Genomic DNA, 50,042 nt, shown 5'->3' on the forward strand with positions numbered 1-50,042 from the left:
TTGAGTGTGCTCAACGCGGCGATGTACACCTCTTCCCGATGATCTTGCTCGTAGCGCCATGTTGGGCGCCCAACATGGCGCTACGAGCAAGATCATCATGGTGGAGAGACAGCACGGGGTTGATGGTGTCGGTGGGCCGGTACCCGGGGCGGGAGCCGGTACCGGGGGTGGAAGTGGTGCCGACACCCCCGATGGGAGCCACTCCGGCCCCGGAATGTGGCTCCGGGTGGGGGTCGCGGTGTTTCTGTCCTTGGGCATGGGGATATCCCCACAGGACACAGGGCCCTTGGGGTCTGACACCCAACCGGGGGTGTTCTCGTCGGGGTGGGGTTCCACCTGGCGGAAACGGGCGGTGGAAGCGGATGGTGGTGGTTAGGGGCGGTGGCTGGGGCTGGCTCCCCCTCACCATCCCCGGACCCGGCTTCTTTTCCCGCTTCTTGGTGGTTCTGGGCGTGGTGGTGTTCCCAGATCTGCCGGTTCACCTTGGCCTGTAGCCGGTGCTTGAGCCGATTGTGGGTCGAGCACAGGATCTGCATGTTGTCCGCGCTCGTGGCCCCGCCGTGGGAGAACGGGACGATGTGGTCGTACTGCGACCAGCTACGCGGCATGTCGCAGCCCTGGTGCCACTCGCAGTAGGGCTTCTTGAACCCGGCCGCTTGACGGACCGGATCGGGGGCGCACCGCTGCTTGCGCCCCACATCCAACAGAGTCCGACCCTGGGACCGGCGCAGCCAACTGTGGGGGGTCAGGTGGGCCACCATCTGATCGGGCAACACCACACCATCCTCGGTGGTGGCCGGTTCAGTGGTGCCGTCTCCCAGGAAGGGCTTGAGGGGGACGGTGATGTTCAACGTGGCCAACGGTTGGCGGCTCAGGCTGGAGCAACCCCGGTGAGTCAGAGCGGTCTCGAAGATCCGCATCATCGCGTCATAAGCGCGCTGATGCTTCGGCATCGCCGCGTTCTCCGGCCCATACGGCTCGGTATAAGCCTGCAGAGCGGCCTGGATCAGCTCGTTGTCGGCCCCCGCCCCTACCCCCACCCCATCCGCCTCCATCCCCGAACATGACGATGCCCTGGCAGGGAACCCCGCCAGGGCATCGCTCCTTCGTGCGTTCTTTCCTACGTCTGTAGGCGCATCACTACAACTTCGAGGCGGACGCCTCATCCAACCAGAACACCGTCTTCTCGCTGCCCTTCACGCCCGCGACAGGTGCCTCGTCCACGCTCGCACCCGACAGCCCCAGGCGCACCGCTTCGGACTTGGACTCACCCGAGGCCAGTACCCACACCTGGCGCGCCGAGTTGATCGACGACAGGGTCAGGCTCACCCGGGTCGGCGGGGGCTTGGGGGAGTCGTGGACCGCCACGGCGGCGGCCCCGTCCTCGCGCACGCCCGGCAGGCCCGGGAACAGCGAGGCGACATGCGCGTCCGGCCCGAGGCCCAACAGGCACACGTCGAAGGCGGGCACAGGCCCCTCGCCTCGCGCGGCCACCGACAGCGCGGCCGAGTAGTTGGTCGCCGCGCGCTCGACCTCGGCGAGGTCGGTCCCGTCGGAGGCCGGCATCGGGTGCACGTTGTCGGCCGGGATGTCGATGTCGTCGATCAGCGCCTCACGGGCCTGGGTCTCGTTGCGCTCGGCGTCGCCCTCGGGAAGGAAACGCTCGTCGCCCCACCACAGGTGCACGTGGGACCACTTCATAGCGCTGGCCTTGGCCTCGTCGCGAAGAGCCGCGAGGGTCTGGATGCCGACCCCACCGCCGGTCAACACGAGGTGGAAGTCGCGCTCCTCCGTCTCGGCGCTCACGATCAGCTTCGCCAACCGTGACGCCGCGCTCTGCGCCAACTGTGCGGCGTCGTTGGTGCGGACGATCTCCGGTTCGCTCATCTCAAGCTCCGCTTCCAGCGAGCATCGGCCCGAGATGGCGGGCCGCGTTCGCGTACGTTTCGTCAGGGTCCAGGCGGCGCAGTTCCTCGGCCAGCGCCGTGGCGGCACCGCGTCGGGCCAGGGCCACCCTCTGGTCGGGCTGGGAGAACCTGCTCAGGGTGGCCACACGGCCATCACGTCGGGAGATCACGATGTCCCCCTGGTCGGTGGTCAGACTCACCTCGGTCAGCCCAGGGCCGTCCGAGGCGTGGCGCTCCACCGAGATCTCCAGGCGTTCGGACAGCCAAGCCGCGAGCAAATCGGCGCTCGGATAGTCGGGTTCGGCCGTCACCTTGGCCCCGGTCACCCACCCGCAGGGCTGGTCCATGACGCTGGCCAGCAGTGAGCGCCATGGGGTGAGCCGGGTCCAGGTCAGGTCGGTGTCACCGGGACGATAGTGGGCGACCCGGTCCATCAGGTCGCGCAGCGGGTCCGGGGCGCGCAGGGCGTCGGTGATCCGACGTTGGGCGAGTCGGCCCACCGGGTCCGAGGCGGGGTCGACCGGCCCCTGTCCCGGCCACCACACCACCACGGGCGCGTCCGGTACCAAGAGCGGCGTGAGCACCGAGTCCGGGTGTTCGCCCAAGGGCCCGTACAGGCGCAACAGCACCGCCTCGCCGGGTCCCGAGGTGCCCGGTCGACGGATCTCGGCGTCGATGGTGGGTTCGGCCTTGGGGTCACGACGAACGAGCGCCACCACCCGCGAGGGGTGTTCGCGCCCGGCCTCGGTGGCGGCCCGTACGGCGTCGTAGTGGTCGGCCTCGTCGGTGACGATGACCAGGGTGAGCACCATGTTCATGGCACCGCCACCGACGCTGAGCCGTTCGGCCATGAGCGCCTCGGTGATCTCCGAGGTGGTGGTGCGCGGCAGGTAGAGCGTCATCTATTCCTCCCGACGGTCACGGACGTCGCCACTGGCGGCCGTCCCTGGCGAGCAGTTCGTGGGCGGACTCCGGACCCCAGGTGCCCGAGCCGTACTGTTCGGGCTTGCCGTTCACGGCCCAGTACTCCTCGACCGGGTCCAGGATCCGCCAGGACAGCTCCACTTCCTCTTGTCGCGGGAACAGCGGCGGGTCGCCGATGAGCACGTCCAGGATGAGTCGTTCGTAGGCTTCGGGGCTGGCCTCGGTGAAGGACTGCCCGTAGGTGAAGTCCATGCTCACGTCGCGCACCTCCATGGAGGTGCCCGGCACCTTGGAACCGAACCGCAGGGTCACGCCCTCGTCCGGTTGGATACGCAGTACCAGGGCGTTCTGTCCCAGTTCGCTGACGTCGGTGCGGGAGAACATCTGCTGCGGCGCGGCCTGGAACACCAGCGCCACCTCGGTGACACGGCGGCCCAGACGCTTGCCGGTGCGCATGTAGAACGGAACGCCCGCCCAACGGCGGGTGCCCACGTTCACCTTCAGCGCCGCGTAGGTCTCGGTCACCGAGTCGGAGGGGATGCCCTCCTCTTCGAGGTAGCCGCGCACCGCCGCGCCGCCCTGCCACCCGGCGGCGTACTGGCCCCGGGCGGTACCGGTGGCCAGGTCCTCGGGCAGGGTGACGGCGGAGAGCACCTTCTCCTTCTCCGTGCGGATCGCGTCGGCGTTGTAGGAGACCGGCTCCTCCATGGCCACGAGCGCCAGCAGTTGCAGCAGATGGTTCTGCATGACGTCGCGAGCCGCGCCGATACCGTCGTAGTAGCCGGCGCGACCGCCCACACCGATGTCCTCGGCCATCGTGATCTGCACGTGGTCGACGTAGCTGCGGTTCCACAGCGGCTCGAACAGGGTGTTGGCGAAGCGCAGCGCCAGGATGTTCTGGACCGTCTCCTTGCCCAGGTAGTGGTCGATGCGGAACACCGCCGAGGGCGGGAAGACCTCGTCCACGACCTGGTTGAGCTCTTGGGCGCTCTCCAGGTCGTGCCCGAAGGGTTTCTCGATCACCACCCGGCGCCACGGGGTGATCCCGCCCGGCCCCGAACCCTCCTCGGCCTGGGCCAGACCGGACCGCTTGAGCTGGGTGACCACGGTCGGGAACAGCTTGGGCGGCAGCGACAGGTAGAACGCGTAGTTGCCGCCGGTACCGCGCTCGTGGTCCAGTTCCGTCACGGTCCGGGCCAGCTCGTCGAAGGCCTCGTCGTCGTCCAGGTCGCCCTGCACGAATCGCACGCCCTCGCTGAGCTGGCGCCACACGTCCTCACGGAACGGCGTGCGCGCGTGTTTGCGCACGGCCTCCTGCGCCACCTGGGCGAAGTCCTGGTCCTCCCAGTCCCGGCGGGCGAAACCCACCAGACCGAAGCCCGGCGGCAACAATCCCCTGTTGGCCAGGTCGTAGATGCCCGGCAGCAGCTTCTTGCGCGCCAGGTCACCCGTGACCCCGAACAGGACCAGGACACTGGGCCCGGCGATCCGGGGAAGTCGTCGGTCCAGGGCGTTGCGGAGCGGGTTGGGTACCGCCCCCGGCATCACCGGTTCTTTCACGGTCTCTTCTCTTTCCGATGGAGAGTGGCCGGTGCTTCGGTGGTGTGCTCGCGGGCCGTTCCGGGGCCGTGCGCCGGAACGGCCCGCGGTGTCAGCCGAGCTTGTCGAGCTTGGCCGACAGCGCCTCCAGGAGGCTCTTCCAGGAATCGACGAACTTCTCGACCCCTTCCCGCTCCAGGACGGTGAACACGTCGGTCAGGCTCACTCCGGCGTCCGCGAGGGCGGCGAAGTCGTCCTGGGCCTGCTCGTAGGTGCCCAGAACGGTATTGCCGGTGATCCGACCGTGGTCGGCGGTCGCGTCCAGGGTGGCCTGCGGCATGGTGTTCACGGTGTCGCGGGCCACCAGGCCGGTGACGTAGAGGGTGTCCTCCAGCGCCGGGTCCTTGACGCCGGTGGACGCCCACAGCGGACGCTGTGGCTTGGCGCCCTGCTCGGCGAGGGCCCGCCACTCAAGCGAGGAGAACACCTCGACGTGGGCCTTGTAGGCCAGGCGGGCGTTGGCGAGCGCGGCCCTGCCGGTCAGGGCGAGCGCCTCGTCGGTGCCGATCGCCTTCAGACGCTTGTCGACCTCGCTGTCCACGCGGCTGACGAAGAAGGACGCCACCGAGTGGATCTTGGACAGGTCGTGGCCGTTGACCCGCGCCAGCTCCATGCCCTCCAGGAACGCGTCCATCACCTGCCGGTAGCGCTCAAGGGAGAAGATCAGCGTGACGTTGACGCTGATGCCCTCGCCCAGGGTCCGGGTGATGGCGGGCAGACCCGCGGCCGTGGCGGGGATCTTGACCATCAGGTTGGGCCGGTCCACCAGCCACCACAGGGCCTTGGCCTCGGCGGCGGTGCGCTCGGTGTCGTCGGCCAGACGCGGGTCCACCTCAAGGGACACACGGCCGTCCACGCCCTCGGTGGCGTCGTAGACCGGACGCAGGACGTCGGCGGCCCACCGGATGTCGTAGGCGGTGATGGAACGTACCGCCTCCTCCACCGAGACGCCCCGCAGGGCCAGCTCGTGGACCTGCTCGTCGTAGGCGTCACCCTCGGCGAGGGCCTTGTCGAAGATGGTGGGGTTGGAGGTGACGCCGACCACGTGCTTGGTCGACATCAGCTCGGTCAGATCGCCGGTCCGGAGACGTTCGCGGCTGATGTCGTCCAGCCAGACCGAAACGCCCTCCTCGGACAGGTCCCGGAGTGCGTTGCTCATGGTGTTCCTTCTTCCACTGGAACGAGGTCCGCCGCGGGGCTCGACCGCGGCGGACCCCTTGATCACTTGCCGGACTTGGCGAGGCTCTTACGAGCCGCTTCGACGACCGCCTCGGGCGTGAAGCCGAACTTCTCGTACAGGACCTCGTAGGGAGCGGAGGCACCGAAGTGCTCCAGGCTCACCGATTCGCCGGTGTCACCGACGTAGGCGCGCCAACCCATGGCGATGCCGGCCTCGATGGACACGCGGGCGCGCACCGAGGAGGGGAGCACCTGCTCGCGGTACTCCTCGTCCTGACGGTCGAACCACTCCACGCACGGCATCGAGACCACACGGGTGGGCGTGCCCGCTTCCTGGAGGGACTTGCGCGCGTCAAGCGCGATGGGCACCTCACTGCCGGTCGCGATGATGATGACCTCGGGGGTCTCGCCGTCGGCCTCGGCCAGCACGTAGCCGCCCTTGACCGCGCCCTCGGCCGACGCGTACTCCTGTCGGTCCAGGACGGGCAGGTTCTGGCGGGTCAGCGCCAGCGCGGACGGACGGTCGGCGTTCTCCATGATGGAACGCCACACGACGGCGGTCTCGTTGGCGTCGCCCGGGCGGATGACGTCCAGCCCCGGGATGGCGCGCAGCGACCACAGGTGTTCGACCGGCTGGTGGGTGGGGCCGTCCTCACCCAGTCCGATGGAGTCGTGCGTCCACACGTAGGTGATGCCCAGCTTCATCAGCGCGGCCAGGCGGACCGCCGGACGCATGTAGTCGCTGAAGACCAGGAACGTACCGCCGTAGGGGCGGGTCGGGCCGTGCAGGGCGATGCCGTTGAGGATCGAACCCATGCCGTGCTCTCGCACACCGAAGTGCAGGACGCGCCCGTACGGGTTGCCCGGGAACATCTCGCTGGCGCGCTCGAAGGGCAGGAAGGACGGCTCGCCCTTGGGCGTGGTGTTGTTGGACCCGGCCAGGTCGGCGGAGCCGCCCCACAGCTCGGGCAGCACCGGGGCCAGGGCGGAGAGCACCTCACCGCCGGCCTTGCGGGTGGCCATGCCCTTCTCGCTCGCCTCGAAGGTGGGGATGGACTTCTCCCAGCCCTCGGGAAGACGCTGGGAGACCAGGCGGTCGAACAGCTCCGCGCGCTCGCCGGCGCTCTTGTGCCAGGCCTCGAACCCGACCTTCCAGGCGTCGTGCGCCGCACGGCCGCGGTCCACGGCCTCGCGGGTGTGCTCGATGACGGAGTCCTCGACACCGAACGGCTCGTCGGGCAGGCCCAGGATCTGCTTGGTGGCGGAGATCTCGTCGGCGCCGATCGCGGCACCGTGGATGGCGCCGGTGTTCTGCTTGTTGGGCGCCGGCCACCCGATGACGGTGCGCAGGCGGATGAAGGTGGGACGCTCGGTCTCGGCCTTTCCGCGCAGGATCGCCTGGTGGAGGGCCTCGATGTCCTCGACGTATTCGCCGGTGGCGGTCCAGTCGACGTCCTCGACGTGCCAGCCGTAGGCGGCGTAGCGGGCGGCCACGTCCTCGCTGTGCGCGATGCGGGTGTCGTCCTCGATCGAGATCTTGTTGTCGTCCCAGATCATGATGAGGTTGCCCAGCTGCTGGGTCCCCGCCAGGGCGCTGGCCTCGTGGCTCACGCCTTCCTGGACGTCACCGTCGGAGCAGAACGCGTAGATGTGGTGGTCGAAGGGGCTCGCGCCCGGTCCGGCCTCGGGGCTGAACAGGCCGCGCTCGCGGCGGGCGGCCATGGCCATGCCCACGGCGTTGCCCACGCCCTGGCCCAGCGGGCCGGTGGTGGTCTCCACACCGGGGGTGTGGCTGAACTCGGGGTGGCCCGGGGTGCGGCTGCCCCACTGGCGCAGGGACTTCAGGTCCTCCAGCTCCAGGCCGTATCCGGCGAGGTAGAGCTGGATGTACAGGGTGAGGCTGGAGTGACCGATCGACAGGACGAAGCGGTCGCGGCCGGCCCACTCGGGGTCCGAGGGGTCGTGCCGCATGATCTTCTGGAACAGCAGGTAGGCGGCGGGAGCCAGGCTCATCGCGGTACCGGGGTGACCGTTACCCGACTTCTCAACCGAGTCCATGGCCAGTGCCCGGACCGTGTTCACGGCGCGGAGGTCGAGGTCCGACCACTCCAGAGTCTGCGGGGTGTGGGCGTTCACGGACTGACGTCCTCCTTCTCGGGCACCCGAACCATCCGGCGTTCGGGGCGGTGTGGGGTCGTGTGTACTTGTCGGTCGCCGGGCACCCCGGTGACGGCCCACCGGTGGGGGTGGGCCGAAGGGGTGTGGAGGGTGAGAACGGCGCTGTTTGCGAGCCTATCGTCCGTGTCGAGACGTGTCGTTGGGCGACACCTCCTCTTACCCATGGGTAACGGAAGCGTGGCACGTTGGTGGCATGGTGAGGCGTGTGCGAACCTTCCTTACACTCGCCTTACCCCCGCGGCCGCTCGTCATGGGGCGAAGGTCACCTGACGGGTGGGGCCTCGTTCCCAGGGGGTTGGTCATCGGCCCGTTCAAGGAAGTACTACAGTATGTCGTTGACGGGGTTTTCGCTGATCCTGACGGTTTGTCGGTCCGCTCGACCCCGCGTGGCGAGCAGTGTTGAAATTCCCGAAGAGTTGTCGAGGTATCCGCGTGTCTGAAACCGAGCCGGCCCCGTGGGGGACAGGAGTGCTTTCGGCCGTGGGGACGCGGTACTGATGGCGCTTACCAACCGTTCCCCTCAGGTCGGATCGTCCACCCCGGAGGTCCCCCGCAAGGCCTCCCTGGGCGAGTACGTCCGCGCCTATGTCGCGCTTTCCAAACCCCGCGTCATCGAGCTGCTGCTCATCACCACCATCCCGGTGATGTTCGTGGCCGCCGGTGGTGTGCCGCCGTTGTGGATCGCGGTGGCCACCCTGCTGTTCGGCACCATGTCGGCGGCCAGCGCCAACGCGATGAACTGCTACATCGACCGCGACATCGATCGTGAGATGCGTCGCACCCGCCAGCGTCCGGCCGCGATGGACCTGGTCACCCCCAAGGGGGCCCTGGTCTACGGGCTGATCCTGGCGGTCGGCTCCACGGTCGGGTTCCTGGCGTTCGTCAACGTGCTGTCCGCCGTGCTGTCGCTGTTCGCGATCGGGTTCTACATCTTCGTGTACTCGATGCTGCTCAAGCGGCGCACCGCGCAGAACGTGGTGTGGGGCGGCATCGCCGGCTGCATGCCCGTTCTCATCGGTTGGGCCGCGGTCACCAACAGCCTCGACTGGGCGCCGTTCGTGCTGTTCCTGGTGGTGTTCTTCTGGACACCCCCGCACACCTGGACCCTGGCCATGCGCTACCGCGAGGACTACGCGGCCGCCAAGGTACCGATGCTGCCCGTGGTCGCCAGTGACCGCCGGGTGCTGCTGGAGTCGGTGCTCTACAGCTGGGCGACCGTCATCGTCTCCCTCGCCTTCTGGCCGGTGGCCGGCACCACCTGGTTCTATGGCGCGGTCGCGCTGATCCTGGGCGCCCTGCTGGTGTTCCAGGCCCACCGACTGCTGAGCCGCTCCAAGGCGGGTGTGACCGGTGCCAAGCTCAAGACCATGGGCTTCTTCCACCTGTCCAACGCCTACCTGGCGCTGCTGTTCTCGGCCGTGACCATCGACCCGCTCCTGGCGGGCGTGCTCGGCTGAAAGCCGACCTGATAGACGACGACGGCGCCCGTTCCCAACGAGGAACGGGCGCCGTTTCCGTCGCGCGGGTCGATGGCGCGGGGCGGCTCAGGCGGATCGACGGCGCAAGATCAGCACCGCCGACCACACCACCAGGGTCACCAGCAGCAACGCCAGGGGGACGTGCGCTTGAAGGGGGCCGTAGGTGCCCAGTGCCGCCTGCGGGAAGCCCACCACGAACGCCCCCAGACTGAGCAGGAGGACCGTGCGGTCGGTCCCGGGGCCCCGGCCTCGGGAGGACCACAGCGCGCCCGCGGCGAGCAGTTGCGCGCCGGTGGTCACGTGCACCGCGAGCGCCCCGGCGTAGTGGAACGGCAGGGCGTCCAGGTTGTAGGTGATCAGTTGGCCGGCGGTGACGAACTCCCACAGGAGCACGGCCAGCGAGGACAGGACCGCCACGCGCAGCACCCACTCCCAGGCGCTGACGGGCCGGGTCCGGGCGGTGTCGTTCGGGGCCATGGTGGGACCTTTCCGGGTGGGTCGGGTGGGACTGCCATCCTGTCGTACACGGACGGCCCCTCCGAGGTGATCTCCGCAGGGTGGAGGGGGAGTCGGCGTCGCCGGTGGCAAGCGCTACGATCTGTGCTCATGCCCCGACTCGACAGCAAGGCCATTCTCCAGGGCCGCAGATCCCGTTACTCGATGACGCTCATCCTGGGCATCACCATCAGCGTGGTGTGCATGATCGGCATGCTCGGTTACCTGTGGCTCCTGGCCATGGCGGGGGGTGCGGCCGTGGGGATCGACGGGGCGGTCGGCTTCACGGTGAGCCTGGTCGCGGCCATCGTCCCGGTCACCATCCTCATCCCGCTCATCCTCCTGCTGGACCGCATCGAACCCGAACCCGGGTGGGTGCTGTTCTTCGCCTTCGTGTGGGGGGCCGGAGTGGCGGTCGTGGCGTCCTTCCTCCTCAACACCTGGGGCATCGCCTACCTCATGGTGCCGTTCTTCGGACCGGACCTGGGCGACTTCCTCGGCACCTCGCTGGTGGCCCCGGTGGTGGAGGAGAGCGCCAAGGGTCTGGTGCTGCTCATCCTGCTGTGGCGACGCCGCCACGAGATCGACGCCTTCACCGACGGCGTGGTCTACGCGGGCATGGTGGCCACCGGCTTCGCGTTCACCGAGAACATCCTGTACTTCCTCAGCGCCTTCTTCGACGGCACGCTGGTCGCCACCTTCGCCATCCGCGGGATCATCGCGCCCTTCGGCCACCCGCTCTACACCGCGATGATCGGTATCGGTGTCGCCTACGCGGCCATGCGAAGCGGGGGACCGCGCTTCCTCGCCCCCATCGCCGGCTGGGTCCTGGCGGTGCTGCTGCACGGCATGTGGAACGGCGCGACCCTCTTCGGGTGGGGCGGTCTGGGCGTGGCCTACCTGGTGCTGTTCGTGGTGCTCTTGGGCATCTTGGGCATCGCCCGCCAGGACCGGCGCGACCAGATCACCGCGATCGCCCGTTACCTGCCGCCCTACATCTCCACCGGCCTGGTGACCCCCGCCGACATCACCATGCTCGGTTCCATGCAGGGCCGACGCCAGGCCAGGGATTGGGCGGCGCGCAACGCCGGCGCCCGCGGGCGCACGGCGATGAAGGACTACCAGTTGGCCGCCACGGAGCTCGCGTTGCTGCACCAGAAGCTGGACGCGGGGGTGGCCCGCAAGGACTGGAAGGTCAACCGCGACGCGTTCCTGGCCCTGATGCACGTGGCCCGGGACACCTTCCTGGGGCGGCTACCCCAGCCGGTCACCCCGGGCTGGGCGGAGCGCCCCACGGACTCGGGTTTCATGCGACGCGCGGACTTCGCGCACGTCATCGCCCAGGCGCGGGCTCAGCAGGACTACGTTCCCCGTCATGGCCAGCCTCAGGGCCGGCCTCCGTACCCGCCTCGGTACTGATCCGCTCCTCCGCCGGGGTCAGCCGGGTGGTGGCGAAGTACAGTCGTGCGATCGCCACCCAGGTCAGCGCCGAACCGAGCACGTGCAGCACCACGAGGGTCTCGGGCAGTTCCAGGGCGTACTGGGTGTAGCCCAGGGCACCCTGGAGCAGCACGATCACCAGCAGCGCCACGCTGCTCAGACGGGCGGGCCGACCGGCGCCGCCCCGGTAGGCGAGCAGGACGGCGGCGGCGCTGCCCATCAGGGCCAGCCAGCCCAGGACCGAGTGCACGCGGGTGACCGCGGGCAGGTCCATCTCCCAACGTGGGGCGGCCGCGTCGCCGCCGTGCGGGCCGGTGCCGGTGACGACGGTTCCGGCGATGAGCAGCAGGAAGCCGACCACGACCAGGGCGATGGCCACCGTGTGCAGCATCGGGCCCACGACGACCTTGGGCGTTCCCTCGGACTCCTGGCAGCGCACGTACAACGCGACGGTGATGAAGACCATCACCATGGACAGCAGGAAGTGGGCGGCGACCGAGGCCGGGTGCAGGTCGGTCCAGACGGTGATCCCGCCGACCACGGCCTGACCCAGGACACCGATCGGGATGATGGTCGCCAGCCGGACCAGGTCACGGCGGCGCGGGGTCGACCGCAGCACGGCGATCAGGGTGATGACGCCGACAGCCAGTACCAGGAAGGTCAGGGTGCGGTTCCCGAACTCGATGGCGGCGTTGAAGGCCGCGTGCCCGGTGTCGATCGGCACGAAGCTGTCGGGGGTGCATCGGGGCCACTCCGAGCAGCCCAGCCCAGAGGAGGTCACCCGGACGGTGGCGCCGGTGACGGCGATCCCGGCGTTGACGACGATGTTCCCCAGCGCCCAAGCGCGCAGCGACCTCTGCGTGGGGGCCCAGATGCTCCTGGCGAGGAAGACGAGCGCGAGTACGCCCAAGACGGCCAGGGCGACCTGCCAGCCCCAGAGGGGGACTCCCAGCAGGACGATGTCCTCCAGCTCGTCCGCCGCGAGCGAGGTCATGGTGGGGAGGGTCGTCGTCGCGGCGACCGGGGAATCAGACATACGACAGACTGTAGTACATCGTCGTGGCAGCGCTTACACGACCCCGGAGAGCCGTGCCACCTGCATCGATGGGGCGGGATGGCATGGAAAGGGTCCCGGGGCGAGCCCCGGGACCCTGGGTCATCCGACCCGGATCAGTCGTTGTAGTTGGCGATGCACTGGTTCAGCAGGTCGAGGTTCAGGTTGATCAGGCCCAGGGTGCTCTGCTCCTTGATGCACGCCTGGTAGACCTCGGACTCGGAGTGGACGCCGGCGGTCGCGGCTCCGGCGCCCGCTCCGAGCAGACCCGCGGTGAACAGAGCGGCGATCGCACACTTGGTCATGGTTCGCATTGCTTGCCTTTCGAACGACTACAACGGCTTGGGCGCGCTGCCCACCAGCCCTGATAGCCCGTAGTGCATGCATGGAAACTCTCTGTGTCTATTTTTTGTGTCGTCTTGCTGTTCCGGAGAGGAAGCAAAGACGCGTCGACGGGGTCAGGAGCTCGAAGGAGAGGAGGTGCGGGTCGAACCGGCGCTGGCCACGATCACACAGACCACCGCCAGCCACTGCCACACGCTCAGCAGTTCACCGAGCAGGACCAACCCCACCAGGGCGGCGGCCGCCGGTTGCAGGCTCATCAGCACCCCGAACACCCGTGGCGGAATCCGACGCAGCGCGTTCAGCTCCAGCGTGTAGGGGACCACGGAGGAGAGCACGCCCACGGCCAGTCCGAACAGCAGCAGCCGCCAGTCGAGTAGCGCGGCGCCGCCCTCGGCGATCCCCGCCGGAGCCAGGACGATGACCCCCACCACACTGCCGATGGCCAGTCCGGAGGCGCCGCTGAACCGCTGACCCGTCGCCGCGCTCAGCAGGATGTAGCCGGCCCAGGCGACCGCGGCCAGTACCGCGAAGAGCACGCCCAGCGGGTCGAGCGATCCGAACTCCACGCCCAGGGCCGCCACGCCGAGCCCGGCCAAGCCGGCCCACAGAAGGTCGACGCGTCGACGTGAGCCCAGGATCGCGATGCTCAGCGGGCCCAGGTATTCGATGGTGACCGCGATGCCCAATGGAATGCGGGCGAAGGCCTGGTAGATGAGGAAGTTCATGCCGGCCAGCGCCACCCCGTAGCCGATCACCACCATCCAGTCGGTGCGGCTCCGGGCCCGCAGCACCGGACGCGCCAGGACCACCAGGACGACCGCGGAGGTGAGCAGACGCAGCCAGACCACCGCGGCGGGCGGCAACGCCTCGAAGAGGTTCTTGGCGAGACCGGCGCCGGTCTGCACGGAGACGATACCGATCAGGATCAACCACACCGGTGGCATCGAGTCGAGTACCGCGCCGGGGGAGAGGCGGGACGTACTGGTGCTCATGATGAATCATCCTACGTTTTGCGGGGTGCGGCCCGCCGCCTCGGCCCCCTCAGCCCCCTCGACCTCGGTCGCGTCCGAGCGTTCGCGCGGACTCCAGACGAAGGCCAGCAACAGCAGCGACCACGCGATGACCACCACCGCGGGTTGCAGGAGCGTCATCACCAGACCGATCACCGTCAGGTCGCCCTCTCCGGTGAGCAACTGCACGCCGATCCACAGGAACGGCAGCGCCGCCGCGAACAGGTTCACGACCAGGGCGGTCCACGCCAACCCGGCCCGGGGCGGACGTCGCCACCACAGGAGGGCACCCCCCACCAGCACGAGGAACAGGGGCGGGCCCAGATAACGGACCACGATGAACCAGGGCACGCCGATGCTCTCCATGTCGGGAACCCTATCGGGGAGGTTCGAGACACGACCGGCATGGTGTGAAATGGTTCGGTCCGTTCCCGGATGACCCCGTCCCCGCTGGAGAGTCCCACGATGTCCCGCTCCCGACGTAGAGCCCGCACCCGCACCGCCCCCGACGGCCTGCCTCGGTGGCCGATGGTGGCCGGGGCGCTGGCCTTGCTGTTGGCGGTGGTGGTGGGTGGCTACACCGGCGGGATGTTCTTCGCCGAGACCACGTCGCAGGTCGAGGAGATGACGGTGACCTCCGGGATCCTCGTCGAACCCTCCGGAGCCCCCGAGCCCGAACCCTCAGAGGACCCCGAGCCGGAGGAGAGGACCCACCCCGCCGGTCTGGACCCGGCGGTCACCTACGCCCTGTTGAACGTGAACGGCGAACGGGCCCTGGACGTCGCGGGCGGCTCCACCGACAACGGGTCCCACGTGCACCTGTGGGACCGCCACGACGAACAGAACCAGCAGTGGAGGTTCGTCCCTGTCGAGGGCGACTTCTACGAGATCGTCGGCGTGGGAAGCGGCAAGCTGTTGGAGTTCCCCGCCGAACCCGACCCCGAGGCAGAGCCCGCGGCCACCCTGCTCACCCGCACCGGTGAGCCCAATCAGCACTGGACCGTGGTCGAGGCCGGTGACGGGGTGGTCCGCCTGGTCAATCGGGCCTCGGGCAAGGCCCTCGAAGGGCAGGGCGGCGCACCGGACAACGGCACCCTCGCCGCCCCGGCAGAGGACGGTGGCCACCCCCACCAACAATGGCGCCTGGCGCCCCTGGGCTGACCCGGACCGGCCCCGATCCCCGGATCAGGACAGCAACAGGGAGCGCACGGTCCGCCAGGTGACCTCGTCGGCGGCGTTCAACAGGCCCAACCGGTCGTCGCCGGGGTGGTAGGGGTCGCCCTCGGGACGGAGGGCGACCCCACCGGCCTCGGTGATCAGCAGGCCACCGGGGGTGTGGTCCCAGGGCAGGGTCCGGTGGTAGAGCACGAAATCCAGCTCGCCCTCGGCCAACCGGGGGTAGTCCACCCCGGCGCAGGAGGCGCCCGGACCCACCTCGGCGAACCGGTCCACGGCGGCCTCGACGCGCTCTCGCGCGCTGGGGGACAGGAACCGGGACTGCACCGCTCCGCGCATTTGCGCCGGATCGGCCGGCGCGGGCTCTCGACGCAGCCGACGCCCGTCACACCAGGCTCCCGATCCGAGTTCGGCCGTGTACACACGGTCCTGGGTCGGGCGCAGGATCCACGAGGCCACGGCCCGGCCCTCGCGGACCAACGCGGCCATCACCGCGAAGTCCTCCGAGCCGCGCACGAAGTTGCGGGTGCCGTCCAACGGGTCGACCAGCCACGCCGCCGGTTCGTCGGTCAGGGCCCGGAGCAGTTTCGGGTCGGTGGAGGCGGCCTCCTCGCCCACGACCGGAACGTCCAGGAGCTCGCGGAGCCTGCGGGTGATGGCGGCCTCGGACTCACGGTCGGCCACGGTGACGATCTCGCCGGGGGCCTTCTCGGTCACCTCGTTCCGGCCCAGGGACCGAAAGCGCGGCAGGATCGACTCCTGCGCGGCCTCGCGGAGGATCTTGGTCACGGCGTCGATGTCGATCGTCATGGCCGACAGCCTACGACCGAGCGACCCCCGCTCCGGGCCCCGGGCCCGGGGTCACTCCCAGCGGAACAGACGCGAGGCCAACAGGCCGCACACCAGGCTCCACGCGACCAGGACCAGGAAGGTGCCCGCGGCCGGCGGCGCACCGTGCGCGAGCGACTCGCGCAACCCCGAGGCGAGCGCGGTGATCGGCAGCACCGAGACCGCCTGCTCCATCGGGGCGGGGAAGTTGCTGGTGGGGAAGAGTACACCGCCCAGACCCAGCAGGAGCACGTACACCAGGTTGGCGCCGGCCAGGGTCGCCTCGGCGCGCAGGGTCCCCGCCATCAGCAACGCCAGTGAGCTGAACGCCGCGGTGGCCGACAGGACCAGGACCAGGGCGGCGAGCACACCGGTCGGGCTCAACGTGGGGTTCCAGCCCAGCAGGACCGCGACCACGCACAGGATGGTGATCTGGATGGTCTGCACGGCCAATACGGCCAGCGTCTTGGCGGCCAGCAGCCCGAACCGGGACAACGGGGTCGCGCCCAGTCGCTTGAGCACGCCGTATCGCCGTTCGAAACCGGTGCCGATGGCCAGCCCGGTGAACGAGGTGGACATGATCGCCAGGGCCAGGATGCCGGGGGTGAGGGCGTCCACCCGGGCGCCTTCGCCCACGTCCAACACGTTGACCAGGCTGAAACCGACCAGCAACAGCACGGGGATCACCATGGTGAGCAGGAACTGCTCGCCATGGCGCAGCATCACGCGCAGTTCCATCCGGGCTTGGGCGGCGACCATGCGCCACATGGGCGCGGCACCCGGCGCCGGAGTGAACAGCCCGGGATCGCCCGAGAGGGTCGGTGTGTCTGAGTCGGCGACGGTCGCGCCAAAGGTGTGCTCGGTCATCATCAGTCGCGCAGTTCCCGGCCGGTGGTTTCGAGGAAGACGTCTTCGAGGGTACGCCGTCGTACGCGCAGGTCCTCGGCGAGGACGCCGGCCGAGGCGCACCAGGCGGTCACCGTGGCGAGGAACTCCGGGCCCAGGTCATCGGGGTCGTCGGCGGTGACGGTGTGTTCGTGTCGGCCGCCCGCGAGCGTGGTGGAAACGGTCCCGCCCTCGGGCAGGGCGGCGCGCAGGGCGTCGACGTCGATGGGGGCCTCGGTGGAGAAACGCACGTCGCGGCGGCGGCCGGTGAGTTCCTCCGGTGTGCCCTCGACGACCACCGCGCCGTGGTCGATGATGACGACGTGGTCGGAGAGGCGCTCGGCCTCCTCCATGTGGTGGGTGGTGAGGATGACCGCGACGCCCGCGGTGCGCAGCGCCGACACCAGGTCCCAGGTGGCCATGCGGGCCTGGGGATCCAACCCGGCGGTGGGCTCGTCGAGGAAGACGATCTCGGGGCGACCCACGACGGCGCAGGCCAGGGACAGGCGTTGCTGCTGTCCGCCGGACAGGCGGCGGAAGGGGGTGCGGCCGGCCGAGGTCAGACCCAACCGTTCCAGGAGCAGCTCGGGATCGATGGGGCTGGCGTGGAAGGAGGCCATGAGGCGTAGCCACTCACCGGCGCGGGCACCGGTGGGCACGCCACCGGACTGGGGCATCACACCGACCCGGGGCTTGAGCTCGGCGGCGTCGCCGATCGGGTCCAGACCCAGTACGCGCACGCTCCCACCGTCCGCGCGGCGAAAACCCTCGCAGATCTCGATGGTGCTGGTCTTGCCCGCTCCGTTGGGGCCGAGCAGGGCGGTCACCGCGCCCGGACGCGCGGTGAACGAGAGGCCCGTGACGGCCTTGGTGGAGCCGTAGTGCTTCACCAGGTCGACGACTTCGAGGGCGGCTGTGTCCATGGGGCCTGAGTTTACGTGCGCTCCGTGATGGGGCCTCACCACCCCGCCCGGAGCCGGAGGGCGGGGGTACACGCGGTGTCGGAAGGGAACGATGGTGCATAATCACTCCGTTGTGCACCAACGGTGCCCGATCCATCCCATGTCGAATGAGAGTGTGACCGTATCGTGGGATCGGCGTCTTGCCATACAAGACGAACGACCGAACTCGACGAACGGGGATATCGGTCACACGGGTCGCGTCGGCGCGAAATCCCAGATTAGGCAAGCCTGACCTTCGTGACGAAGCGCATGGGGGCGGGTTTGCCTAGGTGGACTTATTTACGGCACACTGATGTTGTCTAATGGCAGAGCCGGTTGTGACCGAGGGAGGGGAATCGCGTGTCCGAAGCGTCCAGCGTGCCCCGCCCCCTCAACGGGCCCGATCACGGAACCCGCGCCCGTGTCGCCCGGCTCATCTTGGAGAAGGGGCCGATCACCGCCTCCGACCTGGGAGAACGGCTCGGCTTGACCCCGGCGGCCATTCGCCGTCACCTCGACAACCTCACCAGTGAGGGCATGATCGAAGCCCGCGACGCCAGGCCCACGCCGGGCCGTCGTCGTCGTGGTCGCCCCGCCCGGGTCTTCGTCATCAACGAAGCCGGACGCGACGCCTTCGTTCACGCCTACGACGACCTCGCGTCCAACGCGCTGCGCTTCCTGGCGCAGAGCGCCGGTCCCGAGGCCATCGGGGAGTTCGCCCGCAGCCAGGTCGCCGACCTGGAACGGCGCTACAAGCCCCTGCTGGACGCCGTCCCCGCCGAACAGCGGGTCCGGCTCTTGGCCGAGGCACTCTCCAACGACGGTTACGCCGCCAGCGCGGGCCAGGCGCCCGCACCCGGTGGCGGTGACCAGCTGTGCCAACACCATTGCCCCGTCGCGCACGTGGCCGCCGAGTTCCCGCAACTCTGTGAGGCCGAGATCGAGGCCTTCGCGCGGCTGCTGGGCACACCGGTGCGCAGATTGGCCACCATCGCCCACGGCGACGGTGTGTGCACCACCCACGTCACCCCCCGAGGGGACGTGGCGGGCGGGGAAGAACACGCCCCCGCGACCACCAGCGTCCGCCGTACGGCGGACGGAGGATCGCAACACAAGGACGTCTGAGTCCAGGAGGAGTCCGCGCACATGACTTCTGTCGCGCATCCCGAGCTCGAAGGGCTCGGAACATATGAGTTCGGCTGGTCCGACTCCGACGCGGCCGGTGCCTCGGCCCGTCGTGGCCTGAACGAAGAGGTTGTTCGGGACATCTCGGCGAAGAAGGACGAGCCGGAGTGGATGACCAAGCTCCGCCTCAAGTCGCTCAAGCTCTTTGACAAGAAGCCCATGCCCGACTGGGGCGCGGACCTGTCCAGGATCGACTTCGACAACATCAAGTACTTCGTGCGGTCCACGGAGAAGCAGGCCACCTCCTGGGAGGACCTGCCCGAGGACATCAAGAACACCTACGACAGGCTGGGCATCCCCGAGGCGGAGAAGCAGCGCCTGGTCGCCGGTGTCGCCGCGCAGTACGAGTCCGAGGTCGTCTACCACCAGATCCGTGAGGACCTGGAGGAGCAGGGCGTCCTCTTCCTGGACACCGACACCGCTCTCAAGGAGCACCCGGAGATCTTCGAGGAGTACTTCGGCTCCGTCATCCCGCCCGGCGACAACAAGTTCGCCGCGCTCAACACCTCGGTGTGGAGTGGCGGGTCGTTCGTCTACGTGCCCAAGAACGTGCACGTGGAGATCCCGCTCCAGGCCTACTTCCGGATCAACACCGAGAACATGGGTCAGTTCGAGCGGACGCTGATCATCGTCGACGAGGGCGCCTACGTCCACTACGTCGAGGGTTGCACCGCGCCGATCTACAAGACGGACTCGCTGCACTCCGCGGTCGTCGAGATCATCGTCAAGAAGAACGCCCGCTGCCGTTACACGACCATTCAGAACTGGTCGAACAACGTCTTCAACCTGGTGACCAAGCGCGCCATCGCCGAAGAGGGCGCCACCATGGAGTGGGTCGACGGCAACATCGGCTCCCAGGTCACCATGAAGTACCCCGCCGTGTACCTGATGGGCGAGCACGCCAACGGCGAGACCCTGTCCATCGCCTTCGCCGGCGAGGGCCAGCACCAGGACACCGGCGCCAAGATGGTGCACTGCGCCCCCAACACCACCTCCAAGGTGGTGTCCAAGTCGGTGGCGCGCGGTGGCGGCCGCTCCTCCTACCGCGGCCTGATCCAGGTCCAGGAGGGTGCCCACCTGGCGAAGTCCTCGGTGGAGTGCGACGCGCTGCTGATCGACACGATCAGCCGTTCCGACACCTACCCCTACAACGACCTGCGCGAGGACGACACCGAGCTCGCGCACGAGGCCACCGTCTCCAAGGTCAGCGAGGACCAGCTCTTCTACCTGATGAGTCGGGGGATGGGCGAGGAAGAGGCCATGGCCATGGTCGTTCGAGGTTTCGTGGAGCCCATCGCCAGGGAGCTCCCGATGGAGTACGCGCTGGAGCTGAACCGTCTCATCGAGCTCCAGATGGAAGGATCGGTTGGTTAAGTTGACGACCACGAACACCGAACCCAAGGCGCACAGCCACGGGCTGGGACAGATCCCGGTCTCGAAGCTGGACACGCACGGTTCCCACGACGTGAACGACTTCCCCGTCCCGAACGGACGCGAGGAGGAGTGGCGCTTCACGCCGATGCGTCGTCTCAAGGGTCTGCAGGACTGGAAGGGCGAGGCCGACGGCACCGACGAGACCGTCGTCGACGCGCCCGAGGGCGTCACCGTCGAGCAGGTCGGCCGGGACGATGAGCGTCTGGGCACCGCGGGTCTTCCCGTGGACCGCGTCATCGCGCAGGCCTACAGCGCCTTCGAGCAGGCCACGGTCGTGACTGTGCCGCGCTCGCTGGTGGCCGACAAGGCGATCACGATCGACCGCAAGGGTCTGGGCGGCACCGCCTTCGAGCAGCTCGTCATCGACGTGCAGCCGATGGCCGAGGCCACCGTGATCATCACCAACACCGGTACCGGTGTGCGCGCGGGCAACCTCGACGTGCACGTCGGTGAGGGCGCCAAGCTCAACCTGGTCAGCCTCCAGGACTGGGACGACGACGCGGTCGAGGTCAGCCAGCACAACGCCCGGGTGGCCAAGGACGCGAGCTTCAAGTCGGTCATCGTCACCCTGGGCGGGGACGTGGTCCGCCTGTCGCCGCGCGTGTCCTACACGGGTCGCGGCGGCAACGCCGAGCTCTACGGACTCTACTTCGCCGGTGACAAGCAGCACCACGAGCACCGTTCGCTCATCGACCACAACCTGTCGCACACCCGCTCCCGGGTGGACTACAAGGGCGCGCTCAACGGTTCCGGGGCCCACACCGTCTGGATCGGTGACGTGATCATCGGCGAGGGCACCGAGGGCACCGACTCCTACGAGCACAACCGCAACCTGCAGCTCTCCGACGACACCCGTGTGGACTCCGTTCCGAACCTGGAGATCTTCACCGGTGAGGTCCAGGGCGCGGGCCACGCCAGCGCCAGTGGGCGTCTGGACGACGTGCACCTCTTCTACCTGCGTTCGCGCGGTATCCCGGAGGATGAGGCCCGCCGCCTGATCATCCGCGGCTACTTCCTGGACATCGTCAACCGCATCGACGACGAGGAACTGCGCGAGCGGGTCATGGAGAAGGTCGAGCGAAAGCTTGCCGCACATGAGTGATCAGGGCGGTTGGACCAAGGTCGCCGAACTCGACGAGATCCCCGAGGAGGGGGTCCTGGGGATCGAGACCGACGACGAGACGCCCATCGCGCTGGTGCGCTCCGAGGGTCAGGTCTTCGCGCTGCGAGACGTGTGCTCGCACGCGGAGGTCCGCCTCTCCGAGGGTGAGGTCGAGGACGGCACCATCGAGTGCTGGCTGCACGGTTCGTGCTTCGACCTGCGTTCGGGGGCGCCGATCAACCCGCCCGCGACCCAGCCGGTCCCCACCTATGACGTGAAGATCGACGGCGACGACGTGCTCGTGTCGCTGGCTGAGAAGAATTCCTGAGGCCTGAAATGACGAAGTTCGAAATCCGCGGTCTGCGCGCCGACGTCCTCATCGGTGAGGACGAGCGTCGCGAGATCCTCAAGGGCGTTGACCTGACGATCAACTCCGGTGAGACCCACGCCATCATGGGCCCCAACGGCTCCGGTAAGTCCACCCTCGCCTACGCGATCTCCGGTCACCCGCGCTACGAGATCACCGACGGCGAGGTCCTCCTCGACGGTGAGAACGTCCTCGACATGGAGGTCGACGAGCGGGCCCGCGCCGGCGTGTTCCTGGCCATGCAGTACCCGGTCGAGGTCCCGGGCGTGTCCATGTCCAACTTCCTGCGCAGCTCGGTCACCTCCATGCGCGGCGAGGCTCCCAAGCTCCGTCAGTTCTCCAAGGAACTGCAGGGCGCCATGAAGAACCTGGCCATCGACTCCTCCTTCGCCGCCCGCGGCGTCAACGAGGGCTTCTCCGGTGGTGAGAAGAAGCGGCACGAGATCCTCCAGCTGGAGCTGCTCAAGCCGAAGGTCGCCATCCTGGACGAGACCGACTCCGGCCTGGACGTCGACGCGCTCAAGATCGTCTCCGAGGGCATCAACCGCGCCCAGGGCGAGAACGACCTGGGTGTCATGCTCATCACGCACTACACCCGTATCCTGAACTACGTGAAGCCCGACTTCGTGCACGTCTTCGCCGAGGGGCGCATCGCCGAGTCCGGCGGCCCCGAGCTGGCGCAGGTGCTGGAGTCCGAGGGCTACGAGCGTTTTGTGAAGGCGGGCGCGTAGCACATGAGTGATCGCGAGCTGGGACCGCTCGACGTCGCGGCGATCCGGGAGGACTTCCCGATCCTCTCCCGGACCGTCCGTGACGAGCGCCCGTTGGTGTACCTCGACTCCGGGGCCACCTCGCAAAAACCCCGGCAGGTACTGGACGCCGAGCGTGAGTTCTACGAACGCCACAACGCGGCGGTGCACCGGGGAGCGCACCAGCTCGCGGAGGAGGCCACCGACGCCTACGAGTCGGCCCGAGAGACCATCGCGTCGTTCATCGGAGCCGACTCCGACGAGGTGGTGTTCACCAAGAACGCCACCGAGGCGGTCAACCTCGTCGCGTACGCGATGAGCAACGCCGCCACGGCCGAGGATGACCTCCGAAGGTTCCAGGTGGGTCCGGGCGACGAGATCGTCGTCACCGAGATGGAGCACCACGCCAACCTGGTGCCCTGGCAGCAGCTGTGTCAGCGCACCGGTGCGACGCTGCGCTGGTTCTCGGTGACCGACGAGGGTCGTCTGGACCTGTCGGACCTGAACGAGTTGGTCAACGAGCGCACGAAGCTGGTGGCGTTCGCGCACCAGTCCAACGTGGTGGGCACGGTCAACCCCGTCGCCACCATCACGGCGCGGGCCCGTGAGGTCGGTGCCCTGGTGTTGCTGGACGCGTGCCAGTCGGTGCCGCACATGCCGGTCGACGTCGCGGCGTTGGACGTCGACTTCCTGGCCTTCTCCGGACACAAGATGCTCGGTCCCAACGGGATCGGCGTGCTCTGGGGGCGCCGGGAACTCCTCGCCGCCATGCCACCGTTCATCAGCGGTGGTTCGATGATCGGCGTGGTGCACATGACGCACTCCACCTGGGCCGATCCGCCTCAGCGATTCGAGGCCGGTGTGCCGATGGCCCCGCAGGCCGTCGGTCTGGCCGCGGCCTGTGACTACCTGTCGAAGGTGGGCATGGACCGGGTCGCCGCGCACGAGCACGAACTCACCGAGTACGCGCTCAAGCTGGTCGGCGCGATCGAGGGTGTGCGGATCGTCGGTCCCACGGAAGCCGTGGACCGGGGTGGCGCGGTGTCGTTCGTGGTGGAGGACATCCACCCGCACGACCTGGGCCAGGTCCTGGACGACCGGGGGGTCGAGGTGCGGGTGGGCCACCACTGCGCCTGGCCGCTGCACCGCAAGCTCGGTATCGTCGCGACCACGCGCGCGTCCTTCTACCTCTACAACACGTTGGAGGACGTGGAAGCGCTCGCGGAGGCCATCCGGGCCGCCCAGAGGTTCTTCGGGACCCGGGCCTAGCAACGAGGATTCTGCCTGACCATGCAGCTGGACGCGATGTACCAGGAGATCATCCTGGACCACTACCGGAACCCGCACCACAAGGGGCTGCGGGATCCGCACGACGCCGAGGCGCATCACATCAACCCCACCTGTGGGGACGAGGTGACGCTCCGCGTGGCGTTGACCCCTGCCCCCGACGGCGCGGGACTGGACGAGAAGGCGACCGTCACCGACGTCTCCTATGAGGGCATGGGCTGTTCGATCAGCCAGGCCAGCACCTCGGTGCTGACCGATCTCCTCATCGGGAAGTCGGTGGCCGAGGGGATGCGTACCCTGGACGCCTTCACCGAGTTGATGCAGTCCAAGGGCAAGGGTGAACCCGACGAGGACGTGCTGGAGGACGCTGTGGCGTTCGTCGGCGTGTCCAAGTACCCGGCCCGGATCAAGTGCGCCCTGCTGGGGTGGATGGCCTGGAAGGACGCGGTGTCGCAGTCCTTCGAGAAGGAAGGCGCCTGAATGAGCGAGAACGACAGCACGACGACCGAGACCGCCGAGAAGTCCGAGACGGCTCCGCTCACCCCTGAGCAGGAGGAGCTGTTCGAGGAGATCGGCGAGGCCCTCAAGGACGTGATCGACCCCGAGCTCGGGGTGAACATCGTCGACCTGGGTCTGCTGTACGGGGTGAACGCCGACGACAAGTCGATCACCCTGGACATGACCCTGACCAGCGCTGCCTGCCCGTTGACCGACGTCATCGAGGACCAGACCAACAGCGCCCTGGACGAGTTCGAGCGTGACGTCAAGATCAATTGGGTCTGGATGCCGCCGTGGGGTCCGGACAAGATCACCGACGATGGTCGGGACCAGCTGCGCATGCTGGGATTCAACGTCTGACCTGAGCGGACGTGCGAGCGGGCCGGGACCCTTCGGGGCCCCGGCCCGTCTTCGTGTGCGGGGGGCGGTGCGCTCAGTAGCGGTCGAGGGGAATTCGGGCCAGTTCCTGGACCTGGTGGGCGACCTCGTGTGCGGTGCGCGCCGGGCGACGGAAGGGGATGCGCACGTCGTGGTCGCCCCCGGCGCTCTCCAGACGCAGACGCAGGCCGTAGCGGTCCACGCCCAGGGGACGTGGGCGACCGTCGGGCAGCGGTACTGGGCAGTGCTGGACGACCGCTTCGAGCAGGTCGCCGTGGTCCCGCTCCAGGTGGCGTAGCCATGGGCCCTCCCAACGGTCGAAGGGGGCGGGGCTCAGGGAGGTGAACCGCGCCGGCTCCAGCAGGTGACAGCCGTCGTGGTCGGAGTACACCACCAGGTGGGGTCGCAGGACGATCATGGTGCGTCCGTGGCCCAGGTCGAGGAGACGTTCGTCGGGGTCCCCCTCCAACACGGCCAGGGCGCGGTCGCGCGCCTCCGTGGCGGACGGCAGGCTCAGGTCGCCGTTGATCCACAGCAGGGAACGGGTCCGGTCGCGCAGGTCGACGGGGGCGGTGTCGGTGAACTCGATGGTGGCTTCGAGTCCGTCGGCGTCGATCTCGCCCAATACCCGGTGCTGGTCCGGCACGAGCAGGGTGATCTCCCCATCGGTACCGGTGTGGCAGGCGGGGCCGGTCAGGTGTAGGGAGACGTCGGAGGTCGTGACGGTGGCGGGGTTGGGGCGCGCCAGGACCGAACGGGCGCTTTCGGCGGGGGTGGGCGCCAGGGTGTGCGTGAACAGCAGGATCACCTCAGCTCTCTTAGGTAAGGCTAACCTATATCCTCTCGGGGTGTCCTGTCACGTCGGGGACGTGGTGAAAGAGCCGCGAGGACGCCGGGCACGACGAAGGCCCACGGCCGGAAGGCGTCCGGTCCGTGGGCCTCGTGCGGTCGACGGTGGGTGTCAGTGCGCGGCGAACATGCCCGAACGCAATTCCCCGGCGATGTCCTCGTCCCCGCGTAGGGACAGGACGTCGAGCAGGGCCTGCGGGGCGGCCAGCGACTCGTCGCCGTTGTCGGTGATCCTGCGGGAGAGGATCTTGAGCGCCTCGTCCGTGGCGGCCGGTGCGGTGTAGCCGATCAGGTGCAGGGCCCGAGCGTAGGGGGAGTGACCGCTCAGGTCGCTCACCGGGAGCTTGCGCGCGTCCAACCTGTCGCCGGAGACCGTGATGAAGATGCGGTCGCCGGGCTGCGCGGCCTGCCTGCGGAGCAGCGGGCGCAACGAGTCGAAGGCCGGCTGATCGCGCCAGACCAGCACCAGCAGGTCCGCTCCGGGCGCGGTCAGGCACAGCAGACGTCCGGGTTGCAGTCCCAGGTGTGTGGCGTACCCGGCGGGCACGGCCACCGGGGCGCCGTTGAGATGGTCGGCGGTGATGTCGATGCGGTGCCACCAGCGGCCGTCCGGGGCACGGAAGCAGCGGGCCGACATCGCGGGTTCGCTCGCGCCGTGACGGGTCGGCGCCGGGGGCGCCAGCGGAGGCTGAGGCTGCTGCCCGAGGTGCGGTGTCATCGGCGCGGGCGGTGGTGCCACCTGTGGGAACGCGCCCGAGTCGGGTCTGTATCCGTGGGTCGGGGCGGGGGCCTCCACGGGGGAGTCCGCGGCGGTCTCCGGGCGGCGCCGGATCGGCAGGCCGTTCTCGGTGGTGCCCGAACCCTCGGGGGAGTGACCGCCGGTCGGAGCCTCCATGGGCACGGAGGTGTCCACCAGGACACGGCCCTCGCGCAGGTTCACACCCGGGGTGCTCAGCAGCCAGGCGCGCAGTTCCTGCTGGCGGATACCGATCCGGCCCAGCCGGATGCCGGCCTCGGTCAGGTCGGGTGTGTCACCGAGCATCTCCCGGGTCTGCCAGCGCAGTCGGTTGGGATCGTCGGCGATGAGCCAGCCGTTGTGCATGCGGCGGTCGGTGAACAGGGTGATGATCACCCGCCACAGCGGGGTGTGCAGGGTGGGCACGTCCACCGGGTGGTCCGGGTGCGCGTTGATGAGTCGGTCGATGGTGGTCGCCGAACCCAACTGGTCGGACAGCTCGCGCAGATGCTTGGTGATGGTGGCGCCCTCGGGGGAGGAGAGCCACTGCAACAGTCGCTCCTCCACCTTGCGCTGGGCGCCGCGGATCTCGGTGACGTCCACCGCGATCTGCTCGGAGAGCACCCGGATGCTGATGGGATCGGTGGCGAAGAGCCGTTCGGCCGCCACCGTCCGCTCCAGGTCGGGCCAGGAGCGGAACATCTCCTCGACCGCGTCCACCAAGGGGTGCTGCCCCAGCGCGGGGGCCGGACGTTCCTCGGGCTGTTCGGGGCGCAGCTTGGGACGGCTGAAGCTGGGACGACGCAGGGTACGGCCCGGGCCCAGCAGGGAACTGCGGAACTGCGAACGAAGGTCGCCCACATCGTTCTGCGCCTCGGGGGGCTCGGGGGCGCCCTCGGCGGCGTCACCGGGGATCATCGCGGCCGAACTCACCATGCCGCCCAGCGGGGTCTGCGAAGGCGGCGGAGTGGGGCTGGGGGTGGGCTCCATTCCCGCGGGGACGTGGACGTCGGCGGTGTCCGGCCGGCCCTCCTCGCGCTGGGCGCGTAGGGCCCGCAGGGTGCGGATGGCCCGCGTGGCCGGGGACTGGGGCGGTGTCGAGTCGGAACCGTTCACCGAGGAGCCGGGGGCCTCGTGCGCGCCGGTGGCCGCGTCGAGGTAGTCGAGCGCGTTGCGCACGTGATCGGGCGCGGACTCGGGAAGCCAGTGCGAGATGGTGCGCACGGCCTCCAACATCAGTGCCGGGGAGGGCGTGGGCCCGCCGGGAAGTTCGCAGCACGGTTGCAGGGCACGCCAGGCGACGGTGCTGACGATGTCGAGGACACCGCACTGGGCCGGTCCCCACTCCAGGATCTCGCGGGGGGTGGCCGAGACGAGTTTCTCCCAACTGCCGGCGGTGGTCGTGACCGCTTCGCGTACGGGTTCGGAGAGTTCGGCACAGTCCACCGCTTGGCCGCGCAGACTGGGCAGGAATTCCGTCAGGGGTACGTGGTCCCACTGCTCGACCGCGAGCCGGGCCAGGCCTTGGGCCAGCCAGGGTGGGCCGGCGATGTCCAGAACGCGGGTGATGGGCAGGGAGTGCCACCAACCGTCGATCAGCCGGTCGTGTCTGAGCAGGGATGCCACGTCCGGCGACCTCGACCAGCGCAGGGCAGGTGCGAGGTCGACGAGGCAGATCGGAGAGACGGCGTTCATCCGCTGGGGACCTCGACCTCCTGGTGTCTGCTCGTGAATTGAGGAGGAACCGCACGGGCCTTCGGTTCGATGCACCACAGTACGCGCCTCGGGCCATCAGGGGGACAGGCCCTTAGAGAACGCTCCGGCCCTGCTGTGAGAGGAAACGGGGGACCGAGGGACGGGGGTGCCGTGAGCACTTGACGCGATCGTACGTGGCCAGAGAGCACAAGGGTAGTCCCGATCCGTTTCAGCGGGCTCCGGTGAGGTTTCGCCACGGTGTGTGATCGCTGTGGTACTGGAGTTCCATGACGAAACCGTGAAATGAGATGTGAATTACCTCATATATGGCATGAGGCTCTTCTCTGCCATATCGGACGTTGTTCCCAGAGTCGTGGCCGGCGGGTGGCCGTGAGCGTTCGCACGCGAACGGTGTACCGAGGTGCCCTGGACATGAGGCGTGCCGGTAGGTGTCGGCCGAACCGAATCCGACATGTGAATGTCGGACGCGGGTATGCTGGATGGGCACTGTTCTCGCTCGAAGCGCCCACTTCGGCCGGGTGGCCGCAACCGCCCCCGGGGGCCACGGTGCTCGGACAACACGGGCCGGCGGCACACCGCGCCCCACCAAGACTTCCGTTTCCGCGCACCCCGGTGCTCGGCAGGCGTGGAACGGTCGATCCGGATGATTGGTTGACGTGACAGACCTTGAGATGAATCCCCCTGCCGCCGATGCCACGGACAGACCGGAACTCATCCGGTCCTACGTGGCCATCGGTGACAGCATCACCGAGGGGATGGAAGACGACAGTGGGCCGGGCGGCACCTACCGGGGCTTCGCGGACCGTCTCGCCGAACACCTGGGCACTCTGTCCCCGGACTTCCGATACGCCAATCTCGGTGTTCGTGGTCGACGGATGCAACACATCTTCGGTGAACAACTCGACCGAGCGCTGGAGTGGAAGCCCGACCTGGTCACCGTGCTGGCGGGCGGCAACGACGTGCTGCGGCCCGGCCACGACCCGGACGAACTCGCCGAACATTTCGAGTGGGGGGTGCGTCGGCTGCGCGACGCGGGCATCCGCGTGGTGATCCTGGCCGGCCACGACACCGGGTGGATCCCGGTCCTGCGTCTGTACCGCGGACGCATCGCGGTGTTCAGCATGCACATGCGCGCGGTCGCCGAACGTACCGGCACCGAGATCATCGACCTGTGGGCGCTCAACGCCCTCAACGACTCTCGTGCCTGGAGCGACGACCGGCTGCACCCCAACGGCGCCGGTCACCAGATCGTCGCGGCCCGCGTGGCCGACCTGCTCGGGTTCCCGATGGGCCCGCCCGAATCCTGGACGGACCCGTGGTCCACCCCGCCCCAGCAGCTCCCGCGGATCCTGCGACGCCGGGAGGGTCGTCGCTGGGCGCGTCAGTACCTCGTACCGTGGCTGCGTCGCCGCGCCATGGGCCGCTCCTCCGGGGACGGTCGGATGGCCCGCCGTCCCGAACTGGAATACCTGCACGACGAGGAGACCCGGGAGCGGCTGCGCCGACAGCTGCGCGAGGTCGGCGCCGACACCCACTACAACGGCTACCCGGCCGGTGACTCGATTCCCACCAGCAGCCCGTCGGGGACCAAAGGACCCGAACCCTCCAGGTGAGCGTCCATCACCCCGGCCACCCCGCACACGTTCGGCGGGGTGGCCGTTCCGTTCCCCGGGTCGGGGTTCACCGCCGGGACAGGGACTGGATCAGGTCGCTGACGTGCACCACTCCCAGGCACTGGCCGTAGGGATTGGTCACGATGAGGTCGTCGTAGACCCGTTCGCGGTCCTGACCCGCCACACGCAACGCCGCGATCGCCGACATCCACGCCGGTACCGTCCGCGGTGACTCCGCCAGGCGTAGGGCCGGACGTTTGGCGTGCAGCGCGTGCCCGTAGCGTCCGGTCACCGACAACAGGAATCGGGTCCGGTCGATCACCCCGGTGGGTCGCTCCCGGTGGTCGATCAGGACCACGCTGTTGAGGGCGGCGTCGGCGGTGAACGCCTCCAGCACGTGCTCGCCGGTCGACTCGGAGTCGAAGTCCAGCGGGGGCACCATGAACTCGGTGACCCGGGGCCCGGTGTCGGTGTCGCCCAGGGTGGTGGCCGCGGGTTCGGGTACGGGTGTCACCTTCTCGCCCGGACGCCAACCGGGGTCGGTGAAGAACGTTCCACTGCCCAGACGCACCCCGCACTCGCGCAGCCGCACGATCTCCTCGGCCCGGGTCACCCCCGCGCCGAGGGCGTACACGCCGCTGCTGCGACCGATCCGGGACAGCCCCTCGACGATGCCGCTGTGGCGCTGGTCGGAGTCGATCCCCGCCACCAGCTTCGGGTCCAACCGGATGAGGAAGGGGAGGGCCTCCAACACCATGTCCGGTCGGGCCATCCCGGTACCGAATCCGCACCGGAACCCCACCGAACGCAACCCCGAGACCCCGGCCATCACGATGTCCCTGGGCAGGTCCACCAGGTCGGGGGTGAGCATGAGGGTGACGTCGCGCGGACGTCGACCCGCCCGCCGCAACGCGCTCTCGGCCATCGCGGGAAGGCCTCCACCATCGGCCAACGCCACCGACGGCAGCGGAAGCACCAACGGCAGCAGGCTATCGGCTCCGCCCACCGAGCGAACCAGCGCCGACAGCCACTCGGCGACGAGCGTGGCCTCGCGGCCGGATCCGTCCGGGCGACCCAGACCCTCCGGTACCGGGGCGACGACCTCCACGGCCACCACCGCGCCGGAGTCCAGGTCCACTATGGGGCGAAAAGTCGGTCCCCGGCGCTTCTTCGACCCGTGTGCGGGGGCGCCGGGGGCCGGGAGTGTGTTTTGGGAGTGCAGGGTGGACACACCACCATGGTGGCCCGCGGAGAGGGCCGATCTGAAGCCCTTTACGCGCCTGTTCAGCCGTTCTTGAGCCGGGCGGTGCCGGTTGTTCACAGTGTTCGCGCATACGACTGTGGGCGCCACCGAGAGTGACGCCCACAATATGGATGGAACGGTCGGCCGCCCGCGCGGATCAGGCGCGGCGGAAGGCCACCGCGATGTTGTGCCCGCCGAACCCGAAGGACTCGTTGATGGCGGCCACGTCACCGGTCGGCATGTCCCGCGGCTTGTCGCGGACGATGTCCACGGCCACATCGGGGTCCAGCTCGGTGATGTTGATGGTCGGGGGGATCCGACCCTCGTGCAGCGCCAGGATCGTGGCGATCGACTCCACCGCGCCGGCGCCGCCCAGCAGGTGACCGGTCATGGACTTGGTGGAGGTCACCGCGACCTGGTCGGCGGCGGAGTCGCCCAGGGCCGCGCGGATCGCGCGGGTCTCACCGACATCACCGGCAGGGGTGGACGTGGCGTGCGCGTTGACGTGCACGATGTCGCTCGGCTTCAGGTCGGCGTCGGTCAGCGCCTGGGTGATGGCGCGGGCCTGCCCGGCGCCCTCGGGGTCGGGCATGACGATGTCGTGGGCGTCGTCGGTGTAGCCCACACCGGAGGCGTGCGCGTACACCTTCGCGCCGCGCTTGGCGGCGTGCTCGGCGGACTCCAGCACGAGGATGCCGGCGCCCTCGCCCATGACGAAGCCGTCTCGCTGGGCGTCCCAGGGGCGGGAGGCGCCCTGCGGGTCGTCGTTGCGGGTGGACAATGCGCGCATGGAGGCGAAGGAGGCGATGTTCAGCGGGTGGATGGCCGCCTCGGTCCCGCCCGCGATGACGATGTCGGCCCGCCCGGCACGGATCATGTCGACCGCGTTGGCGATGGCCTCTGCGCTGGAGGCGCAGGCGCTGACCGGGGCGTGGGCGCCGGCGCGCGCGGTGAACTCCAGGGCGACGGCCGCCGCGGGGCTGTTGGGCATGAGCATGGGCACGGTGAACGGGGAGACCCGCTTCCAGCCCTTCTCCCGGAAGGTGTCGTACTGCTCCAGGATGGTGAGGATGCCACCGATCCCGCTGGAGACGACCACACCCAGACGCAGGGGGTCGACCTCGGGCGCGCCGGCGTGGTCCCAGGCCTCCTGGGCGGCGATGAGCGCGAACTGCTGGGTGCGGTCCAGACGCCGCAGCCGGGGCCGCGGCAGCTTCTCGGAGGGCTCCTGCGCGATCTGCCCGGCGAAGTGCACCGGGAGCTTGTCGTGCCACTCCTCCGGCAGAGCGCTGATGCCGGAGCGGCCATCGAGGAGCGCGGACCATGTGGTCGCTACGTCACCCCCCAGGGGGGTGGTGGCGCCGAGGCCGGTGACGACGACATCGGTCTTAGGCATGATCCGATCGCCCTTCTCGTGGGTCGTTCCCGGCCGGGGCCGAGAGGCGTTGCGGATGAGGTCTGGTGTGCCCCCGGGTGAGGGCGGGGCCGCCGGGACGGGGTGTGTTCCGGCGGCCCGATGAGGCTACTTCTGGATGAAGTTCACGACGTCCTGGACCGTCTTGAGGTCCTTGAGCTGGTCGTCGGGGATCTCGACGCCGAACTTGTCCTGGGCGGCGACGGCGATCTCCACCATGGACAGCGAGTCGATGTCCAGGTCGTCCACGAAGTTCTTCTCGGGCGTGACCTCGGAGGGCTCGGTGCCGACGATCTCCTCGATGATCTTGCCGAGGCCGGCCAGGATCTCCTGCTCGCTGAGAGCCATGTCTTGTTTCTCCTTGTTCGACGTTCGATGTCGGGGAACGGCCCCGCGTACGCAAAGGTGGGTCCGTTCCCTCAGGGGATACGGATCACCTGAGCGGCGTAGACCAGACCCGCTCCGAAACCGAGGGTGAGCACGATGCTCCCCGACGGCAGTTCCCCCCTGCCGACCATGCGCGAGAGCGCGAGTGGGATCGACGCGGAGGAGGTGTTGCCGGCGGTGACGATATCGTGTGCCACGCGTGCCTGGGGAGCTCCCAGTTTGCGTGCGATCGACTCGACGATCCGCAGGTTGGCCTGATGGGGGACGAAGGCGGTCAGTTCGGAGGGCTCCACGCCCGCCCGCTCCAACGCCTCCAGGGCGACCTTGTACAACTCGGTGGTGGTCCACCGGAAGACGGCCTGCCCCTCCTGGTAGAGGTACTTGCCCTCACGCAGGAAGATCTTGTCGGCGCGCTCGCCGGAGGAACCCCACACCACGGGGCCGATGCCGTGCTCCTCAGAGGCCGAGACCACCGCCGCACCGGCACCGTCGGCGAAGATCACGCAGGTGGAACGGTCGTCCCAGTCCACCCAGTCGCTGAGCTTCTCCGAACCGATCACCAGCACGTTGCGGGAGCTGCCGGCCCTGACGCTGTCCGAGGCCAACCCGATCGCGTAGCAAAAGCCCGCGCAGGCGGCGTTGACGTCGAACGCGCCCGGGGCCACGACGCCGAGCCGGGCGGCGACGCTCGCCGCGGTGTTGGGGATCTGGTCCTGCACCGTGCAGGTCGCCACGATCACCAGGTCGATGTCCTCGGGGGACAGGCCGCTGGAGGCCAGGGCCTTTCCACCGGCGGCCACGGCCATGCTCAGGACGGTGTCCTCGGGGCCGGCGACCCGTCGCTCCCGGATCCCCACCCGGCTCTGGATCCACTCGTCGCTGGTCTCGACGCGTTCCGCCAGGTCGGCGTTGGTGACCACGTTGGAGGGCTGGAACTCGCCGAAGGAGCGGATCGCGGCGCCACCGGGCGTGCTCGGGACGTTGAACATGATCAGCCTTCCTGCTTGGAGTCCGCGGAAACGCCCGCGTGCTCCTTGATGAGGGTGCCGGCGCGATCGAGGTCGTCGGGGGTCTTCACCGCGAGGAGCTCGATACCGCGCAGGGCACGCTTGGCCAGCCCGGTGAGGGTACCGGCGGGGGTGAGCTCGATGAGGGCGGTCACGCCGAGGTCGGCGAGGGTCTGCGTGCAGGCGTCCCAGCGGACCGGGGAGGAGATCTGCGACACAAGACGGTCCAGGTACTCCGAGCCGCTCTCGACCACGGCGCCGTCGGCGTTGGAGAGCAGACGCACGGTGGGGTCGGACGGACTCGTCCTGGCGGCGGCCTCACGGACCCGCTCCACGGCCGGGGCCATGTGCTCGGTGTGGAAGGCTCCCGCGACCGACAGCGCACGCGTGCGGGCGCGCTGGGGCGGGTTCTCCGCGAAGGCGGCCAACTGCTCGGTGGTGCCCGCGGCCACGATCTGCCCGGAACCGTTGTCGTTGGCGGGGGTCAGCCCCGCGTCCTCGATCGCGGCCAGGACGTCCTCGCGGACACCGCCCAGGACCGCGGTCATACCGGTCTCGGTGCGGGCGGCGGCGTCGGCCATACCGCGACCGCGTGCGGCCACCAGCGTCAGCGCCTCCTTGGGCGAGAGCACGCCGGCGATCGCGGCGGCGGTGAACTCGCCGACACTGTGACCGGCGACGGCGTCCACGTAGGACGGGTCGGCGGGCAGCGGCGCCTCGGGGACCGACAACCGGCCCAGCATGGCGTTGGCGGTGGCCAGCCCCGCGGCGACCAGGAGGGGCTGGGCCACGGCGGTGTCACGGATCTCGTCCGCGTCCGCGGTGGTGCCGTAGCGCACGAGGTCGAGCCCGGCCACCTCCGACCACGAGGCGAACGTCTCGGCCATGCCGGGAAGTTCGAGCCACGGGGAGAGGAAACCGGGGACCTGGGCGCCTTGGCCGGGAGCAACGATTACAAGCACGACATCAACCTTGCCCTGTAGGAGATCGCCAGTTGGATGGGGAGGGACACGAAGTTCGCTCGAACTCGTTTGTAGGGGATCCACAAAACCGGGTCGGGGAGGTTCGCGAGAACCCGGAACCGGTGGAAGAGGTCACTGTTCTCCGACCGTACGCGCACTCTCCGAGTGCCGCACCGGCCGACTCCCGCCGAAGGGGTGACCGCCGACACGGGGGTGAGGCCGCGAACAGGTCGGTGCGGGATGCGAACCTAAGAGTGTGAACACCGAAGTCGGGCAACCCGAGGACCACCCAGAGGACGGCGCGGACACTCCGGCCGTCGTAGAACCGGACGAGATCCGTACGGAGACCGTGCGCCGCCTGGAGCGCTCCATGGGATCCCTGGGCACCGCCGCCGTGGCCCGCATGGAGGAACGGCTCGCCTGGTTCCGAAGGATGTCCGCCCAGGACCGATCCTGGATCGGGCTGGTCGCCCAGTCCGGGGTGGCCGCCTTCGTGGACTGGTTCCGCAACCCGCGACGAGGTCGCCCCGCCATCACCGTGGAGGTCTTCGGCACGGCCCCGCGCGAGCTCACCCGTTCGGTCTCCCTCCAACAGACCGTCGACATGATCCGGGTGGTCATCGAGGTGGTGGAGGGCGAGGTCGACGACCTGGCGGCCCCCGGCGGCGCACAACAACTACGCGAGGCGATCCTGCGTTACACGCGGGAGGTCGCGTTCAGCTCCGCGAAGGTCTACGCCCGAGCGGCCGAGGCCCGAGGTGCCTGGGACGCGCGCCTGGAGGCGCTCATCGTCGATGCCCTGCTGCACGGGGACCGCGAGGACGGACTGCAGACCTGGGGTTCGGCCCTGGGCTGGTCGCACACCCCGGTGATCGCGATCGTCGGCGACCTGGGTGACCGGGACGGTGGCAAGGCCATGGACGACCTGCGGGCCGCCGCTCGACGGCTGGGCCATGACGTGCTCGCCGGGCTGCAGGGGAGCCGCGTGGTCGTCGTCGTGGGCGTGGGCGATCGCTACCCGCCAGAGGACCTGCCCGCCGCGGGCGCCGAACCCCTGGCCGGGCTCTTCGGCCCCGGCCCGGTGGTGGTCGGTCCCGCCGTCCCCGATCTACGCTCGGCCGGAACGTCGGTGCGCGCCGCCGTCCAGGGGCTGCGCGCGGCGGTGGCCTGGCCCGACGCGCCCCGGCCGGTGCTCTCCGACGACCTGCTGCCCGAACGCGCCCTCGAAGGAGACACCGAAGCGCGCCGCCAGTTGGTGGAGGAGGTGTACCTGCCCTTGCAGGGAGCCGGTTCCCCACTGTTGGACACGCTCTCGGTATACCTGGAGCACGCGTCCTCACTGGAGGCCACCGCGCGCATGCTCTTCGTACACCCGAACACGGTGCGCTACCGCCTCAGCCGCATCGCCGAACTCACCGGACACATTCCGTCGGACGGTCGAGGCTCCTTCGTCCTGCGTGTGGCGGTGGCCCTCGGAAGGTTGTCCGAAACCCGACCCTGACGCCTCCTACGACCGGAATCAGCCAAGGCCGAGACAGCGGTGGAGATCCGGCGTAACCTGATCGTTGCCTGGCAAATCGTTCCTCTTATGGAAGTTTCACCAGCGTCGGGTATGTCTGTTACTGACCGTGTGCGCCCGGGGACCACGCGAAAGAGATAGATTTGATACGGGCAGGTTGTGGGTCGAACCGAGAGGCGATGAAAACCCTCGGGCGAGGTTCCCCGCACCGCTCCGTCACGACGTTCTTGGGGGGTCCAACGCAGTGGTCGAGCGACCGAGGAAGAGGTTTCGGGTACTACGCCCGGTGATCGATTTCGTTCTGCAGCCGACACAAGAAGGCGAGCTTCGCAGACGGGTCCTGTTCTGGGTCCCGGCTCCGCTCCCTCTCCTGGGGCTGGTCTACCTCGTGGTGGGAGGTACCTTCTCCGCCGCCGGGTGGACGATCCTCCTGGCCGCGAGCGTGGGCGTGGCCTCGCTGTTGCTGGCCGCCGTCGTGCAGCCCACACCGTTGCCGGAGGGACTGGCTCCGCCGGTCTCGGCGCGGCGGTCCCTGCACCGGTTCCGTCAGTTCACCCAGCTCAGGCTGGCCCTGGCGCTGACCCCGATGGTCATCGGCGCGTGCGCGGCGATCATCGGCGGTGGCATGTACCCGCTGTTCGCCGCGCTGGCCCTGGCCTGGCCGCAGCTATTGCTGGCCATGCCCACCTTCTTCACCATCACGCGGGCGCGTCGTGCCATGGAGGCCTGGGGCACCACCGCCTACCTGTGGCACGCCCTGTCGCGTCCGGCCAAGGTGACCTGGCCCATCGCCACACCCCTGGCCCGTTCCTTCCGCGCCTGGCGCACCGAACGCGCCCGTCGCCTGGCCCAGCAGAAGATCCAGGACCAGGAGCAGGACAAGGCCTGGAAGAACGCCGTGGCGACCGAGCGGGCCAACCCGACCGAGCCGACCACGCCCGTCGTCGAGGACGACAAGGCCAAGCCCGAGGCCGGCACGCTACAGCGCACGCGCAAGCTGCGGGCGCTTCCGGAGGAGGACGCGGACAACGAGCCCACGGCCCTCATCCCGCACCTGGAGCGGGGCCGGGACGAGTCCGCCGAGGACGAGACCGCCGACGAACGGGCGAAGAAGGACGGGGACGACACCCCGGCCGAATCGACCGAGAACGACGTGACGGCGTCCTCCTCGGGCCCGGGTGCCACGGTGGGCCGGGCCGCCCGGCAGATCCTGGACCAGGGCGGTGCCCTCGGCCTGAGCGTACGCAACCGCCGCCGTGGTCACGCCGGCCGCCGCCCGCCCTCGCACAAGCCCTGATGTCGCCTGTGGTGGTGTCCCGGTCCCGGGGCACCACCACACGTGTGTTCGGCCCCGGTCACAACTCCACCGAACGACGGACCTCGGGCAGAGCGGTGTCACCGCCCCGCGGGCAGTCGTACCAACGCGCCCACGCCTCACGGCCGTCGAAGTCCACCTCGCCGATGGTGTTGCCGAAGTAGGGCTTCTCGGCCAACCGCCACCGCAGCGGACCACGCCGGACCCCGGACAGCCCGCTCATGACCACGCCGGCCAGGTGGAAGGGCGCGCTCGCCGACAGGGCGGCCGCCCGGCGGAAGTTGACCGGCAACTGGTTGCACAGGGCGGAGGAGACCAACTGGGTCACCCGGGAGGTCGTCCTCCCCGAACGGGCGTGCGCCCGCGCCAGGTAGGAGAAGTGCACGTCCCCGCTGAGCAGGAGCACCGTGGCCGGGGCCGGGCCGCGCTCCCCGCGGGCCACCTCCAGCACCGCCTCGGCCAACCGGTGGAAGGAGTACTGGAAGGCGCCCCAGTGCTCCAGGTCCAGGGCCTGACGCAGCTTCTCCGCCGGCCCTCGCATGGCCGACCCCCACGCGCCGCCGCACACGGCCTCGTTCCAGGCCTCCAGATGGTGCACGGCGGGTGGTAGGAGCACGGGCACGGTGGAGGCCACCACGACGTGTTCCGGGCCGCCGGTGAGGTTCTCGTCCAACCAGGCGTGGCCCTGCGGGCCGAGGATCGACCGGGAGCCGTCCGAGGGGTCGCCCTCACCCAGCGCGCGGCCACAACGGGTGTCGGTCACCAACACCCGTACGTCGCCGATGTCGTGCCGGTGGCTCCACCGATAGGAGGAGGGTTCGGCGTGCGCGCGCCAGGCGAAGGAGTCGATCGCGTCGGCGGCGTCCTCCTCGCGCTCGGCGTGGTCCCTCAACTCGGCCAACAGGGGGTCCTTGGCCCTGGCCTCCGGGGAGAGATTACCCACGTGCTGATACACCCAGTAGGCGCCCAGCCCGCTCGTCACCCGAGTCCGCCACCACGGTCGCTCGTCCATGGATCGACGCCAGGCCGCGGAGGTGTTCCAGTCGTCGCGGATGTCGTGGTCGTCGAAGACCATCAGGGTGGGCACGGTCGACAACAGCCACCGCACCTGTGGATCCGACCAGGCCAGCCGATACAGCTCGGCGTACTCGTCGTAGCGCACCACCTCGTCGTCGGGGGCGTCGTCGGTGTCGTCTTCGCGCGCCCGTCGCAGGTAGGCGCGCATCGGCTCCTGGAGCTCGTCCGCGTACACCTGGTCCCCGATGAGCAACAGCACCAGGTTGCCCTCCACCGGCTCGGTGGCCAGACGCCGGGCGGTGGCGCGCAACAGGTCCGGGCCGTAGCGCACCAGCCCCTCGGGGGTATCGCCGGTGGGGGTGCGGCACGATCCATAGAGCAACCGGGTCCGCGCCGATCCGTCCAGGGTGCGTACGACGCTGGGCGGCATCGGGCTTTCGGGTTCGGGCCAGACCCGATCCTCATCGAGGAAGACCTCGTAGGACAGGGCGGCGCCCGAGGGCAGACCCTCGATTTCGCACACGGCGTAGTGGTGACCGTGGACCGTGAAGGTCCGTGCGGTGGAGACCAGACCGTTCTCCAACCGGACCCGCACGTCACAGGGGCCGTCGGTCTCCACCCACACCGTCGCCGTGGAGGTTCCCGCGTGCCGCAGCTGCGGTCCCAGACGTAACGAGACAGTCACCCTTGTCCCTTCTTTCGTTCATGTCCGTGCACGTTGACGACGAGTATGGCCCCTACGGGAGGGTCGCGTCATCCACAGGTTCACGGCGGATGGTTGCACCCGAGCCCGGGCTGCGCGAAGGTGGGCGCTATGCGGACACAGATCCTTGAGCTGCACACCGGTGGCTCGGAGAGCATCACCGACATCACAGGGCGGTGTGGAGACTTCGTCGCCGAGACCGGGGGCGACGGATTGCTCAACGTCTTCGTCCCGCACGCGACGGCGGGCGTGGCGATCATCGAACTGGGCGCGGGGTCCGACGACGACCTGCTCGCGTCCTTGGCCGACCTGCTTCCGGCGGACGACCGTTGGCGCCACAAGCACGGCACCGAGGGACACGGGCGATCGCACGTCATGCCTGCTTACGTCGCTCCTCAGACCACCGTCCCGGTGGTCGGGGGCAGACTCGAACTGGGTACTTGGCAGTCCATCGCCGTCGTCGACCTGAACGTGGACAACCCCGACCGCAAGGTCCGGCTGTCCTACCTCAACGCCGATTAGACGGCGCGGAGGGGCCCGAAGTGTGGCGTGATCGCCGGCGCGTTGACGCCAGAAGGCACTACCGTGTGAACTAGACCATCAGCGATGGTTACGGACCCACGCGACGGGCGGCGAAAAGCCCGACATCGTTATGACGACTGCTTCGGCAGGCGAGATTGATAAAAACCATCTGTGGAGGAGAACTTTCGTGAGCGCGACCGCGGGCCAGGCACAGAGCGAACGCGGCTTGGCTGACCGACTCGGATTCAAGCCGGGTCAGGTGGTGCAGGAATTCGGCTTCGACGACGATGTCGACGAGGGACTGCGCGCTTCCATCGCCGAACTCACCGGCGAGGCGCTGGTCGACGAGGACTACGACGGCGATGTCGACGCCGCACTTCTGTGGTGGCGGTCCGACGAGGAAGACGACCTCACCGACGCCCTGATGGACACGGTGACCACCATCGCCGACGGCGGGACCATCCTGGTCCTGACCCCGAAGGCGGGACGTGAACTGCACGTGTCCCCCAACGACGTCGCCGAGGCGGCCAACACCTCGGGGCTGTCCCAGACCAGTGCGGTCAGCATCGGTGAGGAGTGGTCGGGCACCCGCCTGGTCGTCCCCAAGCGGTAACGGGCCAAGACGTGGCAGGGCGCCCGCCGAGTGGCGGGCGCCGGCACCGACCTGCGCGCCGACCCGAACGAATGTGAACATGAGACACATCACCGAGGGCGACACCGCCCCCGCGTTCACCCTTCAAGACCAGTACGGCCAGGACACCACCCTGCCGTGGGGCGGACCCGCGCTGCTGGTCTTCTACCCGTTGGCCTTCTCCGGCGTCTGCTCGGGCGAACTCGCCGACCTGAAGGAGCACCACGCCGAGTTCGAGGAGCTCGGCGTCACCGTGCTGGCGGTCTCGGTGGACTCCACCTTCGCCCTGCGCACCTGGTCGGACCGGGAGGACTTCCCGTTCGCGCTGCTGTCGGACTTTTGGCCGCACGGTGCCACCGCCGAGGCCTACGGGGTGTTCGACCCCGAACGAGGAGTCGCCCGCCGAGGTACCTTCCTCATCGACTCCGAGGGTGCCGTCGTCTGGTCGGTTCTCACCCCGACCTGGCAGGCCAGGGACGTGACCGAGTACCTTGCGCGGGCTCGGTCCCTGAACGGATAAACCGGGCGCATCCGGCTCCGTGAAGCGGTATGATCACTCGCGAAGCAGCGGGCGCGTAGCTCAGTTGGTTAGAGCAATTGCCTTACAAGCAATAGGCCAGGGGTTCGAGTCCCTTCGCGCCCACTCCACTCCGGAACGACCTTGCTCGGCGGCCTTCGGCCGCCTCGCCGGGTCGTTTCGTCATTCCTGCCGGGGGAGATCCCCGAGCCCCCAGGAGACCTCCTCCGTCGCGGCGCGTCGTCGATGAGAGAGCCCAAGCGGTTGCAGGCTTCAGAGTGATCGATTCCGGAATCTGGTCGGATGCCCATGAAGTCGCAGTACACGGGCGTGATGGGAGGCCTGGGGATTCAGACTTCTTACAAACGGTTGCATTAACCCCCCTTGACACGGAAAGCGCTTTCTTTACTCTCGGGTGTAGAGCAGGTCAATGCTCATGCTCTACTACGAAGGGTGAGCAGTGAGACGATCAATCAAGAGTCGACTCGTGACGACGCTGGCCGTCGCGGCCGCCGCGGTCACGGTGGCGGCCGGTCTGGCCCTGCCGATGACCTCGGCGTCGGCACAGGTCGGTGAAGCCACGGGTTACGCGACCCAGAACGGTGGAACCACCGGCGGAGCGGGCGGACAGACGGTACGTGCCACCACGGGAACCCAGATCCACGAGGCCTTGTGCAATCGGTCCGGTACCGACACCCCGATCATCATCGAGGTGGAGGGAACCATCGACCACGGCAACACCTCCAAGGTGTCGGGCGACAGCTGCGACACCGCCGACGACGTGATCGAGCTCAAGAGGATCAGCAACGTCACGATCATCGGTACCGGCGGCGGAGCCGTTTTCGACCAGCTGGGCATCCACATCCGGGAGTCCAGCAACATCATCATCCAGAACGTGACCGTCCGGAACGTCAAGAAGTCCGGTTCTCCCACGTCCAACGGCGGCGACGCCATCGGTATGGAGAGTGGCGTACGCAACGTCTGGGTGGACCACGTCACCCTGGAGGCGTCGGGCGGGGAGTCGGAGGGTTACGACGGCCTCTTCGACCTGAAGAACAACACTCAGTACGTCACCCTCTCCTACAGCATCCTGCGTAATTCCGGCCGTGGCGGATTGGTCGGGTCCAGCGAGAGCGACCGCTCGAACGGCTACGTCACGTACCACCACAACCGGTACGAGAACATCGACTCGCGCGCCCCACTCCTGCGCGGCGGTACGGGGCACATGTACAACAACTACTACGTGGACCTGCACAAGTCCGGCATCAACTCCCGGGCCGGGGCCAGCGCGAAGGTGGAGAACAACCACTTCGAGGACTCCAAGGACGTCCTGGGCACCTTCTACACCGATGAGATGGGCTCCTGGGAGGTCGGCGGCAACATCTTCGACAACGTGACCTGGTCCAGCCAGGGCGACGAGAACCACCCCGCCGGGCCCGACCCGCAGTCCAACACCTCGGTGAGCATCCCCTACCCCTACGAACTCGACGACGCAGCCTGTGTGCTGGACGTGCTGAACCAGACCGCGGGCGCCGGCAAGGGCAACCGGACCTCGGACGGCAACTGCGAAGCGGAGGAACCGACCGACCCGGAGCCGACCGACCCCGAGCCGACAGACCCGGAGCCGACCGATCCCCCTGACGGGACCAACCTCAGCATCGGGGCCGGCGCAGACGGTTCCGGTAAGGCCGGTGGGACCAGCTACGGGAACGTCCTCGACGGCGACATGAACACCTACTGGTCACCGAGCGGCTCGACCGGTCGTATCTCGGTCAAGTGGGGCTCCGAAACCACGGTGTCCACGATCAACATCCGTGAGCAGGCCGGAGCCCAAGGCAACATCGGCTCGTGGAGGGTCACCGACCACGACACCGGTGCCGTCCTGGCCACCGGCAGTGGAGCGGGTGCCATCACCTTCGAACCGACGACGCTTCGAAAGATCGACTTCGAGATCACCGGCTCGAACGGCACGCCGCGCGTCGCCGAGTTCGAGACCTACACCGGCTAGTCACCGGATGGCGTAGGCGGCGGCGAGCCGGGCCGGGATATGGACGATTCACCCGGAATCCACTCTCCCCGGGACGGCCCCGTTGGAGGACCCGGTCCTCTTCGCGGGGTCGTCCCGTCGTTTCCCCTGGAAGTGGTCTTCCGTGCCTCGGTCAGGAATCGAGAAGCCCCGCTCGGCTCGGGTATCTACCGTGGGTACCACCACACGGTGAGTAGAGGCATGGGAGCAGTGATGAGCAGCGGCGAGAACAAGGACGCCTCCGCGGAGCAGGGGCTTTCCGAATGGGAGCGCGCCGCCCTGAAGGAACGGGTCGCGGAGAAGAAGACCGCCGCCCGCCGGGGCCGAGGCGCGGACAAGGCCGCAGCCGACGCGCGGGACGTGCGGGACAAGATCGCCTCGATGCCGGAAGGGGACCGGGAACTGGCCGAGCGGGTGCACACCCTCGTCACGACAGCAGCCCCGGACCTGGCCCCCAAACTCTGGTACGGCCAACCCGCCTACGCCAGGAAGGGGAAGGTCGTGTGCTACTTCCGCAGCGGCCGGATGGACAAGGAGCGCTACTCCACGTTCGGGTTCTCCGAACAGGCCGCCCTGGACGACGACAGCGGTCTGTGGCCGACGGCCTTCGCGTTGACCGAACTGAGTGAGGCGGCGGAGAAGCGGATCAGCGAGTTGGTCGAGCAGGCCGTGCGCTGAGAACGAAGGACCGGGGGACGCGGGCCACCCCGTCCGCGCCCCCTCGGCTCACTCCGCTTCGGGGGCCTCACCCAGGAAGAACGCGGTGGTGCGGTCCCGGGCGGCCTCGGCCTGTTCGCGAGGGGTGCCCGAGGCGATCCCCGCCTCGGCCCAGGCGGCGCTGCTGTCGGTGATGAACCTGCGGCCCTGCTTGGTGGTCTCCCAGCCGTCGGCCTCCACCGGGGAGTCGATGTCGGTGCCCAGGTGCGCGGCCAGACCGATGAACGCCAGGTCCCAGCCCACACCGGTCGCGCCCGGTCCGAACCGTTCCCAGAACGCCTCCACCTTCTCGGCGTCGGCGGTGTGTTCCAGGGTCAGACGCGCGCCCTCGCTGTCGGGATCGACCCGCACCGAGATCCAGCTGACGTCACCCCCGAACTCCCACGTGGCGTCGAAGGACCGGGGCGGCTCGCAGGCCTCGATGACGCCGCTCGCGTTGCCCTCGATCCGGTAGGCGCCGCCCAGACGCAGGTCGCCCGCGACCGGGGCGAACCAGCGGGGGAGGCGTTCGGTCGAGGTGCAGGCGTCCCACAGGTCCTCGACGGTCGTGTCGTAGCGCTGGGAGATCACCGACACCAGCGTTCGTCGGCCCTCCCAGTCACGGGTCTCCAACCCGCGCGTGACCGCCTCGATCTGAGCGTCCACGTCCAGGTCCTCGTACTCACCCATCGTCTTCCCCCTCCATACGGTGCTGTCGCTTGCCCCGGGCGATCTCGGTCTCCAGAGCGGCCAGCCGCGGCGCCCAGAAACGTCGGAACGGGTCCAACCAGGCGTCCACCGGGCGCAGGGCCTCGGTGTCGACCGCGTACAACCGCCGGGTGCCCTCGGCTCGCACGGTCGCCAGCCCGCTCTCCCGCAACACCCGCAGGTGCTGGGAGACGGCGGGCTGGCTGATCCCGAACTCCTCACGGACCACCTTGGTCAGCTCGCCCGAGCTGAGTTCCCCGTCGGCGAGCAGTTCCAGCAGGCGGCGCCTGACCGGATCCCCGAGTACGTCGAAGGCGTGCATAAGCGCATAATATCAACATGTGCTTATATAAGCGAGGGCTTAGATTGAGCGGAGGAAGTCCAACAGGGCCGCGTCGACTTCCTCGGGCCGCTCCTGCTGGGTCCAGTGGCCACAACCCGGCAGGGTGATGTCGTCGCGCAGCTTCGGCACGATGTGCGGCAGTGCCTCCCGCAGTTCCGGCACCCCCTTCAGGGCGGTGACCATGTCCCTGTCACCCACCATGTACAGCGCAGGCACCTCGATCCGCAGCCCCTGGAACGCCGCCATCAGCCCCTGGTTGCGGTCGATGTTGCGATACCAGTTCAGCGGCCCGGTGAAGGCGTCGGGCGCCGAGTAGTCCTCGGTGAAGACCGCCAGGTCCTCGGCGGTCAACCAGGCGGGCAGCTCGGAAGGTTCGGGCAGGGACTCCACCACGGTCGCCCCCTCGGGGACGATCCACGGCACGGGCTCGGGGGAGGGGCCGTCACCGGAGGCGGTGACCAGTATCCGGCGCAGCGTGGCGGCCGGGTCCGCGGCCAGTTCGGCGTCGGCACGGCCGGGCTCCTGGAAGTAGGCCTGGTAGTAACGGTCCCCGTAGATCGCACGGGAGGACTCGATCGATGGCATGCCCGCCGGCGGGAGCGGAGGGACGCTCAACCCGACCACGCCGCGCACCAGGTCGGGGCGGAGCAGGGCGGTGGTCCACGCGACCGGCGCGCCCCAGTCGTGTCCCACGACCACGGCGTCCTCGGCGCCCAACGCGGTGATCAGCGCGGTGACGTCCCCGACCAGGTGTGGCAGGGAGTATTCGTCCACGCTCGCGGCCCGGTCGCTGCGCGCGTAGCCGCGCTGGTCGGGGGCGGCCACCCGGTAACCGGCCTCCGCCAGCGGGGCGAACTGGTGTCGCCAGGAGTACCAGCTCTCCGGGAATCCGTGCAGCAGCAGGACCAGCGGTCCCTCACCCTGCTCGGCCACGTGCAACCGCAGCCCGTTCACCTCGACGTGGTGGTGCTTGAGGTCCATGTCGGTTCCTTTCGTGTTTTCGGGCTCGATCGGTCATGCCTCGGATCGCAGATCGGCCAGGTAGCGGTGGTGCGCTCTTCGACGGTTCCGGTAGACCAGGGCCAGGAACGCGTACACCATGCCCAAGCTCATGACGGCCCCGCCCAGTGTTCCCAGCCAGGTCGAGAAAAGGGCGAACCCGGCCACGGCCATCAGGGAAAGTGGTGCCAAGACCATGCTCACCAGGGCACGGGCAGGGGAACATCGTTCGGCGACGGCCGCGGAGGACACCCCGACCAAGGCGGGCCCCCAGAACACGGCTTGCAAGATGAGAAAGGTGAGACCCCATGCGCGTAGTGGCCACCGGCGACGTGCGTCCGCGGTCAACCAGGGCAGTAGCACCAGGGTGGCCGATAGCGACACCGCGGTCGTGGTCAGGATCGCCGCCTCCGCCTCCGAGGGCGCGAATGTCGTGAGGACGAGAGGGAGGAGGAAGTGGCGTACGCGGAATGTGTAAGGGGTGGGAACACCGACGACCTTGGCGCGGCCGTCCGGCTTCCACAAGGTCGTGTAGTCCATGGGACGTCGGTCCACGACCATGGGGCGCAGGTTCCCACGTGCCTTCGTGGCCTCGCACCAGTCAGGGTCCGGGTCCCCGGCCGGGGTCAGACCACGTTCGAGAACGGTACGCCAACGGCCGACGTTCTCGCCGCGCTCGATTCGACGGCGGGCCAGGCCCTCCATGACGGTGCCATGGCCGGCGAGGGCCGCTCTTCCGGCCGCCCGTTCGGCCTCCCGGTCATCGCCCCGTTCCTCCGCGAGGCGGACGTGGGAGTCCAAGAGGGCGACCTGAGCGGAGACGTCGGGCGCCGCGCCACCCTCGGACAGAGCCCGGGCATGGGCGAGGTGCTCCGAGTCGGTGATATCGCCACCGGGCAGAGCCTGGAACAGAGCGGCGTTGTCCCAGTCCCCTTCGAGCTCCAGATCTCTGGTCACATGGGACAAGTCGAGATGGCACCGATGCTCCCGCAACCAGCCGACCGCGACCAGGGCCAGGTCGGGGCGAGCCGCCTCCAACAGCGGGTCCACCGGGGACTTGTTCTGGGACATGAATCGGACGCGGACGCCATCGGAATACTCCGAGGCCGGAGCCAAACACTCGATGATGTCGTCGGCCAGGTGCAGCGCGCCCGCTCTCACCAAGTGGACCAGAGCACGCTGGGCGTGGTGCTCCGAGTCCAAGTGGTAAGAACGCCACTGAGCGTGCCGGAGGGATTCCTTCTCGTTCGACACGGGTCGAGAGCGTTCGTGGGCGGCCTTCGCGTCGGCGACCTCCTCGCCGAGAAATTCCAGCAGCGCGCGCACCCTGGCGTGTTCTCCCGACGCCAGATGGCCCCGTACCAGGAGGGGGACCGCCCCCGAGCCACCGACACGCAGCGACGCCTCCTCCAGTTCATCGGCCGAGGCCGCGTCTCCTTTGATCCGGTACATCTGGGAGGCCGAGACGAGAAGGACCCCCATCAGCAGGCGGCCCTCGTACCGGCGGGACACCTGCGATCCAATGCTCAGGGCAGGATGGGTCGGCCGATCGGCGGCCCACCTTTCCCTGCGGGTGAACCCGGGAACGGTGTCGACCCCCTCGGCCAGGTGACGCGCCAGGGTGAGCGGTGTGCCGTGTCTGAGATGACGGACCAACGCCCGCGACTCCCGTCGATGGGCCTTGGCTTCTCGCCCCTCCCGCACTGTTGTGGGCAGGACGACTCCGCTCAGGTAGTGCAGGAGATCGCCGTCGACGAGTTCTCCCCCTCGGGGGCGCAGCGTTCGGGCTCGCTCGTCGTCCCCCGCGGCCTCTGCCGACCAGGCCAGTAGAGTCAGCAGTGGTCCGTTCCGCCACGGGGCCCACGGGTAACGCATGCGTTCCGCCGCCTCGGAAGCCACAGGTTCGGTCGATAGGCCATGGACGACCTCCTCCAAGGCCGCCCCGTGGAGGGAGCCGGAGGCCAGTACTTCGATGGCCTCCGCGGGCCGTCCCTGTTCCGTGAGCAGCTCCGAGAGGGCGGAAAAGGAGTCGGGATCGTCGGTGTGACCCGCGGATCTGCGAGCCAGATGTGCGGCGGCGCTCGTGTCCCCTCGACGCCTCAGGTGCCGGATGAGAACCGCCTGCACCTGTCCCATGCCGAATCGGCCCAGGTGGTCGTATATCTCAGGGAAGGCCAGACGTTCGGCGGCCGCCAGATCCCCGGTGCGCAGGTGCAGTCGTAGCGCGAGTTTCTTGGCCCCGAGGTCGGTGAAGCCTTCCAGGAGGCGCGAGACCACCTCCGTACGGCCGGAGAGCGCCAGCGCGTTCATGTTCACCGCCAGATCCCGCCAGGTGGCCCCGGCGCGGACGGCGAGTTCGAGGAAACGGGCACAGGTGTCCCAGGCCTCGACGCTCTTCGCGATCTGGGCCACGGTGTTCAGACATTGTGGATCCCCGCACTCGGCGAGGGCCTCCAGGAGTTCGGGGTGGACCGGCCACCCCTGAAAGGTTTTAGGGGACGCCGGACCATGGAAGGGCGCCGTTCGTTCCAGAATCGGCTCGTGCACCCCGGCGGACACACAGCGTCGGGCGATCTCGACCCGGATCAGGGGGTGCAACGGATGGGAGTCCTCTACCAGCAGGTCGTCCAGAGGATCCGAGTGGCCGCTCTTCGCGTTTTCGATCGCCTGGTCGATCCGTTGATCCCACTCGGCTTCCCACGCGGACTGTTCCGCTTCGGCGGCTTGGGCCTCCTCCGGACCGATGCGCTCCAGGCACAGTCGGATCCCCGTCCGGTCACGGAGCGGCCGGAGCAATTCGACCATGGCCCGAAGTCCATCGGGGCCCGTGTTCTCTTCGAGGATCCGTGCCAGAGCGCGTTTTCTCTCCTCCGAGGCCGTGTGAAGGCGAAGGGCGATCTCTTCGACGACCCGGTCGGTGCTTTCGGTCCGTCGCAGCAGGGCGAAGGCGGCCCGAGTGAGTTCGGGTCGGTCGGCGGTATCGAGCAGTTCCAATAGAGCGTTGGGGCGTCCGGAGAGGGCGGCGTCGGTGGCCAGGCGCTCCGCGGTCGCGTGGTCACCGGCGCGTGTGCGCAGCCGCGCGCGGCGCTCGAACTGCTCGCCTCGCCCTGGGTAGATGAACGGGGGAGTGTCTCGGAGAACGATCGCGTCCACATGCCGCAGGAGCAACCGGTCCTCGGCCGCCCGGGCGAGCTCGGGGAGCGTGTATACCTCGTTTCCCGCGGGGCCGCTCAACGCCTCCCAAAAGGAGTCCGGTGGGCACAGGTGGCGGCGCTGATCGCGTCCGTACTCCTCCAGGTAGTCGGGGAGCAGATACCGTGCCCTCCGCTTCTTCTCGGCCGGATCGGGGATCAGCGGCCCGGGGGTTCCCGGCCCCCGCCGCGTCAGACTCTCGACCACGGTGGTGAACCACTTATCGGGCAACCGCGCGCGTTCGGTGGGGGAGAGGTACCCGGGGGCCGCGCCCTTGAGGAAGGCTGCGGGAAAGGAGAATCCGTACTCGACCAGCCTGGAGGCGTCCATGACGACCTCCAGGACCGCGCGCTCGACCGGGGTGCCGTGCCGGTAGCGGCGGAGCAGGTCCAAGGCGCCGGACAGCGCCTGGGTGACCTGACCCTGGTCGCCCTCCCTCAGGGCCCAGAGCAGGCGTCGATCGGTGCGGGACAGGTCCGCGTTGGCGCGCAGTTCGGCCGAGGTGAAGGAGCCCGGGACGATGATGTCGCGTGCCCGATCCAGCAGATGGCGACCCTCCCTGCCGGTGGAGGCCTCATCGAGCAGCTCCCGCCAGTACTCCGGCCACAGCGAACCCAGGACCAGGACGGGTCCGCGCGACGCGTCGGCGAGCAACCCCTGGAGCGCCTCCAGTGCCTCCGGTTCACGTAGGTACAACTGGGCCTCGTTGAGCCACACCACCGTGTGGGGCGCGACCCGATCCGCCCGCAGGGCCTCCTTCAGGGCCTCGGGACGAGTGGGCGACAGCGGATGCCACAGCCGCCAGTGCGAGGGCAGCTCCGCGTGGACCGCCTCCCAGCAGGCACGGGTCTTGCCCACCGACGAACCACCCACCAGCAGCACCAGACCGCTCGCGTTGCGCGCGTCGCGCACGGCCGCGCGCAACGGATCGTCGACGTCGGAGCGGTACAGGTAGGGCGGCAGTGGTGGAAGCTCGTCGCCGCCGGTGGGGTCGGCGACCTCGTGCACCTCGAAGGTGTGGGCGTCCGCGGGCGAGAGATCGCCCACGGGCACGCCGAGCGGTGCGGGCCTCGAAGGAGCGGGGTGGTGGTAGTGGTGCTCCACCTTGCCGATGAGATCGCGTCCGACCTCCGCGTTTCGAAGGTCGACGTGGTCGCCGCCGTACTCACGGGTCACCCGTGTCCCACCGCCCTCGCGTCGACGACCCCGGGGCTGGAACCCCTACCGTTCGGCCACTCTAGGCGTTGGGACGATGCCGAGGGAGGGCGGATCGGGTCAGCCTTGGCGGTTGAACGCCCACACCGACAGTGGGGCGAACACCGCGATCAGCCCCGCCGACCAGGCCAGCGTCCAGGTGACGGTGTCCCCGACCGGCGTACCCGTCAGCAGGGCGCGGGCGGCGTCCATGACGTGGGTGACCGGGTTGATCCCCGCCCAGCTCCGCAGCCAGTCGGGCAGGGTCTCCACCGGCGCCGCCATGCTGGTGCC

General features: G+C 69.0%; 46 protein-coding genes and 1 tRNA gene. 20 read left to right on the top strand and 27 right to left on the bottom strand.

Features of this window, described 5'->3' with window-relative positions:
* Nucleotides 1–95 precede the first annotated feature (95 nt).
* The 6 genes from ABZ717_RS21065 to tkt form a co-directional block, all read right to left on the bottom strand.
* Nucleotides 96–578 carry an HNH endonuclease signature motif containing protein gene (locus tag ABZ717_RS21065; RefSeq protein WP_358513202.1) on the bottom strand — a complete coding sequence of 161 codons (483 nt, stop codon included), beginning with the start codon at nt 576–578 and terminating at the stop codon, nt 96–98.
* Nucleotides 579–1,140: 562 nt separating this feature from the next.
* The gene (pgl, locus tag ABZ717_RS21070; RefSeq protein ID WP_358513121.1) at nt 1,141–1,887 is read right to left on the bottom strand and encodes a 6-phosphogluconolactonase; all 747 of its coding nucleotides are present in this window, start codon (nt 1,885–1,887) and stop codon (nt 1,141–1,143) included.
* A gap of 1 nt (nt 1,888) precedes the next feature.
* Nucleotides 1,889–2,809 carry a glucose-6-phosphate dehydrogenase assembly protein OpcA gene (locus tag ABZ717_RS21075; protein ID WP_358513123.1) on the bottom strand — a complete coding sequence of 307 codons (921 nt, stop codon included), beginning with the start codon at nt 2,807–2,809 and terminating at the stop codon, nt 1,889–1,891.
* A 16-nt stretch (nt 2,810–2,825) separates the two neighbouring features.
* Nucleotides 2,826–4,376 carry a glucose-6-phosphate dehydrogenase gene (gene zwf / locus ABZ717_RS21080; protein ID WP_358513204.1) on the bottom strand — a complete coding sequence of 517 codons (1,551 nt, stop codon included), beginning with the start codon at nt 4,374–4,376 and terminating at the stop codon, nt 2,826–2,828.
* Between the two features lie 106 nt (nt 4,377–4,482).
* Nucleotides 4,483–5,589: a transaldolase gene (gene tal, locus ABZ717_RS21085; RefSeq protein ID WP_358513125.1), complete on the bottom strand. Its 1,107-nt coding sequence runs from the start codon at nt 5,587–5,589 to the stop codon at nt 4,483–4,485.
* A gap of 62 nt (nt 5,590–5,651) precedes the next feature.
* Nucleotides 5,652–7,745 carry a transketolase gene (tkt, locus tag ABZ717_RS21090; protein ID WP_358513127.1) on the bottom strand — a complete coding sequence of 698 codons (2,094 nt, stop codon included), beginning with the start codon at nt 7,743–7,745 and terminating at the stop codon, nt 5,652–5,654.
* Between the two features lie 539 nt (nt 7,746–8,284).
* On the opposite strand from tkt, the gene ABZ717_RS21095 reads away from it, so the two are divergent.
* Nucleotides 8,285–9,244, top strand: a complete 960-nt coding sequence (locus ABZ717_RS21095; RefSeq protein ID WP_358513129.1) for a heme o synthase — start codon at nt 8,285–8,287, stop codon at nt 9,242–9,244.
* An 87-nt stretch (nt 9,245–9,331) separates the two neighbouring features.
* Here ABZ717_RS21095 and ABZ717_RS21100 read toward each other — a convergent pair whose 3' ends face one another.
* Entirely contained in the window at nt 9,332–9,742 is a 411-nt protein-coding gene (locus tag ABZ717_RS21100; RefSeq protein ID WP_358513131.1) for a hypothetical protein, read from the bottom strand.
* A 129-nt stretch (nt 9,743–9,871) separates the two neighbouring features.
* On the opposite strand from ABZ717_RS21100, the gene ABZ717_RS21105 reads away from it, so the two are divergent.
* Nucleotides 9,872–11,179: a PrsW family intramembrane metalloprotease gene (locus ABZ717_RS21105; protein WP_358513133.1), complete on the top strand. Its 1,308-nt coding sequence runs from the start codon at nt 9,872–9,874 to the stop codon at nt 11,177–11,179.
* On the opposite strand, the gene ABZ717_RS21110 is transcribed toward ABZ717_RS21105, so the two are convergent.
* The 4 genes from ABZ717_RS21110 to ABZ717_RS21125 form a co-directional block, all read right to left on the bottom strand.
* Nucleotides 11,094–12,236: a COX15/CtaA family protein gene (locus tag ABZ717_RS21110; protein WP_358513135.1), complete on the bottom strand. Its 1,143-nt coding sequence runs from the start codon at nt 12,234–12,236 to the stop codon at nt 11,094–11,096. The genes ABZ717_RS21105 and ABZ717_RS21110 overlap by 86 nt on opposite strands.
* A gap of 134 nt (nt 12,237–12,370) precedes the next feature.
* Nucleotides 12,371–12,568, bottom strand: a complete 198-nt coding sequence (locus ABZ717_RS21115; RefSeq protein ID WP_358513137.1) for a hypothetical protein — start codon at nt 12,566–12,568, stop codon at nt 12,371–12,373.
* Nucleotides 12,569–12,712: 144 nt separating this feature from the next.
* Nucleotides 12,713–13,591, bottom strand: a complete 879-nt coding sequence (locus ABZ717_RS21120; RefSeq protein ID WP_358513139.1) for an EamA family transporter — start codon at nt 13,589–13,591, stop codon at nt 12,713–12,715.
* A 6-nt stretch (nt 13,592–13,597) separates the two neighbouring features.
* Nucleotides 13,598–13,975, bottom strand: a complete 378-nt coding sequence (locus ABZ717_RS21125; protein ID WP_358513141.1) for a hypothetical protein — start codon at nt 13,973–13,975, stop codon at nt 13,598–13,600.
* 99 nt (nt 13,976–14,074) lie between these two features.
* Between ABZ717_RS21125 and ABZ717_RS21130 the strand changes: the two genes are divergently transcribed.
* Nucleotides 14,075–14,770 carry an RICIN domain-containing protein gene (locus ABZ717_RS21130; protein ID WP_358513143.1) on the top strand — a complete coding sequence of 232 codons (696 nt, stop codon included), beginning with the start codon at nt 14,075–14,077 and terminating at the stop codon, nt 14,768–14,770.
* A gap of 24 nt (nt 14,771–14,794) precedes the next feature.
* On the opposite strand, the gene ABZ717_RS21135 is transcribed toward ABZ717_RS21130, so the two are convergent.
* Genes ABZ717_RS21135 through ABZ717_RS21145 form a run of 3 tightly spaced genes read right to left on the bottom strand, consistent with a single transcriptional unit; the run spans nt 14,795 to nt 17,421 of the window.
* Nucleotides 14,795–15,595: an inositol monophosphatase family protein gene (locus ABZ717_RS21135; protein WP_358513145.1), complete on the bottom strand. Its 801-nt coding sequence runs from the start codon at nt 15,593–15,595 to the stop codon at nt 14,795–14,797.
* Between the two features lie 51 nt (nt 15,596–15,646).
* The gene (locus tag ABZ717_RS21140) at nt 15,647–16,480 is read right to left on the bottom strand and encodes an ABC transporter permease (RefSeq protein WP_358513206.1); all 834 of its coding nucleotides are present in this window, start codon (nt 16,478–16,480) and stop codon (nt 15,647–15,649) included.
* Between the two features lie 2 nt (nt 16,481–16,482).
* Nucleotides 16,483–17,421 (bottom strand): ABC transporter ATP-binding protein, encoded by a 939-nt coding sequence (locus ABZ717_RS21145; protein ID WP_358513147.1) that lies wholly within the window; start codon nt 17,419–17,421, stop codon nt 16,483–16,485.
* Nucleotides 17,422–17,799: 378 nt separating this feature from the next.
* Here ABZ717_RS21145 and ABZ717_RS21150 point away from each other — a divergent pair, with 378 nt between their 5' ends.
* The 8 genes from ABZ717_RS21150 to ABZ717_RS21185 are packed head-to-tail and all read left to right on the top strand — an operon-like array spanning nt 17,800 to nt 24,421.
* Nucleotides 17,800–18,564, top strand: coding sequence for a helix-turn-helix domain-containing protein (locus tag ABZ717_RS21150; RefSeq protein WP_358513149.1), 765 nt, complete (start codon nt 17,800–17,802; stop codon nt 18,562–18,564).
* Nucleotides 18,565–18,585: 21 nt separating this feature from the next.
* Entirely contained in the window at nt 18,586–19,998 is a 1,413-nt protein-coding gene (gene sufB, locus ABZ717_RS21155; RefSeq protein WP_067605434.1) for a Fe-S cluster assembly protein SufB, read from the top strand.
* 1 nt (nt 19,999) lies between these two features.
* Entirely contained in the window at nt 20,000–21,160 is a 1,161-nt protein-coding gene (gene sufD / locus ABZ717_RS21160) for a Fe-S cluster assembly protein SufD (protein WP_358513152.1), read from the top strand.
* Nucleotides 21,153–21,488, top strand: a complete 336-nt coding sequence (locus tag ABZ717_RS21165) for a non-heme iron oxygenase ferredoxin subunit (protein WP_358513154.1) — start codon at nt 21,153–21,155, stop codon at nt 21,486–21,488. Before sufD ends, ABZ717_RS21165 begins: the two co-directional genes overlap by 8 nt.
* Before the next feature lie 8 nt (nt 21,489–21,496).
* Nucleotides 21,497–22,258, top strand: coding sequence for a Fe-S cluster assembly ATPase SufC (sufC, locus tag ABZ717_RS21170; protein WP_358513156.1), 762 nt, complete (start codon nt 21,497–21,499; stop codon nt 22,256–22,258).
* 3 nt (nt 22,259–22,261) lie between these two features.
* Entirely contained in the window at nt 22,262–23,545 is a 1,284-nt protein-coding gene (locus ABZ717_RS21175) for a cysteine desulfurase (RefSeq protein ID WP_358513158.1), read from the top strand.
* Nucleotides 23,546–23,566: 21 nt separating this feature from the next.
* Nucleotides 23,567–24,043 (top strand): Fe-S cluster assembly sulfur transfer protein SufU, encoded by a 477-nt coding sequence (gene sufU, locus ABZ717_RS21180; protein ID WP_358513160.1) that lies wholly within the window; start codon nt 23,567–23,569, stop codon nt 24,041–24,043.
* The gene (locus tag ABZ717_RS21185) at nt 24,044–24,421 is read left to right on the top strand and encodes a metal-sulfur cluster assembly factor (protein ID WP_358513162.1); all 378 of its coding nucleotides are present in this window, start codon (nt 24,044–24,046) and stop codon (nt 24,419–24,421) included.
* Nucleotides 24,422–24,494: 73 nt separating this feature from the next.
* On the opposite strand, the gene ABZ717_RS21190 is transcribed toward ABZ717_RS21185, so the two are convergent.
* Nucleotides 24,495–25,247, bottom strand: coding sequence for a DUF2470 domain-containing protein (locus tag ABZ717_RS21190; RefSeq protein ID WP_358513164.1), 753 nt, complete (start codon nt 25,245–25,247; stop codon nt 24,495–24,497).
* 153 nt (nt 25,248–25,400) lie between these two features.
* On the bottom strand, nt 25,401–27,719 hold the full coding sequence (locus tag ABZ717_RS21195) for a hypothetical protein (protein WP_358513166.1): 2,319 nt from the start codon (nt 27,717–27,719) through the stop codon (nt 25,401–25,403).
* 692 nt (nt 27,720–28,411) lie between these two features.
* Between ABZ717_RS21195 and ABZ717_RS21200 the strand changes: the two genes are divergently transcribed.
* The gene (locus ABZ717_RS21200; RefSeq protein WP_358513168.1) at nt 28,412–29,353 is read left to right on the top strand and encodes an SGNH/GDSL hydrolase family protein; all 942 of its coding nucleotides are present in this window, start codon (nt 28,412–28,414) and stop codon (nt 29,351–29,353) included.
* A gap of 67 nt (nt 29,354–29,420) precedes the next feature.
* Here ABZ717_RS21200 and ABZ717_RS21205 read toward each other — a convergent pair whose 3' ends face one another.
* The 5 genes from ABZ717_RS21205 to ABZ717_RS21225 form a co-directional block, all read right to left on the bottom strand.
* On the bottom strand, nt 29,421–30,584 hold the full coding sequence (locus ABZ717_RS21205; protein ID WP_358513170.1) for an EAL domain-containing protein: 1,164 nt from the start codon (nt 30,582–30,584) through the stop codon (nt 29,421–29,423).
* 169 nt (nt 30,585–30,753) lie between these two features.
* The gene (gene fabF / locus ABZ717_RS21210) at nt 30,754–31,992 is read right to left on the bottom strand and encodes a beta-ketoacyl-ACP synthase II (protein ID WP_358513172.1); all 1,239 of its coding nucleotides are present in this window, start codon (nt 31,990–31,992) and stop codon (nt 30,754–30,756) included.
* Between the two features lie 126 nt (nt 31,993–32,118).
* Entirely contained in the window at nt 32,119–32,358 is a 240-nt protein-coding gene (locus ABZ717_RS21215; protein WP_358513174.1) for an acyl carrier protein, read from the bottom strand.
* A gap of 71 nt (nt 32,359–32,429) precedes the next feature.
* Complete coding sequence (locus tag ABZ717_RS21220; protein ID WP_358513176.1) at nt 32,430–33,386, bottom strand: beta-ketoacyl-ACP synthase III; 957 nt, start codon at nt 33,384–33,386, stop codon at nt 32,430–32,432.
* 2 nt (nt 33,387–33,388) lie between these two features.
* On the bottom strand, nt 33,389–34,366 hold the full coding sequence (locus ABZ717_RS21225) for an ACP S-malonyltransferase (protein WP_358513178.1): 978 nt from the start codon (nt 34,364–34,366) through the stop codon (nt 33,389–33,391).
* Between the two features lie 256 nt (nt 34,367–34,622).
* Here ABZ717_RS21225 and ABZ717_RS21230 point away from each other — a divergent pair, with 256 nt between their 5' ends.
* Both ABZ717_RS21230 and ABZ717_RS21235 read left to right on the top strand, forming a co-directional pair.
* On the top strand, nt 34,623–35,867 hold the full coding sequence (locus ABZ717_RS21230; protein ID WP_358513180.1) for a helix-turn-helix domain-containing protein: 1,245 nt from the start codon (nt 34,623–34,625) through the stop codon (nt 35,865–35,867).
* 304 nt (nt 35,868–36,171) lie between these two features.
* Entirely contained in the window at nt 36,172–37,182 is a 1,011-nt protein-coding gene (locus ABZ717_RS21235; RefSeq protein ID WP_358513182.1) for a hypothetical protein, read from the top strand.
* Between the two features lie 58 nt (nt 37,183–37,240).
* On the opposite strand, the gene ABZ717_RS21240 is transcribed toward ABZ717_RS21235, so the two are convergent.
* The gene (locus ABZ717_RS21240; RefSeq protein ID WP_358513184.1) at nt 37,241–38,902 is read right to left on the bottom strand and encodes an alkaline phosphatase D family protein; all 1,662 of its coding nucleotides are present in this window, start codon (nt 38,900–38,902) and stop codon (nt 37,241–37,243) included.
* Between the two features lie 129 nt (nt 38,903–39,031).
* Here ABZ717_RS21240 and ABZ717_RS21245 point away from each other — a divergent pair, with 129 nt between their 5' ends.
* The 6 genes from ABZ717_RS21245 (at nt 39,032) to ABZ717_RS21270 (ending at nt 43,294) form a co-directional block, all read left to right on the top strand.
* Nucleotides 39,032–39,442 (top strand): secondary thiamine-phosphate synthase enzyme YjbQ, encoded by a 411-nt coding sequence (locus tag ABZ717_RS21245; RefSeq protein WP_358513186.1) that lies wholly within the window; start codon nt 39,032–39,034, stop codon nt 39,440–39,442.
* A 187-nt stretch (nt 39,443–39,629) separates the two neighbouring features.
* Nucleotides 39,630–40,055, top strand: coding sequence for a DUF3052 domain-containing protein (locus ABZ717_RS21250; protein WP_304070790.1), 426 nt, complete (start codon nt 39,630–39,632; stop codon nt 40,053–40,055).
* A gap of 79 nt (nt 40,056–40,134) precedes the next feature.
* Entirely contained in the window at nt 40,135–40,593 is a 459-nt protein-coding gene (locus tag ABZ717_RS21255) for a peroxiredoxin (protein ID WP_358513188.1), read from the top strand.
* A 49-nt stretch (nt 40,594–40,642) separates the two neighbouring features.
* A tRNA-Val gene (locus ABZ717_RS21260) sits at nt 40,643–40,716 on the top strand.
* 421 nt (nt 40,717–41,137) lie between these two features.
* The gene (locus tag ABZ717_RS21265) at nt 41,138–42,598 is read left to right on the top strand and encodes a polysaccharide lyase family 1 protein (protein WP_358513208.1); all 1,461 of its coding nucleotides are present in this window, start codon (nt 41,138–41,140) and stop codon (nt 42,596–42,598) included.
* A gap of 231 nt (nt 42,599–42,829) precedes the next feature.
* Nucleotides 42,830–43,294: a DUF1801 domain-containing protein gene (locus ABZ717_RS21270; RefSeq protein WP_358513190.1), complete on the top strand. Its 465-nt coding sequence runs from the start codon at nt 42,830–42,832 to the stop codon at nt 43,292–43,294.
* 48 nt (nt 43,295–43,342) lie between these two features.
* Here the strand turns inward: ABZ717_RS21270 and ABZ717_RS21275 are convergent, their stop codons facing one another.
* The 5 genes from ABZ717_RS21275 to ABZ717_RS21295 form a co-directional block, all read right to left on the bottom strand.
* A complete protein-coding gene (locus ABZ717_RS21275) occupies nt 43,343–44,002 on the bottom strand; it encodes an SRPBCC family protein (protein ID WP_358513192.1) in 660 nt (219 codons plus the stop codon).
* Nucleotides 43,995–44,342 carry a metalloregulator ArsR/SmtB family transcription factor gene (locus ABZ717_RS21280; protein ID WP_358513194.1) on the bottom strand — a complete coding sequence of 116 codons (348 nt, stop codon included), beginning with the start codon at nt 44,340–44,342 and terminating at the stop codon, nt 43,995–43,997. Before ABZ717_RS21280 ends, ABZ717_RS21275 begins: the two co-directional genes overlap by 8 nt.
* A gap of 39 nt (nt 44,343–44,381) precedes the next feature.
* Nucleotides 44,382–45,344 carry an alpha/beta hydrolase gene (locus ABZ717_RS21285; protein ID WP_358513196.1) on the bottom strand — a complete coding sequence of 321 codons (963 nt, stop codon included), beginning with the start codon at nt 45,342–45,344 and terminating at the stop codon, nt 44,382–44,384.
* A gap of 33 nt (nt 45,345–45,377) precedes the next feature.
* Complete coding sequence (locus ABZ717_RS21290) at nt 45,378–49,730, bottom strand: hypothetical protein (protein ID WP_358513198.1); 4,353 nt, start codon at nt 49,728–49,730, stop codon at nt 45,378–45,380.
* Nucleotides 49,731–49,829: 99 nt separating this feature from the next.
* Nucleotides 49,830–50,042 (bottom strand): ABC transporter permease (locus ABZ717_RS21295; RefSeq protein ID WP_358513200.1); only part of this gene is annotated, 213 nt, incomplete at its 5' end.

Source organism: Nocardiopsis sp. NPDC006832 (assembly GCF_040635885.1).
Classification (GTDB): Bacteria; Actinomycetota; Actinomycetes; order Streptosporangiales; family Streptosporangiaceae; genus Nocardiopsis.

What these genes read in the sequence shown, in the direction of transcription:
- sufB (WP_067605434.1), top strand. Translation starts at nt 18,586, where the DNA reads ATGACTTCTGTCGCGCATCCCGAGCTCGAAGGGCTCGGAACATATGAG.
- ABZ717_RS21145 (WP_358513147.1), bottom strand. Translation starts at nt 17,421, where the DNA reads ATGGACACAGCCGCCCTCGAAGTCGTCGACCTGGTGAAGCACTACGGC.
- tal (WP_358513125.1), bottom strand. Translation starts at nt 5,589, where the DNA reads ATGAGCAACGCACTCCGGGACCTGTCCGAGGAGGGCGTTTCGGTCTGG.
- ABZ717_RS21245 (WP_358513186.1), top strand. Translation starts at nt 39,032, where the DNA reads ATGCGGACACAGATCCTTGAGCTGCACACCGGTGGCTCGGAGAGCATC.
- fabF (WP_358513172.1), bottom strand. Translation starts at nt 31,992, where the DNA reads ATGCCTAAGACCGATGTCGTCGTCACCGGCCTCGGCGCCACCACCCCC.
- pgl (WP_358513121.1), bottom strand. Translation starts at nt 1,887, where the DNA reads ATGAGCGAACCGGAGATCGTCCGCACCAACGACGCCGCACAGTTGGCG.
- ABZ717_RS21175 (WP_358513158.1), top strand. Translation starts at nt 22,262, where the DNA reads ATGAGTGATCGCGAGCTGGGACCGCTCGACGTCGCGGCGATCCGGGAG.
- ABZ717_RS21105 (WP_358513133.1), top strand. Translation starts at nt 9,872, where the DNA reads ATGCCCCGACTCGACAGCAAGGCCATTCTCCAGGGCCGCAGATCCCGT.
- ABZ717_RS21275 (WP_358513192.1), bottom strand. Translation starts at nt 44,002, where the DNA reads ATGGGTGAGTACGAGGACCTGGACGTGGACGCTCAGATCGAGGCGGTC.
- ABZ717_RS21195 (WP_358513166.1), bottom strand. Translation starts at nt 27,719, where the DNA reads ATGAACGCCGTCTCTCCGATCTGCCTCGTCGACCTCGCACCTGCCCTG.
- ABZ717_RS21135 (WP_358513145.1), bottom strand. Translation starts at nt 15,595, where the DNA reads ATGACGATCGACATCGACGCCGTGACCAAGATCCTCCGCGAGGCCGCG.
- ABZ717_RS21130 (WP_358513143.1), top strand. Translation starts at nt 14,075, where the DNA reads ATGTCCCGCTCCCGACGTAGAGCCCGCACCCGCACCGCCCCCGACGGC.
- ABZ717_RS21280 (WP_358513194.1), bottom strand. Translation starts at nt 44,342, where the DNA reads ATGCACGCCTTCGACGTACTCGGGGATCCGGTCAGGCGCCGCCTGCTG.
- ABZ717_RS21140 (WP_358513206.1), bottom strand. Translation starts at nt 16,480, where the DNA reads ATGACCGAGCACACCTTTGGCGCGACCGTCGCCGACTCAGACACACCG.
- ABZ717_RS21215 (WP_358513174.1), bottom strand. Translation starts at nt 32,358, where the DNA reads ATGGCTCTCAGCGAGCAGGAGATCCTGGCCGGCCTCGGCAAGATCATC.
- ABZ717_RS21185 (WP_358513162.1), top strand. Translation starts at nt 24,044, where the DNA reads ATGAGCGAGAACGACAGCACGACGACCGAGACCGCCGAGAAGTCCGAG.
- ABZ717_RS21120 (WP_358513139.1), bottom strand. Translation starts at nt 13,591, where the DNA reads ATGAGCACCAGTACGTCCCGCCTCTCCCCCGGCGCGGTACTCGACTCG.
- ABZ717_RS21125 (WP_358513141.1), bottom strand. Translation starts at nt 13,975, where the DNA reads ATGGAGAGCATCGGCGTGCCCTGGTTCATCGTGGTCCGTTATCTGGGC.
- ABZ717_RS21075 (WP_358513123.1), bottom strand. Translation starts at nt 2,809, where the DNA reads ATGACGCTCTACCTGCCGCGCACCACCACCTCGGAGATCACCGAGGCG.
- ABZ717_RS21265 (WP_358513208.1), top strand. Translation starts at nt 41,138, where the DNA reads ATGACCTCGGCGTCGGCACAGGTCGGTGAAGCCACGGGTTACGCGACC.
- ABZ717_RS21220 (WP_358513176.1), bottom strand. Translation starts at nt 33,386, where the DNA reads ATGTTCAACGTCCCGAGCACGCCCGGTGGCGCCGCGATCCGCTCCTTC.
- sufU (WP_358513160.1), top strand. Translation starts at nt 23,567, where the DNA reads ATGCAGCTGGACGCGATGTACCAGGAGATCATCCTGGACCACTACCGG.
- ABZ717_RS21100 (WP_358513131.1), bottom strand. Translation starts at nt 9,742, where the DNA reads ATGGCCCCGAACGACACCGCCCGGACCCGGCCCGTCAGCGCCTGGGAG.
- ABZ717_RS21285 (WP_358513196.1), bottom strand. Translation starts at nt 45,344, where the DNA reads ATGGACCTCAAGCACCACCACGTCGAGGTGAACGGGCTGCGGTTGCAC.
- ABZ717_RS21165 (WP_358513154.1), top strand. Translation starts at nt 21,153, where the DNA reads ATGAGTGATCAGGGCGGTTGGACCAAGGTCGCCGAACTCGACGAGATC.
- ABZ717_RS21255 (WP_358513188.1), top strand. Translation starts at nt 40,135, where the DNA reads ATGAGACACATCACCGAGGGCGACACCGCCCCCGCGTTCACCCTTCAA.
- zwf (WP_358513204.1), bottom strand. Translation starts at nt 4,376, where the DNA reads ATGCCGGGGGCGGTACCCAACCCGCTCCGCAACGCCCTGGACCGACGA.
- sufC (WP_358513156.1), top strand. Translation starts at nt 21,497, where the DNA reads ATGACGAAGTTCGAAATCCGCGGTCTGCGCGCCGACGTCCTCATCGGT.
- ABZ717_RS21095 (WP_358513129.1), top strand. Translation starts at nt 8,285, where the DNA reads ATGGCGCTTACCAACCGTTCCCCTCAGGTCGGATCGTCCACCCCGGAG.
- ABZ717_RS21115 (WP_358513137.1), bottom strand. Translation starts at nt 12,568, where the DNA reads ATGCGAACCATGACCAAGTGTGCGATCGCCGCTCTGTTCACCGCGGGT.
- ABZ717_RS21200 (WP_358513168.1), top strand. Translation starts at nt 28,412, where the DNA reads ATGAATCCCCCTGCCGCCGATGCCACGGACAGACCGGAACTCATCCGG.
- ABZ717_RS21270 (WP_358513190.1), top strand. Translation starts at nt 42,830, where the DNA reads ATGAGCAGCGGCGAGAACAAGGACGCCTCCGCGGAGCAGGGGCTTTCC.
- ABZ717_RS21110 (WP_358513135.1), bottom strand. Translation starts at nt 12,236, where the DNA reads ATGTCTGATTCCCCGGTCGCCGCGACGACGACCCTCCCCACCATGACC.